Below are 46,563 nucleotides of genomic sequence, written 5' to 3'. Positions count from 1 at the left end.
AGGAAGCTGCGGCTTCTTTGTGCCAAGTTTGGGCTTAATTTGCAGACGGTGCTGCAAGCCATTTCGCCATCTCAGCGGACAAACTATGGCGTTGTAGTTTGAGAAATTCAATTGTTCAGGGCGGACTCTTTATTGATGTAGTCATTAACTATTTCTACTATTTCATGATGCGCTTTTTTCCCCCACTCTTCTAAATTTTCTCCAGTGAGTATCGCAACACTTGGGTTAATTAGGACCCCAATTGCAATGAACTTTAATTCTGCCCTCCAACCCCCGATTGATGGGACACCGACACTGATGTCGAGGTCTAATCCGAATTCCTTTGATATTGCTTTATAGCCATCAATTAATTCAAATAATGTTTTTGTACTGATTTCATGAAGACCTTCAGGGTTTTCAAAATGGATGGGTAATTCGTATTCACTCATGATTTTTATGACAACTTTGCCCCATTTATTTCCAACAAAGCCCTGTCCCTCTCCAACTCCGCCTGCAATTCCGCCTCGGTGGGCATGACCGCTTGGTATTTGCTGGCGAATAGTTGGGCTTTGTCGGCCAGCAGCGAGTACTTGGCGACGGCCGCGTTGCGCTCTGAGCAAAGAATCAGCCCCAGCGTCGGGTTGTCGCCCTCGTTGCGGTGTTGCTCGTCAAACACGCGCACATACATGTCCATTTGCCCCACGTCTTGGTGCGCCAACTTGCCCACCTTCAAGTCCACCAGCACAAAGCACTTGAGCAGGTAGTTGTAAAAAACCAAGTCGATGAAACAGTCTTCGCCTTCCACCCGCAGGTGTTTTTGCCGCGCGACAAAGGCAAAGCCTTTGCCCAGTTCCAGCAAAAAGGTTTGCAACTGGTCGAGCAGGCCTTGCTCCAGGTCTTTTTCGTACAGGGCTGGTACAGCGGGTGCGCCTAAAAACTCCAATACATAGGGGTCGCGGATGAAGTCACGCGGGTCGGGGGCGGCGTCTTTGGCGATGTTACGCGCCGCCTCGTCTTGCAGTTGCGCTTTGGCTTTGTCTTGCGAACTGAGTAAACGCTCGTAATAAAGGGTGGAGATTTGCCGATCCAACGCCCGCACGCTCCAACCTTGCTCGGCGGCTTCTTTGGCGTACCAGTCGCGGGCTTGAGGGTTGTCGATGCGGATGAGGCTGCGGTAGTGTGTCCAGCTCAATTCAAGACGCAGTGCGTCACGAATTGGGAAGCTCTGGAAGAACTGACGCATATTGCGCAAGTTGCTCACATCAAACCCGGCGCCAAACTCCTCGCTCAAGCGCTTGGCCAACTCCGGCAACACCTGTTTTCCATAGGCCGCGCGCTTTTGCCCGCCTTGCTCGTCTTCCACAATCATGCGGCCTATTTGCCAATAGGTTTGCATCATGGCGGTGTTGACGGTCTGCCGCACCTGTGCGCGGGCAGACAGCAGCAAGGCGCGGATGGCTTGGTGCAGGTCGGGTGGCGGGAGGTCAGGCAGCATGGGTCGGATCATGAGACCCGACATATTAACTATTTAATTCTCTTTAATTTTGCTCTAAGAGTTAATTTGAGGGGCTTTTGTAGCCAGCCTTGCATCCTGCGCTATTTACAGCGCCCGGTCTGCCTCATCCAGTCGGTCTAGGACTAACACGGCTTTATTCACATCGCCAGTGGCTGCCATGGCACGGTAATGGTTTTCTGTGTCCCATGCGGCCAAGGCATGGGCGCTGAGTTGCTCCACCAGTTTGTTCATGCTCAACCCTCGGCTTTGCGCCAACGACTTGAGGCGATCAACGGTTTCATCCGGTAGGCGTATGGTCAATGTGCTCATGTCCATGTCTCCAAACATTGTGCGGGTGTCAGCACCCGCAATGGTCCCAAATTCAACTCGCCATTTTGCAAGTCCCGAAGATTGTGGGTGACGATGGCCAACGCACCCCCAGCCAATGCCAACTCAATCAAATGGTTGTCGCCTTCATCGGGCAAATTGGGGCGCCAACCGTAATACACCGTGACCCATCGGCCCTGACTGGCCCAGCGTTAGGCTTGGTCCGCCAACAACGCCGCATACCGCGCCAAATCCACATTGCCACCGCTGATGATGACGCCCACGCGCTGGCCTTGGCAGGCGGGGGCGTCTTGCATAAGGGCGGCCAGAGACAGGCAACCGGTGGGCTCAACCACCATCTTCATGCGCTCGGCATAAAAGCGCATGGCGTCCACCAGTTGCGCGTCGGTCACGGTGTGGACCGCCGCCACATCGCGGCGAATGATGTCAAAGGTGATGGCGCCGACCATGGGGGTTTGCGCTCCGTCGGCAATGGTCACGGGGATGGGGATGCGCACCCGCTCGCCTTTGGCCAGGGATTGCTGCACATCGTTGCCAGCTTCGGGCTCGACGCCAAACACCGCACAGTTGGGCGACAAGGCTTTGGCCGCCAGCAAGCTGCCGCTGAGCAATCCGCCGCCGCCCAGACACACGTACAAGCGGTCCATGGGGCCGTGGTCTTGCAACAGCTCCAGCGCGGCCGTGCCTTGGCCAGCGATCACGTCGGGGTGGTCAAACGGGGGGATGAAGGCGCGGCCTTCGCGCTCAGCCAGGGCTTTGGCGATCGCCATGGCGTCTTCGGTGTAGCGGTCGTAACCCACGACTTGGGCGCCATAACCCCTGGTGGCGGCCAGCTTGGCGCTGGACGCGTCGTGGGGCATGACGATGGTGGCCGGAATGCGCAATATTTGCGCGGCCAAGGCCACGGCTTGGGCATGGTTGCCCGATGAATAAGCCACCACACCAGCGCGCCGCTGGGCTGCAGAGAGTTGTGCCAAGGCGTTGTAGCCGCCGCGAAACTTAAAGGCGCCCATGCGCTGAAAGTTTTCGCACTTGAAAAAAACCTCGGCGCCCACTTGGCGGTTGAGGTTTGACGACTGCAGCACCGGTGTGCGGTGCGCCACGCCGGCAAGCCGCTTTGCGGCGGCTTGCACATCGTCAAAGGTGGGCAAGCTCACTTGGCGATGACGCGCACCATCTCCAAGCACTTGTTGGAGTAGCCCCATTCGTTGTCATACCAAGAGACAACTTTGACGAAGGTGCTGTCCAAAGCGATGCCCGCATCGGCGTCAAACACACTGGTGCATGGCTCGCCACGGAAGTCGCTGGCCACCACTTTGTCTTCGGTGTAACCCAGCACACCTTTCAAAGCGCCAAGGCTTTGCGCTTTCATTTCGGCGCAAATCTCGGCGTAAGAAGCGGGCTTTTCCAGTTCAACCGTCAAGTCCACCACCGACACGTCAGAGGTGGGCACACGGAAAGACATGCCAGTGAGTTTTTTGTTCAGCGCAGGGATGACCACGCCCACCGCTTTGGCCGCACCGGTGCTGGAGGGGATGATGTTTTCCAAAATGCCACGGCCGCCGCGCCAGTCTTTGTTGGACGGGCCGTCGACGGTTTTTTGGGTGGCCGTGGCCGCGTGCACCGTGGTCATCAAACCGCGCTTGATGCCCCATTTGTCGTTCAGCACCTTGGCCACGGGTGCCAAGCAGTTGGTGGTGCACGAAGCATTGGAGACGATGGTTTCGCCTTTGTAGCTGCCGTGGTTGACGCCGTACACAAACATGGGGGTGTCGTCTTTGCTCGGGGCGGACATCAGCACTTTTTTAGCGCCAGCAGCCAAGTGTTTTTCGGCGGTGGCTTTGTCCAAAAAGAGGCCGGTGGCTTCGATCACCACGTCGGCATGCACATCTCCCCATTTCAAGGCGGCGGGGTCGCGCTCTTGGGTCAGGCGGATTTTTTTGCCGTTGACGATCAGGTTGTTGCCATCGACCGACACATCGCCCTTGAAGCGGCCATGCACGCTGTCGTACTTGAGCATATAGGCCAAGTAGTCGGGCTCCAACAAGTCGTTGATGCCAACGATTTCAATGTCGTTGAAGTTTTGCACCGCTGCACGAAACACCATGCGACCGATGCGTCCAAATCCGTTGATGCCTACTTTGATGGCCATGATTGCTCTTTCTTCTTTCAAGTTTCAAAAAAGTTTGCAACTGGACCCACAGGGGCCCAGCGCTCGAAATGGTTTATCCCTGCAAGACCTTCAACACCGTGTCAGCCACGTTGCGCGGCGTGAAGCCAAAGTGCTCGAACAACACCGGTGCGGGGGCGCTTTCGCCGTAGGTGTCGATGCCCACCACAGCAGACACGCCGTATTTCCACCAACCGTCGGTGGAGCCCATTTCCACCGCGATGCGCGGAATGCCTTTGGGCAAAACAGCTGATTTGTAGGCCACGCTTTGGCGGTCAAAGGTGGTGGTGCTGGGCATGGAGACCACGCGCACCGCGACTTTGTGTTCGGCGAGCAATGCTTGCGCCTTCATGGCGAGTTGCACTTCAGAGCCGGTGGCGATGATGACCGCTTGGGGCTTTTTGTTCATGCCCACTTCTGAGGGTTCGGCCAACACATAGGCGCCTTTGTTGATGGCGTCCAAGCCGCTGGCGTCTTTGGCGGCGCTGTCGCCTTTGGGCAGGTAGGGCAGGTTTTGTCGGCTCAGCAACAAGGCCGTGGGGCGGTGTTGGTTTTGCAAAGCCACAGCCCAGGCCACCGTGGTTTCTGCGGTGTCGGCGGGGCGCCACACATCCAAGCCAGGGATCAAACGCAGCGATGCGGCGTGTTCTATGGACTGGTGGGTCGGGCCGTCTTCCCCCAAACCGATGGAGTCGTGGGTGAACACATGCACCACGCGCTGCTTCATGAGGGCGGCCATGCGAATGGCGTTGCGCGAATAGTCGCTGAAAGTGAGGAAGGTGCCACCATAAGGGATGAAGCCGCCGTGCAGCGTGATGCCGTTCATGATGGCGGCCATGCCGAATTCGCGCACACCGTAGTTGATGTGACGGCCGCCGTGGCCGTGCTCGTCTTTCACCACATTGCCCGCCAAATCAATGCGCAGGCTGGGCGTTGATTTGGTATTGGTGAGGTTGGAGCCGGTCAGGTCGGCGCTGCCGCCCAACATCTCGGGGATGGCCGCAGTGAAAGCTTCCAAAGCCAACTGGCTGGCCTTGCGGCTGGCGACGGTTTCGGCCTTGGTGTTGGCAGCAACCACGGCATCCACCACGGTTTGATGGAAGTTTTTCGGCAAATCGCCAGCCATGCGGCGTTTGAATTCAGCAGCCAGCGCCGGATGGGCGGCAGCGTAAGCGGCAAAGATGCCATTCCACGCGGCCTCGGCTTGTGCGCCTTTGGCTTTGGCGTCCCAATCGGCATACACCTCGGCAGGGATGGTGAAAGGGGCATGGGGCCAACCAATGGCGGCACGGGTGAGCGCAATTTCTTCTGCGCCCAAAGGCTCGCCATGTGCTTTGGCCGTGTCCGCGCGATTCGGGCTGCCTTGGCCGATGTGGGTTTTACAAGCAATCAGGGTGGGCTTGTCGGCGCTGTGTTTGGCGGTGGCGATGGCGCGGCTGACCGCTTGCACATCGTGGCCGTCCACGCTGATGACACTCCAGCCATAGGCTTTGAAGCGAGCGGGCGTGTCGTCGATGAACCAAGGTGTGACCTTGCCGTCAATCGAGATGCCGTTGTCGTCGTACAAAGCGATGAGTTTGTTCAGCTTCCACGCACCTGCCAAGGCGCAAGCCTCGTGGCTGATGCCTTCCATCATGCAGCCGTCGCCCATGAACACATAGGTATGGTGGTCGACGATGCTGTGATTTGGGCGGTTGAATTCGGCTGCCAAGAGTTTTTCAGCCAGCGCCATGCCCACCGCGTTGGTGATGCCTTGGCCCAAGGGGCCGGTGGTGGTTTCCACACCTGGGGTGATGCCCACCTCGGGGTGGCCAGCGGTTTTGCTGTGCAGTTGGCGGAAGTTTTTCAGCTCGCTCATGGGCAGGTCGTAGCCTGTCAGGTGCAAGAGCGCGTAAATCAGCATCGAGCCGTGGCCGTTGGACAGCACAAAACGGTCGCGGTTGGCCCAATGCGGGTTGCGCGGGTTGTGGCGCAGGTGCTCGCCCCACAAGGCTACCGCGATGTCGGCCATGCCCATGGGCGCGCCGGGATGCCCGGAGTTGGCTTGCTGGACAGCGTCCATGGCCAGCGCGCGGATCGCGTTGGCCATTGGGGTGGTGTGGGCCATGGGGAAAACTCCGGGGGTTGTGTGGGTGAATCTGGGGCGGGGAAACCCTGGGATTTTAGCCGCTGGGTATTTGGCCCCAAGACACTGCTGTCGCCCTGGGCACGCACCAGCTGGCTCAAGGGCAGCAAGCGGCTTGGGCCTATATTTGAGCCCTGAGCATGACCACACACCATCCGCACCACCACCCCGACCAGACCAGCCCCCAAGCCAGCGCCATGCTGTTGGCTGCTGGTCGCGGCGAGCGCATGCGCCCACTCACCGACACCGCACCCAAACCTTTGCTGCCCGTGCGCGGCAAACCGCTGATGCAGTGGCCCTTGGAGGCCCTGGCGCGGGGTGGGGTGCCATCCGTGGTGATCAACACAGCGTGGTTGGGCGAACAAATTCCGGCACGTTTTGGTGAAGCCTTTACCGCGCCGGGCTTGCCGCCTGTGGTGCTGAACTACTCCGATGAGGGCAGCGATTTTGGTGGTGCGCTGGAGACGGCGGGCGGCATTGTGCGGGCCTTGCCCCAGCTGGCCGATGTGTTTTGGGTGGCGGCAGGCGATGTGTTTGCGCCAGAGTTTGTGTTTTCGGCGCAGACTTTTGAGCGCTTTACCACCAGCCCACAGTTGGCGCACATTTGGCTGGTGCCCAACCCTGCGCACAACCTCGGGGGTGACTTTGGTTTGTCTGATGCAGGTTTGGCGCTCAATCTGCCTAAAACTGCCGTGATGCCTGGCCCAGCCGCTACCAACAGCCCCGCCGTTCAAGCCCTTGGCCACCAGCCAGCACCCCACGTGGCGCATTCACCGCGCTACACCTTCAGCACCATTGCGCTTTACAAACGCGCCTTTTTTGAAGCAGCTTGGTGCCCCATTCCTGCCGGCAACCCCGAGGGCGTGAAAGCACCGCTGGCCGCCATGCTCAGGGCCGCCATGGATCAAGGCTTGGTCAGCGCATCTCTGTATGAAGGCCTGTGGGTGGATGTGGGCACGCCCGAGCGTTTGGCGCAGCTGAACTTGCAGGCTTGAATCCGTCATCGCGAGGCGCTTGGCGCCGTGGCGATCTTCAACTGACGCTGTGGCCCAATAACCTGCGGGCCAATAATGAAGGCATGTCGCGTCGCCCATCTGCTATGAGGTAGACCACCACTTGCTTGCCGTGCAAACGGTAAATCAAGCGGTAGGGTTTGAAAAACACCTGGCGGTAATCTTGGATGCCCACGGCCAAAAGCTCTTTGGGGCGGCTGCCCCGTTCGGGCAGTTTGGACAAGCTTTGCGCCACGTCCATCAAGTGGTCCAACAAACGGTGGGCATTGGCCACGCTGTCGTTTTCTGCAATGTGGTCAAACAAGGCTTCCAAATCTTGCTCTGCTCCTTGGGTGAGCAGCACTTCATAAGCGTTCGACGGGTCAGCCATGCGCGATCAATGACTCAGACTTTGGGGTGTTTGGCCCGCAATCGTTTCACCACATCGGTCAGCGGTTTGGTTTTGCCATCAGCCACTTCTTGGTTGCCCAAGGCCAACAACTTCAACAAGGCCAAGGTGTCTTGGGTTTCCTCATAAGAGGCCACGTCTTGCAACACCGCCCGGGCTTCGCCGTTTTGCGTGATGACCAAGGGCTCGCGATCAGCCGTGATTTGCGCCAGCACTTGTGCTGCATGGGTTTTCAGGTAGCTGATGGGTTTGATCTGGGTGGAGTAATGCATGGACTGAATATAGTCTTTTAAAAGACTTGTGGCAATGACTGAGCGACCCGCGCTTGGCTCTATTGCGCAAACAACCACACACTGGTTTTACATTCAAGCTCCAGCCAAGCCGACTTTGACACCACTCCTACAATCCCGCCATGACCTCTATCTATGCGCAACGCCGCGCCGCTTTGGCCGCCCAATTGGGCGCCGGCGGTGTGGCCATCATCCCCACCGCGCCTGAGCGTGCTCGTAACCGCGACAGCGATTTCCCTTATCGCCACGACAGCTACTTTTATTACCTGACAGGTTTCACCGAGCCCAACGCTTGGTTGGTCATCGCGGACAACGGCCACAGCACTTTGTTTTGCCAGCCCAAAGATGTGGAACGCGAAATTTGGGACGGCATCCGCTTGGGGCCAGAGGCCGCCACCACCACTTTGGGAGTGGACGCCGCGCATTCGGTGCAAGCGCTGGACAGCTTGCTGCCGCCTTTGCTGGAAAACCAAAGCTGCGTGTGGTACCCCTTTGCCACCCACAAAGGCCTGGAGACGCGCATCGATGAGTGGCTGGGCAAAGTGCGCGCCAAAGTGCGCACGGGTGTGGTGTGCCCCTCTCAGCAGCGCGACCTGTGCGTGGTGTTGGACGAGATGCGCTTGGTCAAAGACGCGAGCGAGCAAGCCACCATGCGCCGCGCCGCCGCCATCAGCGCCGCTGCCCATGTGCGCGCCATGCAAACCAGCGCCCGCATGCTGCGCGCGGGCGAAGATGCGCGCGAATACCACCTCGAGGCCGAGTTGCTGCACGAGTTTCGCCGCCATGGCGCACAGTTTCCGGCTTATACCTCCATCGTGGCCGCTGGCGCCAATGCCTGTGTGCTGCATTACCGCGCCGACACCGCGCCCTTGCGTGACGGCGAATTGGTGTTGATCGACGCGGGGTGTGAACTGGACGGCTACGCCAGCGACATCACGCGCACCTTTCCGGCCAATGGGCGCTTTACCGGCCCGCAGCGCGACCTCTACAACCTGGTGATCGCCAGCCAAGACGCGGCGGTGGCTGCCACCCGCGCCGGTGCACGCTTCACCGACCCGCACGACGCCACGCTGCGCGTGCTGTCACAAGGCCTGCTGGATTTGGGCTTGTTATCCAAGCACCAACACGGCACCGCAGACGACGTGATCGCGAAGAAAGCCTACGTTGCGTTTTACATGCACCGCACCAGCCATTGGCTGGGCATGGACGTGCACGACTGCGGCAGCTATGTCGAGACCGGCCACACGCCCCCTGCGGACACCAGCGCTCCCACCACGCCACCGCCCGGGCGCATCTTGCACCCCGGCATGGTGCTCACCATTGAGCCGGGCCTGTATGTGCGCCCCAGCCCCGAAGTGCCTGAGGCGTTTTGGAACATCGGCATCCGCATCGAAGACGATGCCATCGTCACCGCCACGGGTTGCGAGTTGATCAGCCGGGGGGTGCCGGTGAAGGCCGATGAGATCGAAGCGTTGATGCGTTGATCCAGCACTGTCTATCGGTGCACTGCGCAGGCCCAAACAGGCTTCCGTTGCTGATGGATTAGAAACAGAGCCACACCGTTTGCTTGTCAATTTGGCATGGCTGCCCAGCTTGCCACCTACAATCGACCACCCTGTTCTAGCACCGCCCGACACACGTGGGTAGTTCACAGCCACCACGGAGAACCGCATGCCCCAAACCCCACCCGCCACAAACCCCGTTTCACAAGACGAGGCGCGCAAAGAGTTGCGGCGCGCGGCGCTGGACTACCACGAATTTCCCACCCCCGGCAAAGTGGCCATCCACGCCACCAAGCAGCTGATGAATCAGCGCGATTTGGCGCTGGCTTATTCACCCGGTGTGGCCGCCCCGTGCGAAGAGATTGCCAAAGACCCGAATGCCGCGTTTCGCTACACCAACCGGGGCAACCTGGTGGCGGTGATCACCAATGGCACGGCCGTGCTGGGCTTGGGCGACATTGGCCCCTTGGCCTCCAAGCCGGTGATGGAGGGCAAGGCAGTTTTGTTCAAAAAGTTTGCCGGCATCGATGTGTTTGACATCGAGATCAACGAGAAAAACTTAGACAAACTGGTCGACACCATTGCCTCCCTGGAGCCCACGTTTGGCGGCATCAATTTAGAAGACATCAAAGCGCCAGATTGTTTTTATGTCGAGCGCAAGTTGCGCGAGCGCATGAAGATCCCCGTTTTTCACGACGACCAACATGGCACCGCGATTGTGGTGGGCGCGGCCATCATGAATGGATTGCGGGTGGTCGGCAAAGACTTGCAACACGTCAAGCTGGTCACCTCGGGCGCAGGTGCGGCGGCCTTGGCGTGTTTGAATTTGTTGGTCAAGCTGGGTTTGCCCAAGAAAAACATTTTTGTCACCGACCTGGCCGGCGTGGTCTACACCGGCCGCACCGAGTTGATGGACGAAGACAAGATTGGCTTTTCACAAGACACCAGCGCCCGCACGCTGGGGGACGTGATGAAAGATGCAGACATCTTTTTGGGCTTGTCCGCTGGCGGTGTGCTCAAGCCCGAGATGGTCAAGGGCATGGCGGCCAAGCCGTTGATCTTGGCGCTGGCCAACCCCACGCCCGAAATTTCCCCCGAAGAAGTCAAGGCCGTGCGCGACGACGCCATCATGGCCACCGGTCGCACCGACTATCACAACCAAGTCAACAACGTTCTGTGCTTCCCCTACATTTTTCGCGGGGCCTTGGATGCGGGTGCATCCACCATCACCGACGAGATGGAGATTGCCGCCGTTCACGCCATTGCCGAGTTGGCCCAGGCCGAGCAAAGCGATGTGGTGGCCGCGGCGTATTCGGGCGAGCAGTTGGCGTTTGGCCCGGAGTACCTGATCCCCAAGCCCTTTGACCCGCGCTTGATGATGAAGATAGCCCCCGCCGTGGCCCAAGCCGCTGCCGACAGCGGCGTGGCCCTGCGCCCGATTGCCGACATGGACGCTTACCGCGAGCGTTTGCAAAGTTTTGTTTACGCGTCGGGCACCACCATGCGACCGATTTTTGCGGCGGCCAAACGCGCCAGTAAAAAGCGCGTGGCCTATGCCGAAGGCGAAGACGAACGCGTGTTGCGGGCAGTGCAAATTGTGGTGGACGAGGGCTTGGCCAAGCCCACGCTGATCGGTCGCCCCGCCGTGATTGCCCAACGCATTGAGCGTTTTGGCCTGCGCTTGCGCGAAGGCGTGGACTACCAAGTGGTCAATGTGGAAGACGACCCGCGTTACCGCGACTTTTGGCAAACCTACCACCGCATGACCGCGCGCAAGGGCGTCACGGCTGAGTTGGCCAAGATCGACATGCGCCGGCGTTTGTCGCTGATCGGCACCATGCTGCTGCACAAAGGCGATGTGGACGGCATGATTTGCGGCACCTGGAGCCGCCCCGACACCCATTTGATTTATGTCGATCAAGTCATTGGCAACCGCCCTGGCGTGAGCACCTATGCCTGCATGAACGGCTTGCTGCTGCCCGATCGGCAACTGTTTTTGGTTGATACCCACATCAATTTGGACCCGACCGCCGAGCAACTGGCTGAGATCACCATCATGGCGGCCGAAGAAATGCGCCGCTTTGGCATTGCGCCCAAAGCCGCCTTGTTGTCGCATTCCAATTTTGGCAGCAGCTTGCAAGACAGCGCCGCCAAGATGCGCCGCACCCTGGCGCTGGTTCAACAGCGCGCCCCTTGGCTGGAAATTGACGGCGAAATGCACGGCGACGTGGCCCTGGACGGCGCCTTGCGGGCCGAGCAAATGCCCGACAGCAGCTTGACGGGTAACGCCAATTTGCTGGTTTTTCCCAACCTGGACGCGGCCAACATCTCTTACAACCTGCTCAAAACCGCCGCTGGCGGCAATATTGCCATTGGCCCGGTTCTGTTGGGCGCCGCCAAGCCGGTGCACATCCTCACCGCCAGCGCCACGGTGCGCCGCATCGTCAATATGACAGCTTTGACGGTGGCCGACGCAAACGCCACGAGGTCTTAGATCTTGGGGTAGTGCTTACCCACTTATATTTGCCCCAATGGGTCATTTTGAAGGCATTTAAGCCCTGGCTATTGCCTTGGGAATGCTTTTCCTTCATAATTACGGACGTTGCTTCTCGGGTTATCCCGGAAGACAGGTTGACCAGCCAGCCCCGAAAGTTAGGGCTCGCAAACGTCAAATTTCTTCTTTTTATTGTTTTGTGAGGAATTCAGCGGAGATGGACACGCCACTTCGTACCGTCAAATCCAACATCGTGCAGTCAATCCGCGCCCACCGGGTACAGGATTTGCACGCGGCTGCACAACACCTGGGGCATCACTTTTTGTATGCCAACTTGGCCGTGGCCCAAAGCAAACAAGACGTGCTGGACATGATCGCCCAGCAATTCACCTTTCCGCCGCAAACCAGCAAGAACTTTGACGCCTTGTTTGACGGCATGACCGACCCCTTGCACAAGTCTGGCCCGCAGCCTGGTTTTGTGATCGTGCTGGAGCAGGTGCCTGCCCATGCCAAATTTGATAAAGAAGCGCGTGAACAGTTGCTCGACATCTTCCGCGAAGCCTCCGATTACTGGGCCGAGCGCAAAGTTCCGTTCCGTTGCTTTTACTCATTCTCCGTGGCACGCGCACCTGCAATGGCCATGGACAGCGACGGCGTCATGGCCACCAACCCCAGCGGCATTGAGTTGACCGACGGCGGCGAAAAAATGCCCACCGACAAATTGGTCGACATTTCTCCCCTGGCCTTGCGCATGAGCAGCCCGTTCAATGCGGGTTACTGGTTAACGGCCGCTTGACCGCGCTTTAACCCATACCAAAAAGCCCGTTTTCAACGGGCTTTTTGCTTTTGCCTGTGCCTCCATCCTAGATGTTGTCAGCCGCACTGGGCTGCCGATGGCAAAACTGAGCCAAAGCCACAAACTCCGCCACAGACACCTCTTGGGCGCGCCGCTGCACATCAAAATCGGTGGCCACACCCTTTTGCTGCAACCATGCGCCCAAGGTGTGGCGCAGCAGTTTGCGGCGTTGGCCAAAGGCCACCCGCACCAATTCTGACAGCAAGGGCCAGGGCACGTCGGGCACATCGGCCAATGGCACCATGCGCACCACCGCACTGTCTACCTTGGGTGGGGGGTGAAAGGCGTCGGGCGCCACATCGAGCACCTTTTCCATCTGAAAACGCGCTTGCAGCATGACGCTCAGGCGGCCATAGTCTGCACTGTGGGGGGCGGCCACCATGCGATCGACCACCTCTTTTTGCAGCATGAAGTGCTGGTCTTGCACCACATCCACATGGTCGAGCAAGTGAAACAAGATGGGCGTGGAGATGTTGTAGGGCAAGTTGCCCACCACGCGCAACTTGGGCACGTTGAGGCTTTGGGCCAGTTCGGTGAAGTTGACCTGCAACACATCCGCTTCGGTCACGCTCAGTTGGGCGTGGCCGCGGAGTTCTCGCGCCAAATCGCGATCGATTTCGATCACATGCAAGCGCCCCAAGCGCTCCACCAAAGGCTGGGTCAGCGCGGCCCAGCCGGGGCCAATTTCCACCATGGCCTGCCCGGCCTGGGGGGCAATGGCGCTAACGATGTCGTCAATGACCGCGCGATCGGTCAAAAAGTGTTGGCCAAAACGCTTGCGTGGCGCGTTCGGGTGGGCCATGCTCAAAGCGGGTCGTCGCGGTATTCGACGTAAGAGCGGCCTCGGGTCTCTTGGGCCCAGGCGCGGTAGCTGTCTTCTAACTTTTGTTCACGCAAGATGTTGCGCGCCAAGTCGCGTTGCTCTTTGACACTCAACTCGGCCTGGCGCCGCTCCATGACCTGGATAAGGTGGACGCCAAAGCGCGTCACCACCGGGGGCGAGGTTTGCCCGGGGGCGAGCTTGTTCATGGCCTCTTCAAACTCGGGCACAAACATGCCCGGACCGGCCCAACCCAAGTCGCCACCAGAAGCGGCGCTGCCGTCTTGCGAATGCAGGCGCGCCATGGTGGCAAATTCGGCCCGCCCGCTGTCAATTTGCAATTTGAACTCTTGCATGCGGGCCCGTGCCGCATTCGGGCTGAGCTGCTCACCCGGGCGCAACAAAATATGGCGCGCTCGGGTTTGCGGTACGGTCAAGGTGGATGCCTGCGGTTGACGCCGCTCGACGAGCTTGAGGATGTGAAAACCTGCGCCCGAAGGCACGGGGCCCGCCGACTGACCGACGGCCAAACCCTTGACGGCATCGATGAACAAACTGGGGAAGCGCTGCGCCGGTCGCAGGCCCATCATGCCGCCCGCGGCTTTGTCGGACGCGTCAGAGTTTTCACGCGCCATAGCCTCAAAGTCGGCACCGCCTTTGAGTTTTTCCACCAGTGACTGCGCCCGCAACCGCACCGCTTGGCGCTGCGCATCGGTGGCGTCGTCGGGCACCGCCAACAAAATGTGGCCCAGGGCCAGCACGGGCTCTGCCTCCTGGCTGGTTTTGATGCGCTCGGCCAGCAGCTTGTCGATTTCGGGCTCGGTGATGCGGATGCGCGCATTGACCTCGCGTTCGCGCAAACGCTGCAAGGTCAGTTGTTGGCGCAAATCGGCGCGAAACTGCGTCTGGCTCATGCCTTGCTGGGCGAGGCGCTCACGGAAAGCTTCCATGCTGACCCCGTTTTGGGTGGCCATGCCTTGTTCGGCTTGTTCGAGAACGCCGTCTTCAATGCGGATACCCAGGTCTTGCGCCAAGCGCAATTGGGCACGCTCATCGATCAAGCGCTCCAACACCTGGCGCACCAACACTTCGCGGCGCGGCACAAAGCTGCCTTGTTGTTGTTGCAACTGCTGAACGGTTTGCTCGACTTGCTGTTGCAACTCTTGGTTGGTGATGGGCTCAGAGTCAACCACCGCCACGATGAAGTCAGACGATCGGGCACCCGTGGTGTTGGCAGTGATTGGGTTGAGCACTGGGGCCAAAGACTGACCGCCGATGCGAATGCCCTGGGCCAAGCACACCGTGCCGGCGCACAAGAACACAAGGCATGCAAAACGGGCAAACCAAGGCTGCCCCACCGAATTTGTCTGTTCACTCATATTGACCGAATCGGCTTGGAAAGCCCCCGTAGTCGCGCAAGTTTTGATAGCGTGGCACGTAATCCCTGAACACGCCGGTGATGTTGGAGCCCACGCGGGACATCCCCGAAAACTCCATTTGGAACATGACCCGCTGAACCGCTCGATCAGCCGTCAACTGATACCTGTCAAGCGCCACCCGGGTGAGCCAACAGCCGGCATCGTATTCGACCCCGATCAGCGCATCGACCAAGCGCGACTCTTGTTGGTTGTAGTTTAAGCGCCCCACAGTGTACCAACGGCCTTCGCTGCTGCCCAAGCTGTTGTCGGCGCTGCCGTTCGCGGAAAAAAGATTTTGCAGCGGCCACTGCCAACTGGTATCCACAAACTCCCCGCCGGCCGCGCCCACGGCATCGGCTTTGTAACGATAGGCCATGTTCAAAACCCGGTATGGCCCCGGTCGGTAGCGTGCACCCACCGTGGAGCGCACCATGCGCGCCGCGTCTGGGCTGTATTGCAGGGCCGAGTCCAAAGCCCAGGCATTGACCAACTGCAAATTGGTACCCGCCAAGGTGTCGCTGAGCTGCTCGGTGGCTGCCACTCCACCGGGCAACACCACCTCTTGCGCGCGCAACCGATAGCGCTGCGCGAGCACAAAGCGGGCCCGCTCTGCGCCCGACTGCGGGTCCAAAAACCGCGATGTGGCACCTGTGGTCACCTGGTGGCTGTCAGAAATGCGGTCGTATCCGGTGAAGGCGTTTTCGGTGAAGATGGTGGCGATGTTGAAGTCGTAGCTGGCCGAGTCGTAGTTGGGCAGGCTGTTTTGGTCCTTGAACGGGGTGTTGACGTAAAAAATGCGCGGCTCCAAGGTTTGCACCCAATTCAAATCAAACAGCCGGGTCGGGCGGTCAAACACCGCGCCAGCGTCCAAGCTGTAGCCCGGTACCACCACCGATGCATTGCGCACGCCTGTGCTGGCCAAGGCCTGGTCAAACTGGTAGCTGCGTGCATTCAAGCTGAGCTTGGGCGTGACGGAGCCGTAAGGCGTGATCCACGACTGCGCCACTTGCACCTGACTGACCATGCGCTGCGCATTGTCGTTGGTCAGGCTTAAGAATTCGCGGTTGGACTGAAAGCGCGTCATCTCCCCCAGCAGCTGCACATCCAGGCCCGAGGGATAGGCCCATCGGTATTGGCCACTGAGCTTGGGCACCATGTCATACGGCGGTGTGATGGGGGTGCTGGTGTCTTGCAAGGTTTGCCACCGCAGCGTTCTGAATTGCGAGGTCAGGCCCCCACTGGCATAAGCCAGCGTGGCGTCGGCTGGTAGCAAGCGCAAAGCGCCGTTGATGTTGTTGCGCGGAAAGTCTTTCCAGTAGTTGTCGTCACTGACGCGGTTGATGTTCAAGCCCAAGTTCACCGGCCCCAAGCGGGCGGATCGGGTGTCGAGCGTGCCTTGGTGGGTCCAGGAGGTGCCCCAGCGTGAAGACCCACCCAAACGGTCATAGGGCATCACGTCCAGCTTGGCTGTGCCCTGAAAGGGGGGCAGCACGCTTTCCAGATACCGGAACTCGCCCGACATGTTCAGGCCGCGCTCGGTCATCAAGCGCGGCGTGATCAACAAGTCCCGGTTGGGCGCGATATTCCAGTAATACGGCTGCGAGTAAGTGAAGCCGTCAATGCTGTTGGACTCAATGGTCGGCGGCAGCAAGCCGGATCGGCGCTGGCTGGTCATGGGAAAGGCAAACGAGGGCACGCGCACCACCGCCGTGTCTTTGAAATACAAGGCGCCGTTGGTCACCTCGGCATCGCCTTTTTCGCTGTCCAAACTCAATTTATCGGCGCGGATCAGCCAATCTGGCAACCAACTCGGACCGGGTTTGCGCCGACAGGTGGTGTAGTCGCCTTGGTGAATGACCGCGCGCTTTTCATCCAAAAAATCCACCCGCCTGGCCTGGCCATGCCCTTGGCTGCGCAACAACTGGTAAGTGGGCTCGGTGATGCTGCCCTCAAACGCCTCGATTTTCAAATCCAGGTCGGGGCCTTCAAACACATTGCCCGCTTGGTTGATGCGCACGTTTCCGCGGGCGCGGGCCGTGTCGGTGGGCTGAAAGTAATCGATCCGCTCGGCGCGGATCAAGGTATCGGCCCGGCGCAGTTGCACATCGCCCATCATGAGCAAATCCAAATCTGGCCGTCCCGACAAATGGTCGGCTTGGATGAACAAAGGCTGGCGCGCTCGGTTTTGCGCGGGCAACAGCAAGGGCAACAGGCTGCTGGGTTTGAGCACGGGCGCTCCCGGCTGGGGCTGCGCCTGTGGCAACAAAGGCGACTGGGCCACCGCCACGCCCATGCACAGCCCCCCCAGCACGGCCCAAAAGGCTGGTGGCGCGTATGTGGCTTTCAATAGGGGGGCGTTCATGTTGGGGGCGTTCAAGCCGTGATGGACACATGCGACAACCGGCCAGGCGGCCCAGCTCGCAGCACCGGCACAGGTTTGTAGAATGGATTATCCATGAGCATCCCCACCATCGAAGCCGGTCCCACACCGGTCCCCTCCAGCCAAGTGCAGTGGGCAGATGCAGCGCGCCAAGCACATTTTGAGCAATGGTTGCAGGCCTTGGCTGTGAGCCACAGCCTGCACATGCCGAGTTTGCGGGTGGCCTCGGCCGACGCAAGTTTTCGGCGCTACTTTCGCATCGACACCGACCACGGCACATTGATAGTGGTCGACGCGCCACCGGCCCATGAAAACTGTGCGGCTTTTGTCCAAGTGGCCGAGTTGATGCTGGCGGCGGGTTTGCATGTCCCACAAGTGCTGGATTGGCAACGCGAGCACGGCTTCATGCTGCTGACCGATTTGGGGCAACACACCCTGATGCAACAACTCGACGCCCAGCAGCCCCAACAACACCTGGGCGACTTTGCGCGCGCCTTGGATGCCTTGATCGACTGGCAAAGCGCCAGCCAAGCCCACGTGCTGCCGGCTTACGACAACGCCTTGCTGATGCGCGAATTGCAACTGTTTCCCGACTGGTATGTGGCCCAGCAACGGGGCCTGGTGCTGACCGATGCCGAGCGCCAAACCCTGGACCAGGCGTTTGCCACCATCGTGGCACGCAATGTGTCGGTGCCCCAGGTGTATGTGCACCGCGACTTCATGCCGCGCAACTTGATGGTCTCGGGCGACCCGCAAGAGCGCCGCCTGGGGGTGCTGGACTTTCAAGACGCGGTCCATGGGCCCATCACCTACGACATCGCCAGCTTGATGCGCGACGCCTTCATCAGCTGGGATGAGGCCTTTGTGTTGGACGTCACCGTGCGCTATTGGGAGCGCGCCAGGCAAAAAGGCTTGCTGGGCACGGGTGAGCTGTCCACCGACTTTGGCCTGTTTTGGCGCGAAGTCGAATGGATGGGGCTGCAGCGCCACCTCAAAGTGGCGGGCATTTTTGCCCGCCTGGGCCTGCGCGACCACAAGCCCAAATACCTCGCCGATACGCCACGTTTTGTGACCTATATCCGGGCCACCTGCAGCCGCTACCGGGAACTCTTTCCGCTGCTGCGCTTGATCGACCGCATTGAAGGCCAGGCCAACGTGAGTGGCTACGCTTTTGGCCGGGTCTGACAGCGGCCCAAGCACCCATCAGACCCTGTGTCGCGCTTTTTTCACCCTGATCCCTTGATCGCCCAGACCTGCGTGGCGCTGGCCCCGGCCGCCGCACGCCATGTCCAGGTCTTGCGCTTGCAACCCGGTGACGAGATCTGCTTGTTCAATGGCGCGGGTGGCGAATGGTCGGCGCGCATCGAGCACATGGGCCGGAAAGACGTGACGGTGAATGTCCTAGAACACCAGGCCATCGAGCGCGAAGCGCCCAACCAAGTGGTGTTGGCCGTGGGCATGCCCGCCAATGAGCGCATGGACTGGTTGGTCGAAAAAGCCACCGAACTGGGAGTCGCGCGCCTGGTGCCCCTGATGACCGAGCGCAGCGTTTTGCGCTTGCACGCCGATCGGGCGCTCAAGCGCCAAGCCCACTGGCAAGCCTTGGCACATGCCGCTTGCGAGCAGTGCGGGCGCAACCGCCCCCCCACCATTGAGCTGCCCCAAAGTTTGGGCCAATTTCTCGCGCTGGATCATGGACCCGCGGCCAAACGCCTCTTGTCTTTGGCGCCCAGCGCCATGCCACGCCACCCCACTCCCGCTCATGTCACCGTACTCAGCGGTCCCGAAGGGGGCTTGAGCCAGGCTGAAGAGGCCTTGGCCTTGGCTGCGGGTTTTGTCCCCTGGCAGCTGGGCCCGCGCACCTTGCGCGCCGAGACAGCGGCCTTGGCCGCATTGACTTTGTGCGCAGAGGCCGCCCCGATGTAAGCTTCCGCCATGCCGATTTGACCGTGGTCCATTACAAAGAAAGAAAAAAACCATGAACCGACACCTGTGGCTGCTGACCTTGGCACAAGGCCTGTTTTTCACCAACAACGTGACCTTCATTGCCATCAACGGCTTGGTGGGCTTGAGCCTGGCCCCGGTGGGCTGGATGGCCACCTTGCCGGTGATGGGCTATGTGGTGGGCAGCGCGCTGAGTGCGGCCGTGGTGTCGCGCACCCAGGCCCTGTGGGGACGCAAAAAGTCGTTTCAAATGGGCTTGGTGGTGGCTTTTTTCTCTTGTGCCTTGGCCTTGTGGGCGGTGCTGCACCAATGGTTTTGGCTGCTGGTGCTGGCCACCTTCATCGCCGGTTATTACAGCGCCAACGCGCAGCTGTACCGCTTTGCCGCCGCCGAGCTGTCGCCCGCAGAAGGGCGCGAGAAAGCCGTGTCTTGGGTCATGGCCGGCGGCCTCATGGGTGCCATCGTCGGCCCCAACCTGGCCAACCAAACCAAAAGTTTGCTGGGTGTGCCCTTTGCTGGGGCCTACTTGAGTTTGATGGGTGTGGCCGTACTGGCTTGGCTGGTGATTGAGCGCATTGACTTTGGGCCCACCCCACCCCCACCACCCGCTGGCCATGTCCAACGCTCTTGGGGCAGCCTGATGGGACAACCGGTCTTTTTTGTCGCCGCCTTGAGCGCCGCCTTGGGTTATGGGGTGATGAACCTGCTCATGGCCGCCACCCCATTGGCGATGCAAAACTGCGGCATTGGTTTTGGCGACACGGCCATGGTGCTGCAATGGCATGTGATTGGCATGTTTGCACCCGGGTTCTTCACCGGCCACTTGATCAAGCGCTTTGGCGCCTTGCCCATCATGGGGGTGGGCGTGCTGCTCAACTTGGTTTGCGTGGCAATTGCGCTGAGCGGTATTGAAGTGCAACAGTTTTTGATTGCCCTGCTGATGCTGGGTGTGGGCTGGAATTTTTTGTTCACCGGCAGCACCACTTTGTCGATGCAAGGTTATGCCCCTGAGGACAAGCACCGCGCGCAGGCCGTGCTCAACTTTTGCGTCTTCGCCACGATGGCCGTGACCTCTTTTGCATCCGGCGCCTTGGTCACCACCTCGGGTTGGGATTGGCTCAATTGGGGCTCCTTGCTGCCCATTGGCATCATCGGTGTGGCGCTGTTGTGGCTGGCCCGCCACCTGAGCCTGAACAAACCCCAGGCGGCTTAAGACCCTTCGCGCAAGCCCGGCTCAGGGCAGGGCGGCCATCACCTGGGCCATGGCGGCGGTGAGTTTGCGCGCATAAGGCAGGTGCAAAAACTCATTGGGGCCATGGGCATTGGACTGCGGCCCCAAAACACCGCACACCACCATTTGTGCGCGTGGGAAGCCTTGGCTGAGCATGTTCATCAACGGTATCGTGCCGCCCTGCCCAATGAAACCGCACGGGGCGCCAAAGTGGGCGTTGCTGGCGCTGTGCAAGGCCTGGGACAACCAGGGGGCCACATCTGGGGCGTTCCACCCCGTCGCGCCGCCGTGGTGCTCAAAAGTCACCCGCGCTTGGTACGGGGCGTTGTCTTCCAGCAAGATTTTCATCTCCTGCACCGCCTGTGCCGCATCGACCAAGGGCGGCAGGCGCAAGCTGAGCTTGAAGGCCGTGTAAGGGCGCAACACATTGCCGGCGTCTTGCAAGGCGGGCAAGCCCTCGGCGCCGGTCACGCTCAAGGTGGGGCGCCAGGTGCGATTGAGCAAGGCCTCGGTGGGGTCTTGGGTGGTGGGCAAGGTGAAGTTGGACGAACCATGGCAATCATGGTGGGCCCAGGGAAAGCGCTGGTGCACCAAGTGGCCCAAAATCCGCGCCGTGTCTTGGGCCTGGGCCACCCGCTCCGACGGAATTTCACAGTGAAAGCTTTGTGGCAATAAGCGGCCCGTCTGGCTGTCTTCAAGCCGGTCGAGCAACTGGCGCATGATGCGAAAGCTCGAAGGCACCAAGCCCGATGCGTCCCCCGAATGCACGCCTTCGGTCAGCACCTGTACCTTGAGCACGCCGCTGGCCATGCCGCGCAAACTGGTGGTCAACCACAGTTGGTCATAGTTGCCCGCGCCACTGTCCAAGCAAATCACCAAGGCCACCTCGCCCAAGCGAGCGCGCAAGGCATCGATGTACGGCAGCAAATCGCCGGAGCCGGACTCTTCGCAGGTTTCGATCAAACCGACCATGCGGGGGTGGGGAATGTTTTGCGCTTTGAGCGCTGCAATGGCCGCGATGCTGGCGTAGACCGCATAGCCATCGTCGGCGCTGCCGCGGCCATACAGCTTGTCGCCCACGATCTTGGGCGTCCACGGCCCCAAGTCGGCACGCCAACCGTCAAACTCGGGTTGCTTGTCCATGTGGCCATACAGCAGAATGGTTTCAGCGCTGGCGGCGCGGGTGGCGGCCACCTCAAACATCAGCACCGGTGTGCGCCCCGGCAGGCGCACCACCTCCAGGGTCAAACCCGGGATTTTTTGCGCTTCGATCCACGTGGCCGCGTGCAACAGCACCTTGTCCAACCAACCGTGCGCCGCCCACTGCGGGTCAAATGCCGGGGACTTGGCGGGCATGGCGATGTAGTCTTGCAGCTGCGCCACGATGCTGGCGTCCCAGCTGTGGGTCACATGCGCCAGGGCTTGGTCTGGTTGCAAATCTTTGGCCAACAAGGGGGCGTTCATGGGGAGGATCTCCTAAAAATAGGCCATGGATGGGCACTCAGGCCTTGGCGTTTCATTGTGCCTGGGCCGTCGCTGTGGCGTGCTCGGCGTTGCGGACGACCGCAAGCCGAGCCGCCACCCATCACTGAAACGTAAACACCGCCGTGGCAGCGCGCCAATTGGGCCAATGGCGAATCACCCGGCCTTGGTGCAAACCGAAGGCGTCGGTGATGCGCAAATTGTTTTTCTGCGCCAGCAGCGCAAAGTCGCTGTAGGTGCCCACGCGGATGTTGGGCGTGTCGTACCACTGGTAGGGCAGGCGCTTGGTCACCGGCATGCGACCGGTCAAAACGCTCCAGCGGTTGGGCCAATGGGCAAAGTTGGGGAACGCCACCACACCCATGCGGCCGACGCGGGCGGTCTCGCGCAACATGGTTTCGGCATTGCGCAGGTGTTGCAAGGTGTCAATTTGCAGCACCACGTCAAACGACTGGTCGTCAAACATGCTCAAACCCTGTTCCAGGTTGAGCTGAATCACCGACACACCGCGTTGCACACAGGCCAAGACATTGGCGTCGTCAATTTCCACCCCGTACCCGGTGCAGCCGCGCTGCGATTGCAACAGGCTCAGGAACGCCCCGTTGCCGCAACCCAGGTCGAGCACACGGCTGCCGCGGGGGACCAGGTTGGCCAAGGCTTGCATCACCAAGGGGTCGCTCATGCCGTGGCCTCGGTCAAAGAAATTTGATCAAAATAGCTGCGCACCAAGGCCAAGTAACGCGGGTCATCGAGCAAAAACGCATCGTGCCCGTGGGGGGCATCGATCTCGGCATAACTCACGGTGCTGCGGTTGTTGAGCAGGGCGCGCACCATCTCGCGGCTGCGCGCTGGCGAAAAGCGCCAATCGGTGCTGAAGCTGACCAGCAAAAAAGCCGCTTTGGCGCGCGCCAGCGCGGCGCTCAAATCGCCGCCAAATTCGCGCGCTGGGTCAAAGTAGTCGAGGGCACGGGTGATCAGCAAATAGGTGTTGGCATCAAAGTATTCGCTGAATTTGTCGCCTTGGTAGCGCAAATAGCTTTCGATCTGAAACTCCACGTCTTGGGTGGAGTATTGGTAAGCCTGATCGGTCGCCCGTTGCAAGCGCCGGCCAAATTTTTCGTTCATCACGTCATCGCTCAGGTAGGTGATGTGGCCCAGCATGCGGGCAATGCGCAGGCCGCGTTTGGGCACCACGCCATGGGCGTAAAAGTGGCCGCCATGAAAGTCCGGATCGGTGACGATGGCGCGCCGGGCCACCTCGTTGAAAGCAATGTTTTCCGCGTTCAAGTTGGGCGAACTGGCAATGACCAGGGCGTGACGCACCCGGTCTGGGTATTGCAGCGTCCAGCTAAGGGCTTGCATGCCGCCCAAACTGCCACCCATCACCGCCGCGAGTTGGTCAATCCCCAAGGCATCGAGCAAGCGCGCCTGTGAATGAACCCAGTCCTCCACCGTGACCACCGGGAAATCGGCACCATAAATGCGCCCGGTCTCTGGGTTGACGTGCATCGGCCCCGTGGACCCAAAACACGAACCCAAATTGTTCACACCGATCACAAAAAAGCGGTCGGTATCCAAGGGCTTGCCCGGGCCGACCATGTTGTCCCACCAGCCTTCGCTTTTGTCTTGGCCGGGATACACACCCGCCACATGGTGAGAGGCGTTCAGCGCGTGACAGATCAAGACCGCATTGCTGCGCTGGGCGTTGAGTTGGCCATAGGTTTCATACGCCAGTTGGTAGGCGCCCAGGGTCAAGCCACACTTCAAGCCCAAGGCTTGGGTAAATGTCTGTGTCTGGGTGTGGGCGATGAGGGTCATGGAGCAGTTTGGATCGGCCTTGACGGCGCCCGAAGCAGTCCGTTTTTAGCTGAATTTATAGACGCGCCCGCAATCTCTGGCAAATCGGCGCTTGGGATTATTCTAGCCAAGGGCAAAGGTAAGATTCTTTGTGTCAGATCTGCTGGGAGACAACATACCAGGGGGCCATCATTGCGCCACGCTTGTTCAAGCTGCTCACATTTGCCTAAAAATAAGCCCCGCGCATTTATGAGTTCTAATGTATGCGTATTTATTGTAGAATATGCCACTTAAATGATAAATTCCATGAAATCGAAATCTTCGGATATTTTTATTTTTATCGCTTTTGCTGTTTTTGTGTCCCATGCCTGGGGCCAAGCCCTGCCCAGCCTGGGGGCCTTGCCCCCTTTGATGGCCGAGGCCTTGGCCCGCCACCCCCAGGTGCGCATGCAACAAGCGCTGGCATCGGCCGCAGGCATCGATGTGGACAGCGCGCGCTGGCAATACTTTCCCACCCCATCGCTGAGCGTCGAGCGTGCCAACACCGCCAACGACCCGGCCTTGGTCAACCGCGACGATCCCGTCACCATCTTGCGCTTGAGCCAACCGATTTGGACCGGCGGCAAGCTCGGTGCCAATGTGACCCGCGCCACCGAGGTCAGACAAAGCAAAGAAGCGGCTGTGCAAGAGGCGCGCCAACAGCTCTCCTTGCGCGTGCTGCAAGCCTATACCGATTGGCAGTTGGCACACTTGCGTGGCAAAGCCTTTGAAGAGAGCTTGCGAGCCCAAACGAAGCTGCTGGAGCAAGTGGAGCGGCGTTTGGGCGCGGGTGCCGCCACGGAGGCCGATGTGTTGTTGTCCAAAAGCCGGATTGAGTCCACCCAGGCTGATTTGTATGGCATCGAATCCCAAAAGTCCTCCGCCCTGGCGCGCTTGAGTGAGTTGCTGGCGCGACCAGTCACATCGGCCGAGCTCAGCGCCGCGCCCAGCCCCGCTTTGCCCCTGGAGGGCGACGACGCCACATGGATGGGCAAAGCGCAAAGCAACAGCCCCGCCATCCAGCGCTTGCAAGCACAGGCCTTGGCCACCGAGGCCGAAGTCACCGCTGCCCGTGCAGACATGTATCCGCAACTGAGTTTGCGCTTTGAGCGCCAAAACGGCAGCTTTACCTACCTGAACTACGGCACGGTGGACCGGGTGTATCTCAGCGTGACGTCTCAGGTGAGCGCTGGGTTGTCCACCTTCACCCAGCAACAGTCAGCGCAGATGCGCTTGGCCGCCGCTCAGACCGAAGTGGAAACCGAGCGCCAAAACCTCAGCGAGCAAGTGCGCAACGATCTGACCTTGCACCGCAATTTATCGGTGCGCATTCCCTCATTGAGCTCATCACTGCGCTCGACCCGGCTGATTCAAGAGGCTTGGGAGCGGCAGTTTTTGGCTGGGCGCAAAAGTTGGCTGGAGGTGATGAATGCCGTGCGCGAAATCCAACAAGCCGAAAGCCAACTGATTGAGGCCCAGACCAATCAAATGCAACTGAGCTGGCGCTTGACCATCTTGGCCGACGGCGGTCCTCGTCTGCCAGCGCCGTCGATGGCACGCTAAAACCCCAGAAAAAACGCCCACCATGAACACGCTCTACATGACTTTGATGCGTTTGAACGCATTGCAAAACACCGCCAGCGATCGCTTGGCCTTGGTGGAAGCCGTTGATTCAGCCTACAAATCGGTGACCACTGCCAGCGACGCCGAACTCGACCCGCAAAAGGTGCTCAACACCATCAGCACGCACTTGCAAGCACCGCGTTTCAAGTCCGTGCGCCAGCTCGACCCCGCCGCCATGCCGGTGCTGGTCCACGATGCACAAAAGGGTTTTGCCTTGGTGCGCGGTTTGAATGCGCGCCAGCAATGGGTGATCGAGCGCTTCGATGACGAAGAAAAAAAATGGTCGGAAGAGGCACTCGAGGGCAAACCCCAGGGGGTGTTTTTCCGTGGCCTGGCGGCCAAGCCTTTTGAGGCCCACCGCAGCCCCGTGTTTCGCATCATCACCAATGAGTTGTGGCGCTCCAAGTCCATCTTCACAGAGATTTTCATTGGCAGCATCGTCATCAACATGATTGCCCTGGCCAGCTCTTTTTTCAGCATGCAGGTCTACGACCGGGTGGTGCCCACCGGTGCGGTACAGACCCTGCTGGCATTGACCATGGGCCTGATGATTGCCATTTTGTTTGAACTGCTGCTCAAACATTTGCGCAGCCACTTTTACAAGGCTTTGATTGATAGCGTAGACCAGCGCTTGGCGCGTGCAACCTACATGCGGTTTTTGCAAATTCGCCTGGACCAATTGCCCCGCAGCGTGGGCAGCTTGGCCTCGCAGTTGCGGGGCTATGAATCGATCCGCTCCTTTCTCACTGCAGTCACCACCCAAATGGCGGTGGATGCCCCCTTTGCCATCTTCTTTTTGATCCTCATCGGCATCTTGGGTGGGCCTTGGTTGGCGGCCATTCCCTTGGCTTTTTTGTTTTTGTCTTTGGCCATGGGCTTTTACTTCAAAAGCAAGTCCGATCGGCTCGCGGAGGTGGTTTACCAAGCCAGCAACTTCAAGACCGGCTTGCTGGTCGAGAGCATCGAAGGGGCAGAAACCATCAAGTCGGGTCAATCGGGCTGGCGCATGTTGCAGCGCTGGATGAACTCCACCGACGAGGCACGCACCAGCGAGTTAGAGATGCGCACGGTGACTGAAAACGCCCAACACATCACCGCGGCTTTTCAGCAAATTTCTTATGCACTGCTGGTGGCCACTGGCGCGCTGATGGTCAGCCGGGGTGAGGTGACCATGGGCGGCTTGATCGCTTGCAGCATTTTGTCGGGCCGCGTGCTCACGCCCATTGCCGGCCTGCCCGCCTTGTATTTGCAATGGTCCACCACCAAGGTGTCGGTGAAGATGCTCAACTCGCTTTGGAGTTTGCAAGACGACCACCACGGTGTGGAGACGCCTGTGATGCCCGACACCATTCACGGCGCCTACCGGTTTGAGAATGTGACCGCCAGTTATGGCGGTGCGCGTTTGGCTTTTTCATGCCCGCAATTGCAAATCCGATCTGGCGAAAAAATTGGCATCTTGGGCCCCATCGGTGCAGGCAAAACCACTTTGCTGCGTTTGCTCAGTGGCATGTACGCACCCCAACAGGGCCGCATCTTTTTGGATGATTTGGACTTGGGCCATATTCACAAAGGTGTGCTGTCCGAGCACATCGGCTATTTGCAACAAGACGGTCGCTTGTTTGCGGGCAGCTTGCGCGAAAACCTCACCTTGGGCTTGGTGATTCCCGATGACTCGCGCATCTTGGCAGCCGCTGAGCGCACGGGCTTGCTGCAATCGGTGATCCAATCGCATCCAGAGGGTTTGCAGCAAAAAATTGCTGAAGGGGGCATGGGCTTGTCTGGTGGTCAAAAGCAGCTGGTCAACTTGACCCGTGTCGTTTTGCGTGAGCCCTCCATCTGGCTGCTCGATGAACCCACCTCCAATGTGGACAAGGCCACCGAACAGCGCATCATTCAAATGTTGGCCGATACCCTCAAGCCCACCGACACCTTGATTTTGGTCACCCACAAGCCGGAGTTGTTGGTGTTGGTGCAACGCTTGCTCATCGTGGCGCAAAACAAGGTGGCTTTGGACGGGCCGCGCGATGAGGTGCTCAAACGCTTGCAATCCAACACCCCTGCGACAAAAGGAGGCCCCGCATGAGTTACGCAGACCAACACAAAAGCTGGCCGATGATCTCGATTTTGTCGGCGGGTTTTGCGGCCTTGGCGTTTTGGGCTTCGCAATCCGACTTGGATCAACTGGTGCGCGCCACCGGCCAAGTGATTCCAGACGCGCGCACCCAAATCATCCAAGCGGCTGATGGCGGCGTGGTGTTTGAGTTGCGGGTCCAAGAGGGGCAAGCGGTCAAAGCCGGGCAAATCCTGGCGGTGCTGGAGAAAGAGCGGGCGCAAGCAGGTTTCAAAGAAATCGTAGCGCGAGTGGCTTCGCTGCGTGCCATTTTGGATCGCACCAACGCAGAGATCCGCCAAATCCCTTTGGCATTCAACAAGCAAAGTGCGGCCTTTCCAGAGTTCACCAACGCCCAGGCCGGCTTGTACATGCAGCGCAAAAAGACACTGGATGAAGAAATGGGCTACTTGCAAGAAGCCTTGGCCAATGCCAAGGAAGAGTTGGAGATGAACCAAAAGCTGATGAAAACGGGCGACACCAGCCGTCTCGACCTGTTGCGTTCTGAGCGCCAGGTCACCGACTTGGCTGGCCGCATCAGCGCCACCCGCAACCGCTACATGCAAGAGGCGCGACAAGATGCGAGCAAAGCGGAAGAAGAGCTGGCGACCACCCAACAAAAACTCAATGAACGCCAAAGCATCTTGGACCACACCGACATGGTTTCGCCGGTGGGCGGGGTGGTGAAGTACCTGCGTGTCAACACCATTGGCGGGGTGCTTCGGCCCGGAGACGAGCTGATGCAAATTGCCCCCACCGATGGCGGTTTTTTTGTCGAAGGCCGCGTCACCCCCAGTGACGTGGGCAGCTTGAAGCTGGACCTGCCGGTGACGGTGCGGGTGGATGCCTTCGACTATTCCATTTATGGCACCCTGAAGGGCCGCTTGACCCACATCAGCCCCGACACCTTGAGCGAACAAGGCAGCCGCGGCGAAACCAATGTGTTCTACCGCATCCAAGTGCGCCTGGATGCCGATCAGTCACACAACCCGCGCGCCCAAGACATTGGCATCAAGTCGGGCATGACCACCAGCTTGGACATCCGCACCGGCGAACGCACCGTGCTGCAATACCTGATCAAACCCATTTTCAAAGCCTTCCAAGGGGCCATGACCGAGCGATGACCCCCGACCACACCATTTTGGTGTGGTTTTTGCTTTCCTTTGGTGCGATGCGCTTTTTATTCGAAAAAACGCACCTAAATAAAGCAAAACGATGGGGGCTTGCGCATGGACGCACCAAAAACGAGCGCTGACGCACTGTTTATTCTCTTGGGTGCCATCATGGTTTTGGCCATGCACGCCGGATTTGCCTTTTTAGAGCTGGGCACCGTGCGCAAAAAGAACCAGGTCAATGCCCTGGTCAAAATATTGGTGGACTTTTGTGTCTCTGCCCTGGTCTATTTTGCGGTTGGATTTGGCGTGGCCTATGGCACGGGGTTTTGGGTGTCGGCCGAGACCTTGGTGGCGCAAAACGGCTACGAACTGGTGAAGTTCTTCTTTTTAATGACCTTTGCGGCCGCCATTCCCGCCATCATCTCAGGGGGCATTGCCGAGCGCGCCAAGTTTTGGCCGCAACTGATCGCCACTGCGGTTTTGGTGGGCGTGGTCTACCCCTTGTATGAAGGCGTGGCTTGGAACCAGCAATGGGGCATCCAAGCCTGGTTGCTGACCCACACCGGCGCTGAGTTTCACGACTTTGCAGGCTCGGTGGTGGTGCACGCCATGGGCGGCTGGTTGGCCTTGCCCGCGGTGATCTTGCTGGGCGCACGCAGCAACCGCTACCGCAAAGACGGTGCCGTTTCTGCGCACCCCCCCTCCAGCATTCCTTTTTTGGCCTTGGGTGCCTGGATTTTGATCGTGGGTTGGTTTGGTTTTAATGTGATGAGCGCCCAAACCCTGGACAAAATGTCGGGCTTGGTGGCGGTCAATTCCTTGATGGCCATGGTCGGCGGTACCTTGGCCGCATTGGCCCTGGGCAAGAACGATCCGGGCTTCGTGCACAACGGCCCCTTGGCCGGCTTGGTTGCGGTGTGTGCCGGCTCAGACGTCATGCACCCCATGGGGGCCTTGGTGGTCGGGGCGGTGGCAGGGCTCATCTTTGTCAGCATGTTCACCCTGACCCAAAACCGCTGGAAGATTGACGATGTGTTGGGGGTTTGGCCCCTGCACGGTTTGTGCGGCACCTGGGGTGGGGTGGCCGCTGGTATTTTTGGTTTGCCAGCCTTGGGTGGTTTGGGCGGGGTCAGCTGGCAGGCCCAGATATTGGGCACCTTGTTGGGCGTGGTGTGGGCCTTGGTGGCTGGCACCGTGGTGTATGGCGGGCTCAAAATGACGATGGGCTTGCGGCTGAGCCCTGAAGAAGAATTTGAAGGTGCTGACTTGAGCATTCACCACATCAGTGCCAGTCCTGAAAGAGAGGCTTCTTGGTGAGCATTTGCACCAGAGTGTGGTTTTTTTGGGTGCTTTTGGGCCGATTAAACATAAATAGTTTGCACTTTTCATCTTCCTGTCCCACATAATGGATTCGCTTATGTCTTTCAATAAGACAAAAGTGGTTTGGGTGATCGGTCAGTTTCGCGCCTCCGCTTCCTTTGTGTTGTGCTTTCGGGACCCCATCGCTTGTTTTTTAGTGTTTTTTAGGAGTCCCTTGCATGGGCAATAAACTGTACGTGGGCAATTTGCCGTACACGGTGCGCGATGGCGATCTCGAGCAATCTTTTGGTCAGTTCGGTACCGTCACCAGTGCCAAAGTCATGATGGAGCGCGACACGGGTCGATCCAAAGGCTTTGGTTTCGTAGAAATGGGCAGCGATGCCGAGGCGCAAGCCGCCATTGCCGGTATGAACGGTCAGCCTTTGGGCGGACGCAGTTTGGTCGTCAATGAAGCCCGTCCCATGGAAGCTCGTCCTCCCCGCACTGGCGGTGGTGGCGGCTACGGTGGCGGTGGCGGTGGCGGCGGTGGTGGTTATGGCGGCGGTGGTGGCGGCGGTTACGGTGGTGGCGGTGGCGGTGGTGGTCGACGCGAAGGCGGCGGCGGCTACGGCGGCGGCGGTCGTCGTGACAGCGCTGGCCCCGATGGTGGTTTCCGCAGTCCTTACGGTTCTGGCCCCCGTGGCGCAGGTCGCAACGACAACAACCAAGGTTATTGAGTTCTCACTCAACCCAACCTGAAAAGCCCCGCAAGGGGCTTTTTTATGGCGGCCAGTTTTTACTCGGCTATAGGGACCATCCGCTCAACGCCCTGTGGGCGTGATGGACATGCGGACCTTCCCACTCAAGTCCAGCTGCTGCGTCAGGTGATCGTATTGCAGGCGTTGGCCCTCCATGCGGTCGTTTCCGCGCTGTAACTGCACGGCTTGGTCGGTGCTCATGCGCTCACGCCGTGCGTCCAAAAACAGGGATTGGGTTTGCACCACCAAGCTTGGGCCCAGCGGGGGTTTTGCTTGTGGGCCGGATGATCGCTCGATGCGCACATCACCCCACAAGCGCACCTCACTGCCATCGGAGTTGCTCTCACCTTGACGCGCCTTGGCGTAAGTCTTGTCTCCCTGAGGGGTGTACCACAGCAAAACGGGTTGTTCAAAGTGCAAGGTCTGGGTGTCTGGATAGTGCCGCACCTCCAACGCTTGCAGCCGCGCACGGGGCTTGCCATCGGCTTGAAATTGCTGCAACACCACGCGGCCCATGGTGTAGTCGGGCACATGGCGCGGTGCCAACTCTGGCGTGGGCTCTTCGGCCTGTGGGGTGTTGCGCAACAAACCGTAGGTCAAAAAAGCCAACACACCCATCAACAAAACGGGCAAATACAAGAGCAACCAGTTGCCCACATCCAAACACAAATTGACCGCTTTTTGTGCTGTGCGACGAATGAGACCTGGCCCATTCACACCTGGCTCCAGATGCGCAGTTGCCTGGCGTAATCGCCTTTGGCCATCAACAACACATCGCAAAACTCACGCAAGGCCCCGTGCCCGGCCAAAGCCCGGGTCACATGGTGTGCCACCGCCAACACCTCAGTGTGCGCGCCCGGCGGGGCACAGGCAAATGCACTGCGCAACAGCATGGGCAAGTCCGGCCAGTCATCCCCCATGGCTGCGGCTTGTGCCCAAGCCAGGCCCTGGTCTTTGAGGACTTGTTCAGCCACCACACATTTGTCTTTGATGCCAAAAAACGCGCGCTCTAGCCCCAATGCGCTCAAGCGGTGGCGCAAGGGAGCACTGTCGCGGCCGGTGATCACCACCACGGTGACGCCGGCCTCTTTCAACAATTGCAGCCCCATGCCATCCAAGGTGTGAAAGCGCTTGATCGATTCGCCTTGACCGTCCATGTACAGGCCGCCATCGGTGAAGACGCCATCCACATCCAAAAAAGCCAAGCGGACGTTTTGGGCTTTGAGCAACAGTTCGGTGGGAAATTTTTGGGTGGCTTGCATCAAATCACCTTGGCGCGCATCAAGTCGTTGGTGTTGATGAAGCCACAAAGGCGCTTTTGATCATCCACCACCAGCAAGCTGGTGATGCGGTGCTCTTCCATGATTTGGGCTGCTTGGGCCGCCAAGGCGTTGACCGAAATGGTGCGGGGGTTGGGTTTCATCACATCGGCTGCACTGATGGCGCGCAAGTCTTGCCCGCTCTCGACCAGTCGGCGCAAGTCTCCGTCTGTAAAGATGCCCAAAATAGCGCCTTGCTCATCGGTGACCGCCGTGGCACCCAGCCCCTTTTGGCTCATTTCGCGCATGAGTTCTGTCAAGCCCGCTTGTGGCCTGACGGCGGGCAATTGCGGGCCCGCGCGCATGACATCTTTCAAATGGGTGAGCAACTTGCGCCCCAAAGAGCCCCCCGGGTGCGAGCGCGCAAAGTCCTCGGCCTGAAAGCCGCGTGCATCGAGCAACGCCATCGCCAGGGCGTCACCCATGGCCAACTGTGCCGCCGTGCTGGCCGTGGGTGCCAGGTTGAGCGGGCAAGCTTCTTTTTCCACACTGCTGTCCAACACCGCCAAGGCATGCTGGGCCAAGGTGGATTGGGCCCCGGCCGTGATCGCCACAATCGGCACACCTTGGCGCTGCAACAGCGGCAGCAAAACGATGATTTCTTCGCTCTCGCCGCTGTTGGACAAGATCAAGGCCACATCCGTGTCTTTGATCATGCCCAAGTCGCCATGGCTGGCTTCAGCCGGGTGGACAAACATCGCGACCGTTCCGGTCGAGGCCAGGGTGGCGGCAATTTTGCGACCAATGTGGCCGCTTTTGCCCATGCCCATCACCACCACACGGCCCGTGGCTTGCAACAAAATGCTCACCGCCAACACAAACGAGCGGCCGATGGTTTTTTTCATCCCCAAGATGGCCTGGGACTCGATGTCCAAGGTGTTGTGGGCCAAGCCAATCATGCGCTGCGCCTTGCTGTCCAACATGTTGTGGGTCAACGCGACGAGCCGGTGGTTCCTGCTGAGAGGGGGATTGGGTTCAATGGGGGCGCTGGACATGGGTTCATTCTATCGATGCCGCCAATTCGCCCCAACGCGATTCTTAAGTCAACGCACCGTCATTTGCCAATACAAAAGCGGGAAAAAATTTCACCCAACAAATCATCGGCCGTCATTCCACCGGTGATCGTGGCCATTTCTTGTTGCGCCAAACGCAATTCTTCGGCCACCAGCTCGAGCTTCAACGGCTTTTCGAGCAAACCACTTTGGGCATTGGCCAGTCGGGCGTGAAAAGCTTTCAAGGCTTGTAGGTGTCGTTCGCGCCCACTGTATTCGCCCTGGTCGGCGCTGGCTTGTCGCCCCACGGTGGCCAAGATTTCTTGCTTGAGTTGTGGCAGTCCAGCCCCGGTTTGTGCGGATATCCAAATGGGATTGTCATCCCACTCTGGCACGGGCGTGTCTGTGAGCAGGTCCACTTTGTTCCACACTTGTAAACAGCGCTGCTGTGGGCCCAAGCGCTGCTCGATCAAAGTTTGTAGCTGCGCATCACGCTGGCGATAAGCCGCTTGGTCTTGGCGCGACAGGTCATGTAAAAACAGCACGGCATCGGCTTTTTCTAAATGCTGCCACGCCCGCTCAATACCTATTTTTTCAACCACGTCTATTTCGTCAGCTTGGTCATCGCGCAGCCCTGCCGTGTCCACCACGTGAATCGGCACATCGTCGATGTGAATGGTTTGCGCCAAGGCGTCACGGGTGGTGCCCGGTATGGGGGTGACGATGGCCGTGTCCTTGCCCGACAACGCATTGAGCAAGGCGCTTTTACCCACATTGGGCTGGCCCACAATGACCAATTGCAAACCCTCGCGCAGCAAAACCCCTTGGCGCGAGCGCTCGTGCAGTTTTTCACTGGCTTGCATCAGCTGCTGCAACTGCCCCAACGCGTCGGCTTGCTGCAAAAAATCAATTTCTTCTTCGGGGAAGTCCAGCGTGGCCTCAACCAACATGCGCAAGCGGGTGAGCGCCTGCGTCAAGGCATGCACTTCTTCGGAAAAAGCCCCGGCCATGGAGCGGGTGGCGCTGCGCACCGCCGCCTCTGAGCTGGCATCGATCAGGTCAGCCACCGCTTCGGCCTGGGCCAAGTCCAGTTTGTGGTTCAAATATGCGCGCTCGGTGAACTCGCCCGGGCGCGCCAGGCGCATGCGGGGGGCATGGTCGTCGGTATGGCTCGGCATGGCTTGGGCCACGCCCAAGCAGCGTCGGATCAACATTTGCATGACCACCGAGCCGCCATGCCCTTGCAACTCCAGCACGTCTTCGCCGGTATAGCTGTGTGGCGCGGGGAACCACAGGGCGATGACTTGGTCGATCAACCGCCCGTCTTTGTCACACACAGGGGTCAAGGTGGCCATGCGGGGCACCAACTCGCGCCGCAAAAGGGCCAGCACCCAGCTTTGCAAGCCTTTACCGCTGATGCGCACAATGCCCACGGCACCGCGCCCAGGTGCTGTGGCCACGGCCACAATGGGGTCCGACCAAGCGCTCAACATGTCTTCAAGACCCCGCCAATGGTGCGCGCCACCGTGACACGGCGCCGCGCGGCTGAGGTCATTTGCCCAACACACCCATTTGTTTGTTGATCAGCCACTGCTGGGCAATGGACAAAATGTTGTTGGTCAACCAATACAGCACCAAGCCGGCAGGGAAGACAAAAAACATCACGCTGAAGGCCAAGGGCATGATCCACATCAATTTGGCCTGGACAGGGTCAGGCGGCGTGGGATTGAGCCAGGTTTGCAGCATGGTGGTGGCTGTCATCAGCAAGGGCAAAATGTAGAAAGGGTCTTTGGCCGACAGGTCATGAACCCACAACACCCATGGCGCATTGCGCATCTCCACGGTCGACAACAACACCCAGTACAAGGCAATGAAAACAGGGATTTGGATGGCAATGGGAAAGCATCCGCCCAACGGGTTGACCTTTTCCTCGCGGTAAATTCTCATCATCTCCGTTTGCATTTGTTGCGGGTTGTCCTTGAGACGCTCGCGCATTTCCATGACTTTGGGGTTCACGGCTTTCATCTTGGCCATGCTGCGATAGGCTTGGGCATTGAGCCAATAGAAAGCCAACTTGAGCAACATCACCAGGGCAACGATGGACCAACCCCAGTTGTGCAACTGGTCATTGAGGTTGTCGAGCAGCCAGTACAGTGGTTTGGCCAAGATGGTCAACCAGCCATAGTCTTTCACCAACTCCAAGCCGGGGTACAGGGCCTCGAGCTTCTTTTCTTCTTGCGGCCCTACATAAAACTGCGCGCTGACTTTTTGGCTTTGTCCAGGCGCTATTTCTTTCAAGCTGGCAATCATGCCCACGGAGTACAAGTTGTTTTCCACCTTGCGCGCGAAAAACTCTCTGGCCATGTCATTGGGCAGTATCCAGGCCGAAGCAAAGTAATGCTGCACCATGGCCACGTACCCTTGATCGGCCTTTTTCTCAAAAGTGGCTTTGTTTTTTTCAATCTCTGTAAACTCAACCTTTTGGTATTTCTGCGCTGGGGTGTAAATCGCTGGCCCAGTAAACGTGGAGTAAAAAGCAGACTCGCCGGGCGGGGGGTTGCCATCCCTCAACAGCTGCACATACAGCTGTGGCGTGATGGGTGCATTGCCCTGGTTAACGACTTCATGCTCAACTTGCATCGCGTAGCTGTGGCGCTCAATTTTGTAGGTCTTGATGAGTTGAACCTGGTTCACCGGCTCAGACACAAAACGCACCAGTATTTCTTTATCACCCTCTTTGAATTGGGTGCTGCCCGACTGCCACTTAAATGTGCTTTTGTGGGTAGGCAATGGGCCTTGGGCTGAGATCAAGCCCGACTGGGAGAGGTACAACCGGGCATTGCTTTGATCCAGCAACACCACGGCTTGATCCGGCTTTTCAGCGTCGCTGTATTTCAGCAACTCTGTTTTCACCAGGCTGGCACCTTCGGTGTCAAAGCTCAACTTGAGCAAGTCGGTTTCAACCTCCACTTTTCGCCGCTCGCTGAGGTTGGAGGGGCTGCTTTGCTGGGGCACTTCGCCCGCCACACTCAGGCTGGTGCTTGGGACATCATTGGCTCTGCTGGCTTCTGATGTGTTGGCAACCGGCTTGGTGTTGACCGCTTCTTGTGTTTTTACCGGCGCAGGAAAAAATGTGGCGGGCTTGCCGTTGTGCAACTGCCATTGGTCCCACAGCAAAACCAGCGAAAAAGCAAATGCCGCCCACAAAATGGTGCGCCTGATATCGTTCATGGGTGATTCTTTTTTGGAGGGTCTGCGAAAGAGAAAAGTGGCTTGATGGCATCAAGCCGCGACTCAGGCACGGGGTCGTGTCCACCCTGGCAAAAGGGCTGGCACCGACAAAACCGATGCATGCTGAGGTAACTGCCTTTGATCAGGCCGTGGCCTTCCAGGGCTTGTAGCGCATATGCCGAGCAAGTGGGGTAGAAGCGACACGCTCCCCCCAGCCAGGGACTCAAAAGCAGGCGATACGCCTTGATGACGAGCACCAATAGCGCTTTCATGCCGCGCTCAAATGAGTTAACAACTGGTCAATCTCTTGACGCACGGCTTTTTTCAGCGGGACTGAACAAGCGCTGGTGAACACCACCGGATCCATCGCGGCGCGCAGGCGAACCAAATGCGGCACCGGAGCCAACTGCGCTTGTTGCAGGGCAAATGCCGCATAAATTTGTCGGCGCATGGCATTGCGGGTGACGGCGCGCTTGGCCCACCGTTTGGGCAACAAAGCAGCCAGGCACAAGCCTTTGACTTGGTTCGAGGCAGGGGCTGGTTGGATCGATTCAGCGGCTGCCGGCTCTGGGTTTGTCGCCCTGTGAACCACAAAATGCTTGCTGCGTGCCACGGGTGGCGTTTTCATGAGCTGTTGAAATTGAGCCCACGCTTTGATGCGCTTCAAAGGCTGCATGTCCACCGCCGAGATGGGCAGAGTTGGTGTTTGGCGTTGGTCAAACGGCCAAGCGTTTGCGGCCTTTGGCGCGGCGTGCATTGATCACGGCACGTCCGCCGCGGGTTTTCATGCGCACCAAAAACCCATGGGTACGGGCGCGGCGGGTTTTGGAGGGCTGGTAAGTGCGTTTCATGTCATTCCAATCAGATACCCCGATCCATCGGGGAAACCCATGATTATCCCAAAAAAACCAGCGGCTTGTGAGCCTTTCGCAGAAATTAGCGCAAGTTCGCTAATCAGGTCTTTTTGTTTCTACCGGCCTGTGGATAAATTTTTGATAACGTTGTTTTTTGGATGGATAATCGCTGATCTGTCCACAGATTTTATGATCCCCTTTGATTCCACCCCTCACCCCACTGGTTCTGGCGAACAGCTGTGGTTGGAGTGCGTGGAAAAGTTGGCCCAGGAGCTGCCCGAGCAGCAATTCAACACCTGGATCAAGCCCCTCCAAGCCAAGGTTTCTGAGGACCAAACCAGAATCACCATTTTGGTGGGCAACCGCTTCAAGCTCGACTGGGTGCGTACCCAGTATGCCCAGCGCCTGAGCGCCATTTTGCAGGAGCTGCAAGGCCACCCCATTGCCTTGGAGCTCGCGCTCTCGCCCAGAGAGGCCCCTCCGAGGCCTGCCGCATTTCAGCCGCAGCCGGAATCATTCTCCATGGCCGAGCCCGTGGCCGACGCCGAGCCCGCCAACGGCTTTAAAACCCGCCTCAACAGCGCGCTGACCTTTGACTCCTTGGTGGAGGGTTCGGCCAACCGCATGGCCCGCGCCGCGGCCATGCATGTGGCCACCATCCCGGGACAGCTCTACAACCCCTTGTTCATTTATGGTGGTGTGGGTTTGGGCAAAACCCATTTGGTCCACGCCGTTGGCAACAAGTTATTGCAAGACCGCCCAGACGCCAAGGTGCTCTACATCCATGCAGAGCAGTTTGTGTCGGACGTGGTCAAGGCCTATCAACGCAAAACCTTTGATGAATTCAAAACCCGTTATCACTCCTTGGATTTATTGCTTATCGATGATGTTCAGTTTTTTGCCAACAAAGAGCGCACCCAAGAAGAGTTTTTCAATGCTTTTGAGGCCTTATTGGCTAAAAAATCGCACTTGGTGATGACCAGCGACACCTATCCCAAAGGTTTGACCGATATCCACGAGCGTTTGGTGTCGCGCTTTGATTCGGGCCTCACCGTGGCCATTGAGCCGCCTGAATTGGAAATGCGGGTCGCCATTTTAATCAGCAAGGCGCGCCACGAAGGTGTTGAAATGCCTGAAGAAGTGGCCTTTTTCGCGGCCAAGAACGTGCGCTCCAACGTGCGCGAGCTCGAAGGCGCGCTGCGCAAAATTTTGGCTTATTCGCGCTTCAACCAAAAAGACATCTCCATCCCCTTGGCCCGCGAAGCCCTACGCGACCTGTTGTCGATCCAAAACCGACAAATCTCGGTGGAAAACATCCAAAAAACCGTGGCCGACTATTACAAGATCAAAGTAGCGGACATGTATTCCAAGAAGCGCCCCACCTCGATTGCCCGCCCACGCCAAATTGCCATGTACCTGGCAAAAGAGTTGACCCAAAAAAGCCTGCCCGAAATTGGCGAGTTGTTTGGCGGTCGTGACCACACCACGGTGCTGCATGCGGTGCGCAAAATTTCAGGTGAGCGCCATCAAGACAATGAACTCAACCAACAGTTGCATGTGTTGGAACAAACCCTGAAAGGATGATGAAAAATGATCATTCTTGGCAATTTGCGTCATTTTTTCCCTGTGGATGGTTCTGGCATAAGCCAGTACTTGTCCACAGGCAAATGCTTTTTGAACAAGTTATCCCCATTGGACTTGTTCAACTGTGCAGCCTTACACACATGGTTTGCAGGGACACAAGTGCTTGAACAAACAAGAGAAAATAGGCTTCTCCACAAAAAAACCGTTGCTCTACTACTACCTACTATTCTTTATTAATTCATTCAGAGGTTGACATGATCGTCTTCAAATCTTCTCAAGACAAGGTGCTCTCGGCGCTGCAATCGGTTGCAGGCATTGTGGAGCGGCGACAAACGCTGCCCATTTTGGGCAATGTGCTGGTCCGTAAAACAGGCACACACTTGCAATTCACCACCAGCGATTTGGAAATCCAAATCCGCACGAATGTCGAATTGGATGGGGATGCGGGCGACTTTGCCACCACGGTGGCTGCACGCAAATTGATCGACATCTTGCGCTCCATGCCCAGCGATCAAACGGTGGTGCTGGAGTCGAACCAAAACAAATTGCTCTTCAAAGGTGGCAAAAGCCGCTTCAGCTTGCAAACCATGGCGGCAGAAGACTTCCCCTTGGTGCAAGAGTCGGCGCAGTTTGGACCTGCGTTTAGCCTGCCTCAGCGCACCTTGAAAGAATTGCTGCAACAGGTGTCGTTTGCCATGGCGGTGCACGACATCCGCTACTACCTCAATGGCATTTTGTTTGTGGCCGATGGCAAACAACTGAGCTTGGTGGCCACCGATGGCCATCGCTTGGCCTTTGCCTCCTCCACCCTGGACAACGAAGTGCCGCGCCAAGAGGTGATCTTGCCGCGCAAAACGGTGTTGGAGTTGCAGCGTTTGCTCAGCGACAAAGAAGGCTCCTTGGAGTTGCAATTTGCCAATAACCAGGCGCGGTTCCGGTTTGATCACATGGAATTTGTCACCAAATTGGTGGAGGGCAAATTCCCTGACTACAACCGCGTCATCCCCAAGGGCCACAAAAACGCCGTGGTGCTGGGGCGTGCCCCTTTGCTGGCCAGTTTGCAACGCACGGCCATTTTGACCAGCGAAAAGTTCAAAGGTGTGCGTTTGACGCTGGAACCTGGCGCATTGCGGGTGGTGTGCAACAACACCGAACAAGAAGAAGCCACCGACGAAATTGAAATTGACTACGACGGCGATACCGTTGAAATTGGTTTCAACATCAGCTATCTGATCGATGCCTTGACCAATATGGACCAAGAAATGGTCAAGATCGAGGTGACCGACAGCAACAGCTCGGCCCTGATCACCATACCGGAAGACAACCAATTTAAATACGTTGTGATGCCCATGCGCATCTGAATACCATTTGAACTTTTCTTATTTTTATTTGAGCGGCCCATCCAGGGTCGAATGCCTCCATGACCGATTCTGTTGAACCCACCAGCCCTGAACCCATTGACCTGACCGCCAAGGATGCCTATGGCGAGGGGTCTATTCAAATCCTAGAGGGCTTGGAAGCGGTGCGCAAGCGCCCTGGCATGTACATCGGCGACACGTCGGACGGCACAGGCTTGCACCACCTGGTGTTTGAGGTGGTCGACAACTCGATTGACGAAGCTTTGGCCGGTCATTGCGATGACATCGTGGTCACTATCCACTCTGACAATTCCATCAGCGTGACCGACAACGGCCGTGGCATCCCCACCGGCGTGAAGATGGACGACAAGCACGAACCCAAACGCAGTGCCTCTGAAATTGCCCTCACCGAACTGCACGCGGGTGGCAAGTTCAACCAAAACAGCTACAAGGTGTCTGGTGGTTTGCACGGCGTGGGTGTGTCGTGCGTGAATGCGCTCTCCAAGTGGTTGCGATTGGTGGTGCGCCGCGAAGGCAAGGTGCACACCATTGAGTTTGCCAAAGGCTTTGTGCAAAACCGTTTGTTGGAAATGGTCGATGGGGTGGAAGTCTCTCCTATGCGCATCACCGGCGAGACCGACAAGCGCGGCACCGAAGTGCATTTCTTGCCCGACACCGACATCTTTATCCAAAACCACGAGTTCCATTACGAGATTTTGAGCAAGCGTTTGCGCGAGCTCAGCTATCTCAACAACGGCGTTCGCATCCGTTTGATGGACGAGCGAACGGGCAAAAACGATGACTACTCGGGCGCGGGTGGCGTAGCCGGTTTTGTGCAGTTCATCAATGCAGGCAAAAAAATTCTTCACCCCAATGCGTTTTATGCCGAGGGCGAGCGCCCCGCAGAAACCTATGGCGGCATCCCCGGCACCCATATTGGTGTGGAAGTGGCGATGCAATGGAACGAGAGCTACAACGAGAGCGTTCTGTGCTTCACCAACAACATCCCGCAGCGTGATGGGGGCACCCATCTGACCGGCTTGCGTGCGGCGATGACGCGTGTCATCAACAAATACATTGAAGAACACGAGTTGGCGAAAAAAGCCAAGGTTGAGGTGACCGGTGACGACATGCGCGAAGGCCTGTGCTGCGTGTTGTCGGTGAAAGTGCCGGAGCCTAAGTTCAGCAGCCAAACCAAAGACAAGCTGGTGTCCAGCGAAGTACGTGCCCCAGTGGAAGACATCGTGGGCAAGGTGTTGGGCGACTATTTGCAAGAGCGCCCCAACGACGCCAAGATGATTTGCGGCAAGATCATTGACGCAGCCCGCGCCCGTGAAGCGGCCCGCAAAGCGCGTGAGATGACACGGCGCAAAGGTGTGTTGGATGGCATGGGCTTGCCCGGCAAACTGGCCGACTGCCAAGAAAAAGACCCGGCGCTGTGTGAAATCTACATCGTCGAGGGCGACTCCGCCGGCGGCTCGGCCAAGCAAGGACGCGACAGAAAGTTCCAAGCCATTCTGCCCCTGCGCGGCAAAATTTTGAACGTTGAAAAAGCGCGTTACGAAAAGCTGCTCACCAGCAATGAAATTTTGACCCTCATCACTGCGCTAGGCACCGGCATTGGCAAGGTGAGTGCGGAGTCGGGCAAGTCGGGGACCGACGATTTCAACATCGACAAACTGCGTTACCACCGCATCATCATCATGACCGATGCCGACGTGGACGGCGCGCACATCCGCACACTCCTTTTGACTTTTTTCTACCGCCAAATGCCCGAGCTGGTCGAGCGTGGCCACATCTACATTGCGCAACCGCCTTTGTACAAAGTGAAGGTGGGCAAGGAAGAGCAATACCTCAAAGACGGCGCGGCCCTCGATGGGTTTTTGCTGCGCATCGCCCTCAAAGACGCGAGCATCCACACCGGCGGTGATGCACCGCAAGAGCTCAAGGGCGACACCTTGTCGCAACTGGCGCACCAACACCAATTGGCCGAGGCCGTGATCGAGCGCTTGAGCAACTTCATGGACGTGGAGGCCTTGCGTGCCATCGCCGATGGGGTGGTGGTGTCACTCGACAACCTGGAGCAGGCGCAAACCTCTGCCGCGCTGATGCAAACCAAACTGCGCGCCCTGGGCAGTGGTGCCGAGGTGGCGGGCGAGTTTGACGTGCGCACCGACAAACCGATTTTGCGCATCAGCCGCAAGCACCATGGCAACACCAAGAGCAGCCTGATCACCCAAGAGTTTGTGCATGGCGCCGATTACGCGGCTCTGGCTTTGGTGGCGCAAACCTTCCAAGGCCTGTTGGGCGCGGGTGCCAAAGTGGGCCGTGGCGAGGGCGAACGCCACAAAGAAGAAAAGGTTTCAGACTTCCGCCAGGCCATGCGCTGGCTCATCACCCAGGCCGAATCGGCCACGGCACGCCAGCGCTACAAAGGCTTGGGCGAGATGAACCCCCAGCAACTGTGGGAAACCACCATGGACCCCGAAGTGCGCCGCTTGCTGCGTGTGCAAATTGACGACGCCATCGAAGCCGACCGCGTGTTCACCATGCTGATGGGCGACGAGGTCGAGCCGCGCCGGATATTCATTGAGACCAATGCTTTGCGGGCGGGGAATATTGACGTTTGATGTTTCCTCTTTTTACCGTGACACACGTGGGTTACGGCGAAGGGTAAAACGCGCACTCAACGCATAGACTTCTTAGGGCTGCGGATTTGCAGTGATAAGGTGGGCCTCCCCGTGCCTCAAGCCAACCGTCCTGCCCGGTAGTCGTCCATGGCGGCGATGATTTGCTCTTTGGTGTTCATCACAAACGGGCCGTATTGAACAATCGGTTCGCGCAGCGGTTGGCCGGCCAGCAGCAGGGCGCGGGTGCCTTGGCCGGCGCTCAGGCGCACGTGGTCGCCCTCGTTGCGCAAGATGGCCAGGTGTTGGGCGGGCACGGCGGCGGTGTCTTCGCCGCACACCACGTCCACGCTGCCTTGGTACACATAGACCATGGCGTTGTGCTGGCTGGGCAGGGCCTGGTCAAAGTGGGCGCTGGCGCCTTCGGGGAAATGCAGGTCCAGGTAAAGCACTTGGGTGGCGTCGCGCTTCACGCTGCCGTCGGTGCCCTGGCTGTGGCCGGCAATCACCCGCACGGTGATGCCTTGGTCGGTGGTGAACTCGGGCACTTGGCCGCTGGGGATGTCGCGGTACCAAGGCGGGCACATTTTGTCTTTGGCGGGCAGGTTGAGCCACAGCTGAAAGCCCGACATCAGGCCTTCTTCTTGCTCGGGCATTTCGCTGTGGATGACGCCGCGCCCAGCGGTCATCCATTGCACGTCGCCGTTTTTCAGCAAGCCCTCATTGCCCGCGCTGTCGCGGTGGCGCATGCGCCCGTGCAACATATAGGTGACGGTTTCAAAGCCCCGGTGAGGGTGGTCGGGGAAGCCCGCGATGTAGTCGCCGGCCTTGTCGCTGCCAAACGCATCGAGCATCAAAAACGGGTCCAAGCGCTGGTGCAACTCGTTGGCGACGATGCGGGTGAGTTTGACGCCGGCGCCGTCACTGGTGGCTTGGCCGCGCACCAGGCGCTCCAAGCGCCTTGCAGAGGGGTTGGTCATGGGGTTTCTTTCAGGCCGTGGCGTGGGTGGTGGGGTAGCCCTCAGTGGCGATCAGCGCCAGCAAGGGGGTGATGTCTTTCTCGGTGTCCACGTCCACGCGGTTGTGCGCGCGGTCGATGTGCACCTGGGCTTGGGGGTCCCAGCGCAGCACGGTGCGGGTGACGGACTTTTCGCAGTGGCCACAGGTCATGCCGGTGACGTTGAGGGGGTGTTTCATGTGTCTCAGGTGCGTTTGATGCAGCGCAAATCAAGGGGCCAGCGCCACAGCGAGAATAACAAAACCATGAATCAAGCCCCAACTGCCCCCGCCCCAGACCTGTGTGTGCTCGATTGGGGCATCGATGGCATGACCTGTGCCAGCTGCTCGGGCCGGGTGGAGCGGGCTTTGGCGGGTCAGACGGGCGTGGCGCAGGTGAGCGTGAACTTGGCCACCGAGCGCGCCCACATTGAACTCAGCCCCGGTGCCATGGCCGAGGACACGCCAGCGCGTTTGCGCCGCGCCATCCGCGATGCGGGCTACAGCGTGAGGGTGGATGCCAGCACCCCGCAAGACACCGCCGCGCAGCATTGGCGCGAGCTGTGGCCGGTGTTGGCGGCGGCGGCCCTGAGCCTGCCCTTGGTGTGGCCGATGGTGGCGGGCTTGTGGGGCCAGCACGCGATGCTGCCCGTGGCCTGGCAGTTTGCTTTGGCCACCCCGGTGCAGTTTGTGCTGGGGGCGCGCTTTTACCGGGCGGCTTGGTATGCCATCAAGGCGGGCAGCGGCAACATGGATTTGTTGGTGGCCCTGGGCACCACGGCGGGCTGGGCCTTGTCGGTGGGGCTGTGGTGGGCGGCCCCGGCGGGCCACGAACCGCATGTGTATTTTGAAAGCGCAGCGGTCGTCATCACCTTGGTGCTGCTGGGCAAGTGGATGGAGGCGCGGGTCAAGCGCAGCACCACCGAGGCGATTCGCGCCTTGCAAGCCCTGCGCCCGCTGCACGCGCATTGGTTGGGGCCAGACGGCGAGCAAGACATTGACCTGGCCGATGTGCTGGTGGGCGACCATTTGTCGGTGCTGCCCGGCGAGCGCATACCCGCCGATGGGGTGGTGCTGGAGGGACATTCGCAGGCCGACGAGTCGCTGCTCACGGGCGAGCCGCTGCCGGTGAGCAAAGGGCCACAAGACCGGGTGACGGGTGGCAGCATCAATGGCAATGGCCGTTTGGCGATGCGGGTGGCGGCGTCGGGCGCGGACTCGGTGTTGGCCCACATCATCCGCATGGTTGAAGAGGCGCAGGCCCACAAAGCGCCCATTCAGCGCTTGGTGGACCAAGTGGCGGCGGTGTTTGTGCCCACCGTGCTGGCCATTGCGGTGGTGACGGGTTTGGCTTGGTGGTGGTGGGGTGCTGCAGCCGATGTGGCCTTGATCCATGCGGTGGCGGTGCTGGTGATTGCCTGCCCCTGTGCCCTGGGTTTGGCCACGCCCATGGCCATCGTCGCGGGCACCGGCATGGCTGCGCAGCGCGGCATTTTGATCCGCGACCCGCACACGCTGGAGACCGCACAGCACATCGACATGGTGGTGTTTGACAAAACCGGCACTCTGACCCAAGGCAAGCCCACCTTGCAGGCGTTGGTGGTGTTGCCGACAAGCGCAGAAAAGGGTGACGCTGGGGCTGAGAACCAAAACCGCAACGACAACCACAGCCTCAGCCTCAGCCAAAGCCAAGCCCCCTCTCAGGCCGAGACACAGACCGAAGCACAGGCCTTGTCCATCGCCGCGTCTTTGCAAGCCGCCAGCGAGCACCCCTTGGCGCGGGCCGTGATGCAAGCGGCGGCGCAACAGCACCTGGTGTATGCCCAGGCCACCCAAGTGGCTGCGGTGCCCGGCATGGGCTTGGCTGGCGAGGTGAATGGCCAGCGCTGGTGCTTGGGCAGTGTGCGTTGGGCCGCGTCGCAAGGCGTGGATGTGGCGCCGTGGCAGGCCCTTGTGCAAGCGCACCAGCAGCAAGGCCACAGCGTGTCGCTGCTGTGGCCCGAAGGCGGTGCCGCCCCCGTGGCTTTGGCCTTGCTGGCTTTTGGTGATGCCATCAAAGTGGGTGCGAAAGCCGATTTGGACGCCTTGCGTACGCGTGGCTTGCAGTTGCGCATGCTCTCGGGCGACAGCCCGGTCACCGCCCAAGCGGTGGCGGCCCAGTTGGGCTTTGCCCCGCAAGAGGTGCAGGCCGGCATGCTGCCGGGCGACAAAGCGCAGGCGGTGCGCGACTGGCATGCCCAAGGCCATGTGGTGGCCTTTGTGGGTGACGGCATCAACGATGCGCCGGCCTTGGTGGCGGCGGACTTGGGCATGGCCATGGCGCAAGCCGATACCGGCACCGATGTGGCCATGCACGCGGCGGGCTTGACGCTGATGCGCGGCGAGCTGCGTTTGGTGGGGCAGGCGCTGGATGTGTGCCGCTTGACGGTGCAAAAAATCCGTCAAAACCTGTTTTGGGCCTTTGTGTTCAATGCGGCGGGCATTCCACTGGCCGCCAGTGGTTGGCTCACGCCGGTGTTGGCCGGCATGGCCATGTCGATGAGTTCACTCAGCGTGATGCTCAACGCCTTGCTGCTGCGCCGCCACCGCGCCCCTCACTGACTGGCTTGCAGGCGCTGCTGGGCAAAGGCGATGTACCAGTCCAGGCACGCCGGGTTGGCCATGGCGTCGCGGTTGAGCACCTTGTCGATGGGCTGACCGAGCAAGAGTTTCTTGATCGGCAACTCTTGTTTTTTGCCCGACAAGGTGCGCGGCACCTCGGCCACTTGAAAGATGTCGTCGGGCACAAAGCGCGGGCTGAGCGCGGTGCGGATGGCCGCTTGCAGGCGCTGGCGCAAGCCGGTGTCCAGGCTCAAGCCCGGGCGCAGCACCACAAACAAGGGCATGTAGCTGTCGCGGCCCAAATATTCCAAGTCCACCACCAAGG

Annotated in this window: 42 protein-coding genes and 1 pseudogene (1 of these 43 running past the window's edge); 17 read left to right on the top strand and 26 right to left on the bottom strand. The window is 59.1% G+C overall.

The features are described 5' to 3' along the window. Positions 1 to 107: 107 nt before the first annotated feature. From AC8GFZ_RS14005 to tkt, 7 genes are all read right to left on the bottom strand, one after another. The gene (locus AC8GFZ_RS14005) at positions 108 to 428 is read right to left on the bottom strand and encodes a hypothetical protein (protein ID WP_506645520.1); all 321 of its coding nucleotides are present in this window, start codon (positions 426 to 428) and stop codon (positions 108 to 110) included. Between the two features lie 5 nt (positions 429 to 433). Continuing rightward, positions 434 to 1,474, bottom strand: a complete 1,041-nt coding sequence (locus AC8GFZ_RS14000; protein WP_506645519.1) for a PDDEXK nuclease domain-containing protein — start codon at positions 1,472 to 1,474, stop codon at positions 434 to 436. 105 nt (positions 1,475 to 1,579) lie between these two features. After that, positions 1,580 to 1,804 carry a ribbon-helix-helix protein, CopG family gene (locus tag AC8GFZ_RS13995; RefSeq protein ID WP_506645518.1) on the bottom strand — a complete coding sequence of 75 codons (225 nt, stop codon included), beginning with the start codon at positions 1,802 to 1,804 and terminating at the stop codon, positions 1,580 to 1,582. Beyond that, complete coding sequence (locus AC8GFZ_RS13990; RefSeq protein ID WP_506645517.1) at positions 1,801 to 1,983, bottom strand: PIN domain-containing protein; 183 nt, start codon at positions 1,981 to 1,983, stop codon at positions 1,801 to 1,803. The genes AC8GFZ_RS13995 and AC8GFZ_RS13990 overlap by 4 nt, the downstream gene beginning before the upstream one ends. A gap of 30 nt (positions 1,984 to 2,013) precedes the next feature. Then, positions 2,014 to 2,979, bottom strand: a complete 966-nt coding sequence (locus AC8GFZ_RS13985) for a threo-3-hydroxy-L-aspartate ammonia-lyase (RefSeq protein WP_506645516.1) — start codon at positions 2,977 to 2,979, stop codon at positions 2,014 to 2,016. Then, positions 2,976 to 3,974 carry a type I glyceraldehyde-3-phosphate dehydrogenase gene (gene gap / locus AC8GFZ_RS13980; protein ID WP_506645515.1) on the bottom strand — a complete coding sequence of 333 codons (999 nt, stop codon included), beginning with the start codon at positions 3,972 to 3,974 and terminating at the stop codon, positions 2,976 to 2,978. The genes AC8GFZ_RS13985 and gap overlap by 4 nt, the downstream gene beginning before the upstream one ends. A gap of 73 nt (positions 3,975 to 4,047) precedes the next feature. After that, complete coding sequence (gene tkt, locus AC8GFZ_RS13975; protein ID WP_506645514.1) at positions 4,048 to 6,099, bottom strand: transketolase; 2,052 nt, start codon at positions 6,097 to 6,099, stop codon at positions 4,048 to 4,050. Positions 6,100 to 6,314: 215 nt separating this feature from the next. Here tkt and AC8GFZ_RS13970 point away from each other — a divergent pair, with 215 nt between their 5' ends. Beyond that, positions 6,315 to 7,112 carry a nucleotidyltransferase family protein gene (locus AC8GFZ_RS13970; protein WP_506645528.1) on the top strand — a complete coding sequence of 266 codons (798 nt, stop codon included), beginning with the start codon at positions 6,315 to 6,317 and terminating at the stop codon, positions 7,110 to 7,112. A gap of 37 nt (positions 7,113 to 7,149) precedes the next feature. On the opposite strand, the gene AC8GFZ_RS13965 is transcribed toward AC8GFZ_RS13970, so the two are convergent. Then, positions 7,150 to 7,500: a type II toxin-antitoxin system RelE/ParE family toxin gene (locus AC8GFZ_RS13965; protein WP_506645513.1), complete on the bottom strand. Its 351-nt coding sequence runs from the start codon at positions 7,498 to 7,500 to the stop codon at positions 7,150 to 7,152. A gap of 14 nt (positions 7,501 to 7,514) precedes the next feature. Continuing rightward, positions 7,515 to 7,790 carry a type II toxin-antitoxin system Phd/YefM family antitoxin gene (locus AC8GFZ_RS13960; RefSeq protein ID WP_506645512.1) on the bottom strand — a complete coding sequence of 92 codons (276 nt, stop codon included), beginning with the start codon at positions 7,788 to 7,790 and terminating at the stop codon, positions 7,515 to 7,517. A 140-nt stretch (positions 7,791 to 7,930) separates the two neighbouring features. Here AC8GFZ_RS13960 and AC8GFZ_RS13955 point away from each other — a divergent pair, with 140 nt between their 5' ends. From AC8GFZ_RS13955 to AC8GFZ_RS13945, 3 genes and pseudogenes are all read left to right on the top strand, one after another. Further along, the gene (locus AC8GFZ_RS13955; protein ID WP_506645511.1) at positions 7,931 to 9,292 is read left to right on the top strand and encodes an aminopeptidase P N-terminal domain-containing protein; all 1,362 of its coding nucleotides are present in this window, start codon (positions 7,931 to 7,933) and stop codon (positions 9,290 to 9,292) included. A gap of 187 nt (positions 9,293 to 9,479) precedes the next feature. Beyond that, positions 9,480 to 11,804, top strand: a complete 2,325-nt coding sequence (locus AC8GFZ_RS13950; RefSeq protein WP_506645510.1) for an NADP-dependent malic enzyme — start codon at positions 9,480 to 9,482, stop codon at positions 11,802 to 11,804. A gap of 217 nt (positions 11,805 to 12,021) precedes the next feature. Beyond that, positions 12,022 to 12,417 (top strand): annotated as a pseudogene (locus tag AC8GFZ_RS13945) (barstar family protein); the annotation flags it as partial. Between the two features lie 250 nt (positions 12,418 to 12,667). Here the strand turns inward: AC8GFZ_RS13945 and rsmA are convergent. Genes rsmA through AC8GFZ_RS13930 form a run of 3 tightly spaced genes read right to left on the bottom strand, consistent with a single transcriptional unit; the run spans position 12,668 to position 17,260 of the window. Continuing rightward, positions 12,668 to 13,462, bottom strand: coding sequence for a 16S rRNA (adenine(1518)-N(6)/adenine(1519)-N(6))-dimethyltransferase RsmA (gene rsmA, locus AC8GFZ_RS13940; RefSeq protein ID WP_506645509.1), 795 nt, complete (start codon positions 13,460 to 13,462; stop codon positions 12,668 to 12,670). A gap of 2 nt (positions 13,463 to 13,464) precedes the next feature. Beyond that, positions 13,465 to 14,859, bottom strand: coding sequence for a peptidylprolyl isomerase (locus tag AC8GFZ_RS13935; protein ID WP_506645508.1), 1,395 nt, complete (start codon positions 14,857 to 14,859; stop codon positions 13,465 to 13,467). Then, entirely contained in the window at positions 14,852 to 17,260 is a 2,409-nt protein-coding gene (locus AC8GFZ_RS13930) for an LPS-assembly protein LptD (protein WP_506645507.1), read from the bottom strand. Before AC8GFZ_RS13930 ends, AC8GFZ_RS13935 begins: the two co-directional genes overlap by 8 nt. A gap of 93 nt (positions 17,261 to 17,353) precedes the next feature. Here AC8GFZ_RS13930 and AC8GFZ_RS13925 point away from each other — a divergent pair, with 93 nt between their 5' ends. Genes AC8GFZ_RS13925 through AC8GFZ_RS13915 form a run of 3 tightly spaced genes read left to right on the top strand, consistent with a single transcriptional unit; the run spans position 17,354 to position 20,435 of the window. Then, positions 17,354 to 18,463, top strand: a complete 1,110-nt coding sequence (locus AC8GFZ_RS13925; RefSeq protein WP_506645506.1) for an aminoglycoside phosphotransferase family protein — start codon at positions 17,354 to 17,356, stop codon at positions 18,461 to 18,463. A 27-nt stretch (positions 18,464 to 18,490) separates the two neighbouring features. Further along, positions 18,491 to 19,204 carry a 16S rRNA (uracil(1498)-N(3))-methyltransferase gene (locus AC8GFZ_RS13920; protein WP_506645505.1) on the top strand — a complete coding sequence of 238 codons (714 nt, stop codon included), beginning with the start codon at positions 18,491 to 18,493 and terminating at the stop codon, positions 19,202 to 19,204. Between the two features lie 52 nt (positions 19,205 to 19,256). Beyond that, positions 19,257 to 20,435: an MFS transporter gene (locus tag AC8GFZ_RS13915; RefSeq protein WP_506645504.1), complete on the top strand. Its 1,179-nt coding sequence runs from the start codon at positions 19,257 to 19,259 to the stop codon at positions 20,433 to 20,435. Positions 20,436 to 20,456: 21 nt separating this feature from the next. Here AC8GFZ_RS13915 and AC8GFZ_RS13910 read toward each other — a convergent pair whose 3' ends face one another. From AC8GFZ_RS13910 to metX, 3 genes are all read right to left on the bottom strand, one after another. After that, a complete protein-coding gene (locus tag AC8GFZ_RS13910; RefSeq protein WP_506645503.1) occupies positions 20,457 to 21,917 on the bottom strand; it encodes a M20 family metallopeptidase in 1,461 nt (486 codons plus the stop codon). 121 nt (positions 21,918 to 22,038) lie between these two features. Next, entirely contained in the window at positions 22,039 to 22,617 is a 579-nt protein-coding gene (metW, locus tag AC8GFZ_RS13905) for a methionine biosynthesis protein MetW (RefSeq protein WP_506645502.1), read from the bottom strand. Further along, positions 22,614 to 23,753 carry a homoserine O-succinyltransferase MetX gene (gene metX / locus AC8GFZ_RS13900; RefSeq protein WP_506645501.1) on the bottom strand — a complete coding sequence of 380 codons (1,140 nt, stop codon included), beginning with the start codon at positions 23,751 to 23,753 and terminating at the stop codon, positions 22,614 to 22,616. Before metX ends, metW begins: the two co-directional genes overlap by 4 nt. 285 nt (positions 23,754 to 24,038) lie before the next feature. Here metX and AC8GFZ_RS13895 point away from each other — a divergent pair, with 285 nt between their 5' ends. The 6 genes from AC8GFZ_RS13895 to rbp all read left to right on the top strand — a co-directional run bounded on the left by AC8GFZ_RS13895 (position 24,039) and on the right by rbp (position 30,655). Then, positions 24,039 to 25,334, top strand: a complete 1,296-nt coding sequence (locus AC8GFZ_RS13895; RefSeq protein WP_506645500.1) for a TolC family protein — start codon at positions 24,039 to 24,041, stop codon at positions 25,332 to 25,334. Positions 25,335 to 25,356: 22 nt separating this feature from the next. After that, positions 25,357 to 27,477: an ATP-binding cassette domain-containing protein gene (locus AC8GFZ_RS13890; RefSeq protein WP_506645499.1), complete on the top strand. Its 2,121-nt coding sequence runs from the start codon at positions 25,357 to 25,359 to the stop codon at positions 27,475 to 27,477. Further along, complete coding sequence (locus AC8GFZ_RS13885) at positions 27,474 to 28,628, top strand: beta-barrel domain-containing protein (RefSeq protein WP_506645498.1); 1,155 nt, start codon at positions 27,474 to 27,476, stop codon at positions 28,626 to 28,628. Before AC8GFZ_RS13890 ends, AC8GFZ_RS13885 begins: the two co-directional genes overlap by 4 nt. Further along, entirely contained in the window at positions 28,625 to 28,759 is a 135-nt protein-coding gene (locus AC8GFZ_RS13880) for a hypothetical protein (protein WP_506645530.1), read from the top strand. Before AC8GFZ_RS13885 ends, AC8GFZ_RS13880 begins: the two co-directional genes overlap by 4 nt. After that, positions 28,734 to 29,936, top strand: a complete 1,203-nt coding sequence (locus tag AC8GFZ_RS13875) for an ammonium transporter (protein WP_506645497.1) — start codon at positions 28,734 to 28,736, stop codon at positions 29,934 to 29,936. Before AC8GFZ_RS13880 ends, AC8GFZ_RS13875 begins: the two co-directional genes overlap by 26 nt. Before the next feature lie 221 nt (positions 29,937 to 30,157). Next, positions 30,158 to 30,655: an RNA-binding regulator gene (gene rbp / locus AC8GFZ_RS13870; RefSeq protein ID WP_506645496.1), complete on the top strand. Its 498-nt coding sequence runs from the start codon at positions 30,158 to 30,160 to the stop codon at positions 30,653 to 30,655. 84 nt (positions 30,656 to 30,739) lie between these two features. Here the strand turns inward: rbp and lptC are convergent, their stop codons facing one another. From lptC to rpmH, 8 genes are all read right to left on the bottom strand, one after another. Further along, positions 30,740 to 31,393 carry an LPS export ABC transporter periplasmic protein LptC gene (gene lptC / locus AC8GFZ_RS13865; protein ID WP_506645495.1) on the bottom strand — a complete coding sequence of 218 codons (654 nt, stop codon included), beginning with the start codon at positions 31,391 to 31,393 and terminating at the stop codon, positions 30,740 to 30,742. Then, complete coding sequence (locus tag AC8GFZ_RS13860; RefSeq protein ID WP_506645494.1) at positions 31,390 to 31,938, bottom strand: KdsC family phosphatase; 549 nt, start codon at positions 31,936 to 31,938, stop codon at positions 31,390 to 31,392. The genes lptC and AC8GFZ_RS13860 overlap by 4 nt, the downstream gene beginning before the upstream one ends. Next, entirely contained in the window at positions 31,938 to 32,918 is a 981-nt protein-coding gene (locus AC8GFZ_RS13855) for a KpsF/GutQ family sugar-phosphate isomerase (RefSeq protein WP_506645493.1), read from the bottom strand. Before AC8GFZ_RS13855 ends, AC8GFZ_RS13860 begins: the two co-directional genes overlap by 1 nt. Before the next feature lie 131 nt (positions 32,919 to 33,049). After that, positions 33,050 to 34,480, bottom strand: a complete 1,431-nt coding sequence (gene mnmE / locus AC8GFZ_RS13850; RefSeq protein WP_506645492.1) for a tRNA uridine-5-carboxymethylaminomethyl(34) synthesis GTPase MnmE — start codon at positions 34,478 to 34,480, stop codon at positions 33,050 to 33,052. Positions 34,481 to 34,538: 58 nt separating this feature from the next. After that, positions 34,539 to 36,218: a membrane protein insertase YidC gene (gene yidC, locus AC8GFZ_RS13845; RefSeq protein WP_506645491.1), complete on the bottom strand. Its 1,680-nt coding sequence runs from the start codon at positions 36,216 to 36,218 to the stop codon at positions 34,539 to 34,541. Continuing rightward, on the bottom strand, positions 36,215 to 36,490 hold the full coding sequence (gene yidD / locus AC8GFZ_RS13840; protein WP_506645490.1) for a membrane protein insertion efficiency factor YidD: 276 nt from the start codon (positions 36,488 to 36,490) through the stop codon (positions 36,215 to 36,217). Before yidD ends, yidC begins: the two co-directional genes overlap by 4 nt. Next, on the bottom strand, positions 36,487 to 36,894 hold the full coding sequence (locus tag AC8GFZ_RS13835) for a ribonuclease P protein component (protein WP_506645489.1): 408 nt from the start codon (positions 36,892 to 36,894) through the stop codon (positions 36,487 to 36,489). The genes yidD and AC8GFZ_RS13835 overlap by 4 nt, the downstream gene beginning before the upstream one ends. 40 nt (positions 36,895 to 36,934) lie before the next feature. Beyond that, entirely contained in the window at positions 36,935 to 37,069 is a 135-nt protein-coding gene (gene rpmH, locus AC8GFZ_RS13830) for a 50S ribosomal protein L34 (protein WP_005798102.1), read from the bottom strand. Between the two features lie 192 nt (positions 37,070 to 37,261). Here rpmH and dnaA point away from each other — a divergent pair, with 192 nt between their 5' ends. The 3 genes from dnaA (at position 37,262) to gyrB (ending at position 42,644) form a co-directional block, all read left to right on the top strand. Continuing rightward, a complete protein-coding gene (dnaA, locus tag AC8GFZ_RS13825; RefSeq protein ID WP_506645488.1) occupies positions 37,262 to 38,656 on the top strand; it encodes a chromosomal replication initiator protein DnaA in 1,395 nt (464 codons plus the stop codon). A gap of 254 nt (positions 38,657 to 38,910) precedes the next feature. Continuing rightward, positions 38,911 to 40,017, top strand: a complete 1,107-nt coding sequence (gene dnaN / locus AC8GFZ_RS13820) for a DNA polymerase III subunit beta (RefSeq protein WP_506645487.1) — start codon at positions 38,911 to 38,913, stop codon at positions 40,015 to 40,017. A 59-nt stretch (positions 40,018 to 40,076) separates the two neighbouring features. Then, on the top strand, positions 40,077 to 42,644 hold the full coding sequence (gyrB, locus tag AC8GFZ_RS13815; protein WP_506645486.1) for a DNA topoisomerase (ATP-hydrolyzing) subunit B: 2,568 nt from the start codon (positions 40,077 to 40,079) through the stop codon (positions 42,642 to 42,644). A gap of 116 nt (positions 42,645 to 42,760) precedes the next feature. Here the strand turns inward: gyrB and AC8GFZ_RS13810 are convergent, their stop codons facing one another. Both AC8GFZ_RS13810 and AC8GFZ_RS13805 read right to left on the bottom strand, forming a co-directional pair. Next, positions 42,761 to 43,621 carry a pirin family protein gene (locus tag AC8GFZ_RS13810; protein WP_506645485.1) on the bottom strand — a complete coding sequence of 287 codons (861 nt, stop codon included), beginning with the start codon at positions 43,619 to 43,621 and terminating at the stop codon, positions 42,761 to 42,763. Positions 43,622 to 43,631: 10 nt separating this feature from the next. Continuing rightward, the gene (locus AC8GFZ_RS13805; protein ID WP_506645484.1) at positions 43,632 to 43,838 is read right to left on the bottom strand and encodes a heavy-metal-associated domain-containing protein; all 207 of its coding nucleotides are present in this window, start codon (positions 43,836 to 43,838) and stop codon (positions 43,632 to 43,634) included. A gap of 66 nt (positions 43,839 to 43,904) precedes the next feature. Here AC8GFZ_RS13805 and AC8GFZ_RS13800 point away from each other — a divergent pair, with 66 nt between their 5' ends. After that, entirely contained in the window at positions 43,905 to 46,238 is a 2,334-nt protein-coding gene (locus tag AC8GFZ_RS13800; protein WP_506645483.1) for a heavy metal translocating P-type ATPase, read from the top strand. Here AC8GFZ_RS13800 and AC8GFZ_RS13795 read toward each other — a convergent pair. Beyond that, positions 46,232 to 46,563, bottom strand: the 3' end of a protein-coding gene (locus tag AC8GFZ_RS13795; protein WP_506645482.1) for an acetoacetate--CoA ligase. It continues 1,747 nt past the right edge of the window; 332 of the gene's 2,079 nt are visible here — the last part of the coding sequence; its start codon lies beyond the right edge, outside the window; it ends in the stop codon at positions 46,232 to 46,234. The two genes, AC8GFZ_RS13800 and AC8GFZ_RS13795, sit on opposite strands and share 7 nt — an antisense overlap.

The organism is Limnohabitans rimovensis (SeqCode) (genome assembly GCF_965234775.1).
In the GTDB taxonomy this organism is placed as follows: Bacteria; Pseudomonadota; Gammaproteobacteria; order Burkholderiales; family Burkholderiaceae_C; genus Limnohabitans; species Limnohabitans rimovensis.
Note: the sequence above shows the minus strand (reverse complement) of the source record. Positions and strands in the feature narration are given on the sequence as shown.

Coding starts and splice junctions, on each gene's coding strand:
- AC8GFZ_RS13915 (WP_506645504.1), top strand. CDS start 19,257: ATGAACCGACACCTGTGGCTGCTGACCTTGGCACAAGGCCTGTTTTTC.
- rsmA (WP_506645509.1), bottom strand. CDS start 13,462: ATGGCCCACCCGAACGCGCCACGCAAGCGTTTTGGCCAACACTTTTTG.
- metW (WP_506645502.1), bottom strand. CDS start 22,617: ATGAGCGACCCCTTGGTGATGCAAGCCTTGGCCAACCTGGTCCCCCGC.
- AC8GFZ_RS13960 (WP_506645512.1), bottom strand. CDS start 7,790: ATGCATTACTCCACCCAGATCAAACCCATCAGCTACCTGAAAACCCAT.
- AC8GFZ_RS13925 (WP_506645506.1), top strand. CDS start 17,354: ATGAGCATCCCCACCATCGAAGCCGGTCCCACACCGGTCCCCTCCAGC.
- AC8GFZ_RS13860 (WP_506645494.1), bottom strand. CDS start 31,938: ATGCAAGCCACCCAAAAATTTCCCACCGAACTGTTGCTCAAAGCCCAA.
- AC8GFZ_RS13895 (WP_506645500.1), top strand. CDS start 24,039: ATGAAATCGAAATCTTCGGATATTTTTATTTTTATCGCTTTTGCTGTT.
- metX (WP_506645501.1), bottom strand. CDS start 23,753: ATGACCCTCATCGCCCACACCCAGACACAGACATTTACCCAAGCCTTG.
- AC8GFZ_RS13810 (WP_506645485.1), bottom strand. CDS start 43,621: ATGACCAACCCCTCTGCAAGGCGCTTGGAGCGCCTGGTGCGCGGCCAA.
- AC8GFZ_RS13855 (WP_506645493.1), bottom strand. CDS start 32,918: ATGTTGGACAGCAAGGCGCAGCGCATGATTGGCTTGGCCCACAACACC.
- mnmE (WP_506645492.1), bottom strand. CDS start 34,480: ATGTTGAGCGCTTGGTCGGACCCCATTGTGGCCGTGGCCACAGCACCT.
- AC8GFZ_RS13800 (WP_506645483.1), top strand. CDS start 43,905: ATGAATCAAGCCCCAACTGCCCCCGCCCCAGACCTGTGTGTGCTCGAT.
- tkt (WP_506645514.1), bottom strand. CDS start 6,099: ATGGCCCACACCACCCCAATGGCCAACGCGATCCGCGCGCTGGCCATG.
- AC8GFZ_RS13970 (WP_506645528.1), top strand. CDS start 6,315: ATGCTGTTGGCTGCTGGTCGCGGCGAGCGCATGCGCCCACTCACCGAC.
- AC8GFZ_RS13935 (WP_506645508.1), bottom strand. CDS start 14,859: ATGAGTGAACAGACAAATTCGGTGGGGCAGCCTTGGTTTGCCCGTTTT.
- AC8GFZ_RS13910 (WP_506645503.1), bottom strand. CDS start 21,917: ATGAACGCCCCCTTGTTGGCCAAAGATTTGCAACCAGACCAAGCCCTG.
- gap (WP_506645515.1), bottom strand. CDS start 3,974: ATGGCCATCAAAGTAGGCATCAACGGATTTGGACGCATCGGTCGCATG.
- AC8GFZ_RS13995 (WP_506645518.1), bottom strand. CDS start 1,804: ATGAGCACATTGACCATACGCCTACCGGATGAAACCGTTGATCGCCTC.
- rbp (WP_506645496.1), top strand. CDS start 30,158: ATGGGCAATAAACTGTACGTGGGCAATTTGCCGTACACGGTGCGCGAT.
- rpmH (WP_005798102.1), bottom strand. CDS start 37,069: ATGAAACGCACTTACCAGCCCTCCAAAACCCGCCGCGCCCGTACCCAT.
- AC8GFZ_RS13875 (WP_506645497.1), top strand. CDS start 28,734: ATGGACGCACCAAAAACGAGCGCTGACGCACTGTTTATTCTCTTGGGT.
- AC8GFZ_RS13885 (WP_506645498.1), top strand. CDS start 27,474: ATGAGTTACGCAGACCAACACAAAAGCTGGCCGATGATCTCGATTTTG.
- dnaA (WP_506645488.1), top strand. CDS start 37,262: ATGATCCCCTTTGATTCCACCCCTCACCCCACTGGTTCTGGCGAACAG.
- yidC (WP_506645491.1), bottom strand. CDS start 36,218: ATGAACGATATCAGGCGCACCATTTTGTGGGCGGCATTTGCTTTTTCG.
- AC8GFZ_RS13880 (WP_506645530.1), top strand. CDS start 28,625: ATGACCCCCGACCACACCATTTTGGTGTGGTTTTTGCTTTCCTTTGGT.
- dnaN (WP_506645487.1), top strand. CDS start 38,911: ATGATCGTCTTCAAATCTTCTCAAGACAAGGTGCTCTCGGCGCTGCAA.
- AC8GFZ_RS13890 (WP_506645499.1), top strand. CDS start 25,357: ATGAACACGCTCTACATGACTTTGATGCGTTTGAACGCATTGCAAAAC.
- AC8GFZ_RS13835 (WP_506645489.1), bottom strand. CDS start 36,894: ATGCAGCCTTTGAAGCGCATCAAAGCGTGGGCTCAATTTCAACAGCTC.
- AC8GFZ_RS13965 (WP_506645513.1), bottom strand. CDS start 7,500: ATGGCTGACCCGTCGAACGCTTATGAAGTGCTGCTCACCCAAGGAGCA.
- yidD (WP_506645490.1), bottom strand. CDS start 36,490: ATGAAAGCGCTATTGGTGCTCGTCATCAAGGCGTATCGCCTGCTTTTG.
- gyrB (WP_506645486.1), top strand. CDS start 40,077: ATGACCGATTCTGTTGAACCCACCAGCCCTGAACCCATTGACCTGACC.
- AC8GFZ_RS13955 (WP_506645511.1), top strand. CDS start 7,931: ATGACCTCTATCTATGCGCAACGCCGCGCCGCTTTGGCCGCCCAATTG.
- AC8GFZ_RS14005 (WP_506645520.1), bottom strand. CDS start 428: ATGAGTGAATACGAATTACCCATCCATTTTGAAAACCCTGAAGGTCTT.
- AC8GFZ_RS14000 (WP_506645519.1), bottom strand. CDS start 1,474: ATGCTGCCTGACCTCCCGCCACCCGACCTGCACCAAGCCATCCGCGCC.
- AC8GFZ_RS13930 (WP_506645507.1), bottom strand. CDS start 17,260: ATGAACGCCCCCCTATTGAAAGCCACATACGCGCCACCAGCCTTTTGG.
- AC8GFZ_RS13950 (WP_506645510.1), top strand. CDS start 9,480: ATGCCCCAAACCCCACCCGCCACAAACCCCGTTTCACAAGACGAGGCG.
- AC8GFZ_RS13805 (WP_506645484.1), bottom strand. CDS start 43,838: ATGAAACACCCCCTCAACGTCACCGGCATGACCTGTGGCCACTGCGAA.